Below are 56,724 nucleotides of genomic sequence, written 5' to 3' on the forward strand. Positions count from 1 at the left end.
GGCGTTCCGGTTGGGCTGGGCCCCTTTTGCCCACCTTGGCCTACCGGGCGGCGAACCCCGCAACTTTCAATGGGGGGCGTATGGTGGGGGGCCACCTCCACACGGGGCGCCGCCAACGACCAGTACAGCGTGTGGGTGAAGACACGGCCGAGGCAACCGCGTAGCTCGACCTGGATGTTCTCCACGCCCGGGCCGAAATTCTCCGCCATCGGCCCGGAGATCGGATCGCCCGTCAGCCAACCGTTGCCGCGGTCGAAGATATTGGTCCAGCGCGTCGCAGCAAACACCGCTCCATGATGCACCGCGCGCTGCGGCTTGCCCGAAGAACGGTTGCGCCCTTCCTGATAAAGCACAGTGCCACCGGCCGCCGCTCCCTCGGCAACCGGCGGACATGCCGAGAACAGGCGCTCGGCGATGCCGCGTCTGAATTCGGCGAGATTGTGCGTCACCAGAAATTCGCTGTGGGTCAGCGGGCTGCCAAGCGTGACGAAATCGCTGATCTTCCAAGGCCCATGGTTGTCCTCCTTGGTGCGCAGTTGGCGATAGAGTTCCCACTGATCGCGCCGGAACCCGGCAAGATCGTCAAGGCTGCCGGGCCATGCCGAGCCGTCGGCAACAAGCGTCGCCTTGTCGATGGCGTGGATCGCCTTCAGTTTCGCCTTGTCGCGGATGGCCTCCAGTCTTCGGGGCCTGAAATCGGCCCACAAGATCTGCAGCAGGTCATAGGCGATCATCGAGCCGAGGCTATGCGAGACCAGCACGATGCGATCGTAGGTATCGTCCATCATCAGACGCTTCAGCAGCTTCAGACCACGGCTGCGGATCAGAGCCCGCTTCTCGACGGTTGCAGCTTCAGCGCGCACATAGGCGGCGACATCGCCGAAATAGGGAAGGCCAAAACGATCCACCGACCAGATGACGAACGAGGCCAGGATGGTGACGAGCGCGCCGATGGTCCACGAAATTTGCTGCTGCCAGACCGACGTCGCGAGCGCGAGGCCCGCGGCCAGAACGATGATGACGGCAACCAGCGTGACCAGATAGAGCTTTCGGGCGTCGGGCGGTATGTCGGCGGGCTTGCGCCACAGCAGGTTTGTCACCCAGGCGGCAAGCCGGCCCCGCGTCGTGCCCTGCGTGATGTCGGCCCAGTAAAGCTCGTAGAAATCGGTGCGGCGGCCATCGACATCGTAGGGCGTGGTGATGCGGCGAAGTTCGTACGAATTGGTCCGGCTGTCGGGAGTGATCCAGCTCTGGTTGATCTTCGAACCGGCGGGGTCGGCCGGATCGGCGACACGGGCATAAAACGGCGCGCGGCTGGGGTCATGGCTCCAGACGGCCTGGACAAAGCGGCGCAACGTATCCATCGGCCGCTGTTCGCCCATGCCATGAACGATCACCACCGCCTGGCCAGGCTTGCGCGGCGGTTTTCCGGCGGGCGGCGATGCGATCGGGTCGGGCACCAACGTCTCCGTCGACGACAGTCCCGCCGTCGAGGCGGGAATTCGTCATCGTAGCGCCGAAATTGCCGTCAAGCCAAGAAAGCACGGCCAAGAAAAAGCCGGCGCGAAGCCAGGCGTTTCTTGGCTTGTCCCGGCGCTGATCGCCGATCAGTGATCCATGGCCTTGACGATTTCCTCGGTCATCTTCTTGGCATCGCCGAGCAGCATCATGGTGCCGTCCTTGTAGAACAGCGTGTTGTCGATGCCGGCATAGCCGGAGCCGAGCGAGCGCTTGACGAACAGGCAGGTGCGCGCCTTGTCGACATCGAGGATCGGCATGCCGTAGATGGGTGAGGACTTGTCGTCGCGCGCGGACGGGTTGGTGACGTCGTTGGCGCCGATGACATAGGCGACATCGGCCTGCGCGAACTCCGAGTTGATGTCCTCGAGTTCGAACACTTCGTCGTAGGGCACGTTGGCTTCGGCGAGCAGCACGTTCATGTGGCCAGGCATGCGGCCCGCCACGGGATGAATGGCGTACTTCACGTCGACGCCATTGGCCTTGAGCTTGTCGGCCATTTCGCGCAGCGCGTGCTGCGCCTGGGCAACCGCCATGCCGTAGCCCGGCACGATGATGACTTTCTGGGCGTTCATCATGAGGTAGGCGGCATCGTCGGCAGAACCCTGCTTGACCGTGCGTTCGATGCCGTCATCGGCGGCCGCTGCCGTCTCGCCACCGAAGCCGCCGAGGATGACGGAGATGAAGCTTCGGTTCATGCCCTTGCACATGATGTAGGACAGGATCGCGCCGGATGAGCCGACCAGCGCGCCAGTGATGATCAGCGCCAGATTGCCGAGCGTGAAGCCGAGGGCCGCAGCTGCCCAGCCCGAATAGGAGTTGAGCATCGAGACGACGACCGGCATGTCGGCGCCACCGATGGGGATGATCAGCAGGATACCGAGCACCAGCGAGGCGGCAACGATCAGCCAGAAGACCAGCTTCGATTCCGTGGTGACCAGCAGCACGATCAGCACGACGAGCGCGATGGCAAGTGCCGCGTTGATGAAGTGGCGTCCGCCGATCATGATCGGCTTGCCCGACATGCGGCCATCGAGCTTGAGGAAGGCGATGACCGAGCCGGTGAAGGTGATGGCGCCGATGGCGACGCCAAGGCTCATCTCGATCAGCGCCTGGGCGTGGATGTCACCATCCGTGCCGATGCCAAAACTTTCCGGCGCATAGATGGCGGCGGCCGCCACCATGACGGCGGCGAGGCCGACCAGCGAGTGGAAGGCGGCGACCAGCTGCGGCATCGAGGTCATGGCGATGCGCCGCGCGGTGACGGCGCCGACGCTGCCGCCAATGGCCAGGCCGAGCACGATCAGGCCGAAGCGGCCGGCCGAGGGAGTTGCCAGCGCCAGCGTGGTGGCGATGGCGATGCCCATGCCGATCATGCCGTAGAGATTGCCCTGCCGGCTGGTGGTCGGATGCGACAGACCGCGCAGCGCCATGATGAACAGGACGCCGGAGACAAGGTAGAGGAAGGACGCGAAGTTGGCGTTCATGGCGCTCTACTTGTCCTTCTTCTTGTACATGGCCAGCATGCGCTGGGTGACGAGGAAGCCGCCGAAGATGTTGACCGACACCAGCATCAGCGCGACGAAGCCGAAGCCCGCGGCAATGCCGGAGGCGGCGATGCCGACGGCAAGCAGCGCGCCGACGACGATGACCGAGGAGATGGCGTTGGTGACGGCCATCAGCGGCGTGTGCAGTGCGGGGGTCACCGACCAGACGACGTAGTAGCCGACGAAGATCGCCAGGACGAAGATGGCGAAGCGGAAGACGAAGGGATCGATGGCGCCCCCGGACAGCGCATGCGCAGCATCACCCGCCGCGTCGGCACCACCAGGCGCGGTCGCCATGTTTTGCACCGCCAGCCGGACGGCGGCGGAAGCCTGGTCGAGCTGGTCGAGGGCTTTCTGCAGGGTCTGGTCCATCACGCGATCCCTTTCGGCTTCGACGAGGGCGACTTGGAGGCGGCGGCCGCCTTCTTGGGCGCGGCTTTCTTGGGCGAAGCGTCGGCGACCATGGTTTTGGCCGGGATCGCCGCCGGCTCGACATGGGGCTGCTGGTCGGCCTTCACGAAGGCCGGATGAACCACCTTGCCGCCGTCGGTCAGCATCGTTGCCTTGACCAGATCGTCGTCGCGGTTGATGGCAAGCGTCTTGGTCGTCTTGTCGACCAGCGTTTCCAGGAAGGCAAACAGGTTTCTGGCATAAAGCAGCGAGGCCGACGCCGCGATGCGGCCAGGCACATTGAGATGGCCGACAATCTTGACGTTGTTGGCGGTGATGACGACCTTGCCGGCTTCGGCGCCCTCGACATTGCCGCCGCGCTCAACCGCCAGATCGACGAGAACCGAGCCCGGCTTCATCGAAGCGACCATGTCAGCCGATACCAGCTTGGGCGCCGGTCGGCCGGGAATAAGCGCGGTGGTGATGACGATATCCTGCTTGGCGATGTGCTCTGATGTGAGTGCCGCCTGCTTGGCCTGGTATTCCTTCGACATCTCCTTGGCGTAGCCGCCGGCCGTCTCGGCCGCCTTGAATTCCTCGTCCTCGACCGCAAGGAACTTGGCGCCGAGCGAGGCAACCTGTTCCTTGGCGGCGGGGCGAACGTCGGTGGCGGTGACGACCGCGCCCAGACGCCGCGCGGTGGCGATCGCCTGCAGGCCGGCAACGCCGACGCCCATGATGAAGACCTTTGCTGCCGGCACCGTGCCCGCCGCCGTCATCATCATCGGCAGCGCGCGATCATATTCCGAAGCCCCGTCGATCACCGCCTGATAGCCGGCCAAATTGGCCTGCGAGGACAAGACGTCCATCGACTGCGCCCGGGTGATGCGTGGCATGAATTCCATCGAGAAAGCGGTGACGCCAGCCTTGGCCAAGGCTGCCACAGCGGCATCATTGCCATAGGGATCCATGATGGCAATGACCGCAGTACCGGGTTTGTAGCTCTTCAGCTCGGCATCGCCGGGCCGACGCACCTTCAGCACGACATCGGCCTTGGCGACATCGGAAACGTTGCCGATGGCAGCGCCGGCCTTGGCGAATTCCTCGTCGGGGATGCGGGACCTCGTGCCGGCACCGGCCTCGACGACGACGTCGAAGCCCAACGCCGCCAGCCGTTTCACCGTATCGGGCGAGGCCGCGACGCGCGGCTCGTTGGCATCGAGCTCACGAGGGATGAAAACCGTCTGTCCCACCGCATGATCCTTTCGGCCGGAAGCTATTTCCCGCAAGACGCCGGCCGGCCTCGCGGCGGCGCCGTGGACAAGGTGTCGGAAAATCTATCGGAGGATAAAGGCGCCGACGGCCATAATCAGCACGAATAGAATGGTCGCCGAGAAGAAGCCGCCCGCGAAGAAGCCGAAGGCCATCGCCAGAAGCAGGGCTCCGCAGAAAAGCGATCCGTATTTGGCCAGCGCGAGGAAGCCCGCATAGGTGCGGTCATGCTCGGCATAGTCCATCTTCGCGCCCAGTTCGACAGGACCGGTCGGCGAGTGATCAGCCATAGGAATACCCCTTCGAAGACATCTTTCAGGCACATAGCGAAAAGCCGGGCCGAGAGCAATGGCGCTATTGCCGCACAACAGCCGACAACTGCCTCAACGGAAACTTGAAGCCAGCGGCCAACGCGCCGGAGCAGAACTCAATGCGTGACGCGGAAAGATGCCCCAGAAGCGGTTGAGGCGGACGGTTGCAATCCCTCAGCCGGCTAGATGCGGAAATAGCCCGAGCAACCCGACGACGATCAGATAGAGCGCGACGATGTAGTTCAACAGCCTTGGCATGACCAGGATCAGCACGCCGGCGATCAGCGAGATGAGCGGGGTGAGCGCAAGTGTGGAAATGGTCATGACGAGTTCCTTTGGCATATCCGTGGATTCGGCGACCAATAGCGAGGACGACAACGCGCCGAGCCATCAGAACGCGTATCCGGCCGGAAAGCTCCAGTGGTTCTGCGAAACGCCTAATCTCAGGCGGCTTCGCGAAAATATTTGGCAGTCGGCAGGATGGTCAGCGGCGCCAATTCTCCAGCACCAGGTGTCTCGAACAGCATACGCTGCTCCAGAGATGTGGATCGGAAGAATGGGAAGCGTGAGAACGACCGCTCGCGAATGGCAGCGACATTGGCGCGATAGAGCACGACCTTGTAGTTCAGGCCCGGATAGTCGCGCAGCTCACCGATCTGCTCAGAACTGTAGATACGACGGTAGAAACCCGCATGTTCGGGCCGGATAGTCGAGAGACAGTACGGTGCGTCGAAGTAAAAACAGGCCATTCCGGCAAGGCGCAGCGTCAGGTAGGGGATCTGCGGATAGACCTTCGACCAGTCTGGGTCGGCGGCAAAGCGGCTTGGATCCGCAAAGTGCGCCCCGGCAGCCAGCATCGGGCGCAGGATGTCGCCGTAGACAGTTGTAGACGGCGATTGCGGCGTGGCCCGGCAGGCATGATGAATGCGCACCGTGGAGACCAGGATTCCGTCAATATAGACGCCGAACTTGGAACAATTTTCAGCTTCGTCGAGCTCGTCATGCACTATATGTTCCGGGTTTTCTGGAACCATATCATTCAAGATATAGGATTTGTAGCGCAACCTATAGATGTCTTCGAGATCCTCGCCCTTGTCGCAGCGGCGATATTCCGTCCGCTCAAGCATCGCTGAAACATTGCGGGCGAAACTCGACATGCTGTCGGGCGAATTTTCTTCACCCCCGCCCGCCACATGGCCAAGCGCTTCCAACTGCACATCCATACTTCAAACCCTCGTAAGTTTCCGCCACAGTTCAACCTACGACGGGATCCTGAGATGTAAAAGATGAAAATGGAGCGCACCTCGTTTACCGATCATTAACGTTAACGGTCCGTAAATTTTTATGAAAAGGCGACGCTCTTCCGGCACCGGTCAGCGACGTGCGGCTCTCTTGGCTGTATTGATGTCCTTGGCGAAGGGCCATACCGTGTTCGACATGGTCTCGATGCCGGAAGCGCTGAGCGCCGAACCGAACAGGAACCCCTGGACGAGATCGGGCTTGACCTGCAGCGCCAGTATCTTGAGCTGCTCGAAGGTCTCTACACCCTCGACGGTGACCGAAAGCCCCAGCGGCCGCGACAGATTGACGATGCCCTTGAGCAACTCGAGCGAACGGGGGTTCTGGGTGACGTCCATCAGGAACGAGCGGTCGATCTTGATCTTGTCGAGCGGCAGTTTGTGCAGGTAGCTCAGGCTCGAATAGCCGGTGCCGAAATCGTCGAGCGCGATGCGTACGCCGATCTGCTTCAGCTCCTCGATATACTGGCGCGTCAGCGACTTGTCGTCGAGCAGCGCCGTTTCGGTGACCTCGATCTCGAGCCGGGAGGCGGCGAGGCCGGAGGCGGCCAACGCATCGCGAACCTTCTGGATGACGTCGCGGTTGCGGAAATCCTTGGCCGAGAGATTGACCGAGACGCTGGTCTGGTCCGGCCATTTGGCGCATTCGGCGCAGGCTGCCTGCAGCACGAAGGTGCTGATCTCGGAAATGATGCCCATTTCCTCGGCCAAAGGAATGAAGATGCTGGGCGAGATCGGCCCGAGATCGGGGTGATCCCACCGGCACAACGCCTCGCAGCTGGCGATACGCATGGTGCTCATCGCCACGATCGGCTGATAGACCACCCTCAAGCTCTTGCTTTCCACGGCTGTACGCAGGTCCGCCTTCATCAGCTGACGGTTGCGGAAGGCGGCATCCATCGAGGCTTCGAACAGCCGCCAGCTGTTCTTGCCGAGCTCCTTGGCCTTGTAGAGCGCCAGGTCCGCCTTGACGATCATGGCGTCGACATCGGTATCCTTGACCCGTGACAGCACCGCGCCGCCGCTGGCCTGAATGCGCAGCCCGTGACCGGCGACGTCGACTTCCCCTTGCAGGCCGGCGAAAATCTCGTCGAGCTGGCTGGTCAGATGGCTCTCATCCTCGACGCGGTCGAAGAAGATCATGAACTCGTCGCCACCGAAACGGCTGACGGTGATATCTTGCCTGGCAATGGCGGCAAGCCGCTCGGCAACGGCATAGATCAAGCCATCGCCGATCGGATGGCCAAGCGTGTCGTTGACGCTCTTGAAATCGTCGAGGTCGAGCACCGCAAGGCCGCAGAGACGATTGCGATCGCCTGATACCATGGCCTCGCCAATCAGTTCATGGAAGTAGGCGCGGTTGGGCAGGCCGGTGAGGTTGTCGTAACGTGCCATGAAGCGGATCTTGTCTTCCGCCTCGACACGGGCGGTGACATCCTCGAAGGTGATGACGCCCAGTTCCTGGCTGCCTTCGCGAGCCGAGAACTCGTAATGCTGGCCATTGGCGAGGGAAACCAGCACCTTGCGGTCGCGGCCCTCGCGCAGGGCACGCGTCAGCTGCGCCTCGATGTAGCGGCAATCCTTGGGCGCCAGCATGCCGCCGGCGACACCGCGCATCAACAGACCATGGATCGACCGGCCGAGCAGCGCGTCGGGCGACTTGAGCGACATCAGATGCGCGGCCTCGGCATTGGCCACCGCGACGCGGCCGTCCGGGCCGAGCATGACAAGGCCGTGCGACATGGTGTTGAGCGCCCGATTGAAGCGCTGGGCGATGCGGTTGGCCTTCTTTTCCTCGGACAGGGCGGCGAAAAGCACCTCGCGGACCAGATCGGCGAAGCGCTTGATGGCAAAAAGAAATGGCGCCGAAAGCAGGCCGAGAATGAAGTGATAGGGATCGCCCCGCAGGATGAAGCCCAACGAGATCGGCCAAGTCATGGTCATAATGAAGATCACGACCATCCTGGGCGAACCATAGTTGCGGCCAGCAATAGACGTGGCGGAGGCAAGCGTCACGCAGACGGCAGCTATTTCCGCGAACGGGTCATAGGCAAGATAGATGCCGACAAAGCAAAAGGCACCAAGCATGAAGCCATGCATCGAGCCGTACAGTATGTAGTCGTTCTCGCGGCGACGCGCCTCTTCCCAATTTTGAGGCGAAGGAGCGTGACGATATTTCCTGATGTTGCGAAGACGAAGGAAGGCGACGGCCAGCAGTCCGAGGGTGACCGCGAGATAGGCCGGATCCATGGTTTTCCAGTAAACCAGCACGACCAGCAGGGTTTGGGCAAAGAATCCTATCGAAAGCGTCAACCCGTCGCGAAACAAGGTTTCCACGAACGGAATGTAGACGTCGACCGGGATCTCGTTCTTCTTTATCAGATTCAACGCCTGAATCCCAACCCTGGGGAGCCAAGCAGTGCCACATCCGCCTTAAGAAAGATTTAGAGAGGCCCCGCCGCTCCTGTCGTCAAGCCGGGTGACGTAACGGAAAGCAAGGAAACTGTCGTTCAGGTAAACAAGGCGTATCGATCATTCGGCGGCCTGAAGTTCCGGCCGCGCCGGCGTACTCGACAGGCGTTCGAGCAGCCTTTGGCGTTCGCTCGAAGCCTTGTCGGCGCTAGCTCGACGGACGTGGCCATAGCCGCGAATGAGGGCCGGCACCGCGGCCAGCGCAACCGCCGCATCGACCTTGGCCGGGGCCAGCGATCTGGCGATGAGCTCCAGATCCGCCTCATACTGCGCCAGCAGCCGCCGCTCCATGCGCCGTTCGGCGGTGTAGCCGAACAGGTCGAAGGCGGTGCCGCGCAGGCCCTTCATCGCCGCCAGAACCCGAAAGCCCTTCATCATCCACGGGCCGAAGCTTGATTTCCTCGGGCTGCCGTCATTGCCGCGACGGCCCATGATCGGCGGCGCGAGGTGGAATTCGAGCTTTTCGTAGCTCTGGAACTGTTTTCCAAGTTCGGCGACGAAAGAGCCGTCCGTGTAAAGACGCGCCACCTCGTATTCGTCCTTGATCGCCATCAGCTTGAACAGGTTCCTGGCGGCGGCCTGCGACACCGCGGTCGAACCAGGCACGGCCTTCGCTTCGGCGGCGCGCAAAATGGCCAGTTTTCCGGCATAACGCCTGCCATAGGCGGCGTTCTGATAGGCGGTCAGGAAGGCGACGCGGCGGGCGATGATGTCGTCCAGTGTCTCGGCGATGTCCGTGGCCTGGTCGGCCTTTCCAGCCACGGCCGGACCCGGCTGGGCAACGAGCCCGCGCACGAAATCCGGCTGATGGGCAGCACGACGTCCCCAGCGGAAAGCGGCGATGTTCATCGCCACGGCTTCGCCATTGAGCTCGATCGCCTTCTCGACGGCCTCGGCCGACAATGGCAGGCCGCCGTGCTGGAAGGCAAAGCCGAGCATGAACATGTTGGCGCCGAGCGAATTGCCGAAAAGTGCCGTGGCGGTGCGGGTGGCGTCGAAGAAATGCGCCTTGTCGTCGCCGGCTGCCGCGCGGATCGCCTTTTTCAGCCGCTCTGTCGGCAACGAAAAATCAGCCGAGCGGGCGAATTCGCCGGGCATGATCTCGGCGGTGTTGGCGACGAAGATGGTGTGGCCCTCGCGCACCGCGGTCAGCACCTTCTTGGCGCCCGACACGACGAGATCGCAGCCAAGCACCAGATCGGCCTTGCCGGCCGAAACGCGGATGGCATGGATGTCGTCCGGGGTGCGGGCGATGCGGACATGGGTGAACACCGAGCCACCCTTCTGGGCGAGGCCGGCCATGTCGATCATGCCGCAGCCCTTGTCCTCGAGATGCGCCGCCATGCCGAGCACCGCACCGACGGTGACGACGCCGGTGCCGCCGACGCCGTCGATGATCGCCGCCCAGCCCTGCTCGCCAAGCGGGAATTGCGCCGGCACAGGCACGCCTTCCAGCGGATCGGCTTTGCCGGCCAGGCCTTCGGCCTTGCGAATCTTGGCGCCGTGCACGGTGACGAAGGACGGGCAGAAGCCGTTGACGCAGGAGAAATCCTTGTTGCAGCTCGACTGGTCGATCTTGCGCTTGCGGCCAAATTCGGTCTCGACCGGCTGGATCGAGACGCAGTTCGACTGCACGCCGCAATCGCCGCAGCCTTCGCAGACCAGTTCGTTGATGAAGACCCGCTTGTCGGGATCGGGGAAGGTGCCGCGCTTGCGGCGGCGGCGCTTTTCGGCGGCGCAGGTCTGGTCGTAGAGCAGCACCGAAACGCCCTTGACGTCGCGCAGCTCGCGCTGGACGAGATCGAGGTCGTCGCGGTGATGGATGGTGGCGCCGGCCGGGAATTCGGCCTTCCCGGCATATTTGCCGGGCTCATCGGTGACGATGGCGATGCGGTCGACGCCTTCGGCGCGCACCTGCCTGGCGATCATGTCGACGGTCAGGCCGCCTTCGTGCGGCTGGCCGCCGGTCATGGCGACGGCGTCGTTGTAGAGGATCTTGTAGGTGATGTTGGCGTCGCTCGACAGCGCGAAGCGGATCGCCAGCGTACCGGAATGGTTGTAGGTGCCGTCGCCAAGATTCTGGAAGATGTGCTCGCGCTTGGAGAACGGCGCCTGGCCGACCCATTGCGCGCCCTCGCCGCCCATGGCCGTGAAACCAACGGTGTTGCGGTCCATCCACAGCGCCATGAAGTGGCAGCCGATGCCGGCCGCGGCGATAGAGCCGTCCGGCACTTTGGTGGACGAATTGTGCGGACAACCGGAACAGAAGAATGGCGTGCGCGAGCCGATGTCGGTGGCGTCGGCGAGCATTGCCTGGAACTGGCGCAGCTTCGCCACCCGCGCCGAAATCTCTTCGGACGGGCCGATGGTCCTGACGATCCTCTCGCCAAGCGCGATGGCGATCTCGTTGGGATCGAGCGCGCCCTTGGCCGGAAACAGCCAGTCGCCGCGCTCGTCTTTCTTGCCGATAATGACCGGTTGGGTGGCAGTGCCATAAAGGCTTTCGCGCAGCTGCACCTCGATCAGCGAGCGCTTCTCCTCGACGACGATAATGGTGTCGAGGCCGCGGGCGAAATCGGCGATGTGATGCAGGTCGAGCGGCCAGGGGCAGCCGACCTTGAACAGCCGCACGCCGATGCGGTTGGCGGCCGCCTCGTCGATGCCGATGTCCTCCAGCGCCTGACGGACATCGAGATAGCTCTTGCCCAGCGTGATGATGCCGATCTTCGGGTTGCGGCCACCCGAATAGACGATGCGGTTCAGCCCGTTGGCATGGATGAAGACGGAAGCCGCGGCGCGCTTGTGCTCATGCAGCCGCTCCTCCTGACCGAGCATGTCGATCTCGTGGCGAATGTTGAGACCGCCCGATGGCATGTCGAAATCCGGCACGACGATGTTCAGCCGCTCGAGCGAGGCATCGACCGAGGCCGTCGATTCGATGTTGTCCTTGACGCATTTGATCGCCGCCCAGGTACCGGCAAAGCGCGACATGGCAAAGCCGTAGAGTCCGTAATCGATGATCTCCTGGACACCGGCGGGATTGAGGATCGGCACCATCGTGTCGACGAACAGGAATTCGGTGGCATGCGCATTGGTCGAGGATTCGGCCATATGGTCGTCACCCATCAAGGCGAGCACACCGCCATGCTTCGACGAGCCGGCGAGGTTGGCATGGCGGAACACGTCGCCGGAACGATCGACGCCCGGCCCTTTGCCATACCAGACCGAAAAGACGCCGTCATGAGTGCCCTCGCCCAGCAGTTCCGTCTGCTGCGACCCCCAGCAAGCGGTGGCGGCAAGCTCCTCGTTGAGGCCCGGCTGGAAGACGATGTCAGCCTGGGCGAGCTGTTTCTTCGCCTTCCAAAGCTGCATGTCGAGGCCGCCGAGCGGCGAACCGCGATAGCCGGAGACGAAGCCGGCCGTGTTCAGGCCGGCGCGACGGTCGCGCTCGCGCTGCATCAGCAGCATGCGGATGACCGCCTGCGCGCCGGACAGGAAGATGCGCTCCTTTGCGAGATCGAACTTGTCGTCGAGCGCGACGTCGTGCAGCGTCATCAGGCATTTCCTCTGCGGAGGCCACGCGGGGCAGGCAGCCAACGTCGGGGTCGGATGACGCATCCTTTCTCCCCTTGCAAGGCAGGTCAAACAAAATCGCAGATGCCAGGCAACGCGCAACGAACAGTCCGCGGCCATCCTGAATCGGGTATGAAACCGGTCCGCGGACATTGCCCGGCGCACGAAAATTTCAGCTGCGGCCCGGATGGCCGCGACGCGTCAGCCGCCCTTCGAGCAATCCGGCTTCGGTTCGCCCGGCAGCTTGCCGTCGGGATGGCCGACGAGATCGGGATTGGCGGTGTAGAGCTGATCGATGACCAGCGGCCGGTCGGGCAGGATCGACTGGTCTTCCGTCGACATCAGCGTGGTATCGATCTTCTGCAGGACCGCGCCGTCGGCGCCCTTGATGCTGATGGCAATCGCATAGGGCTTGTTCTTGACGACGCAGGTCAGTGCCGGGCTCTCCAGCGTCACCTTGTCGAGCTTCGGCCAGACCTTCTGCTCGACCACCAGAGGCACGCCGCCGGCGGGATCCTGGAAGCTGGCGACCGCGACCTGGCCCTCTCCCATCGGCTTCAGCGGCCGCAGGGTCACGACATAGGTCGCCCTGGCAAGGCGGTAGTTGAAGACGAATATCTTGCCGGAAATCTCGAACAGCTTGCCTTCGTCATTGCCGGTATCGCGGCAGGCGCCGAGCGCAACGGCCGCGATGAGTGCCGCGCCGACAAGGATCGAATGGGAAAGGCCGCTACGCATTCTTGACCTCATTTTCCGCCATGCGACGGCGACGATAGTGACGGCTTGCCTTCTGCCTGTTGCCGCACACCGCCATGTCGCACCAAAGGCGGCTGGAATTGCGGCTTCTGTCGACGAACAGCCAGGTGCAATTGGGACAGATCCTGAGCCTCGCGACGGTGTCGTCGCGCAGAAGCGACAGCGCCGAAACCGCCAGTGCCGCCTCGAAGGCGATCGGAGTCAGGGGATCACCGAAGGGCCTCCCCGGCGCACCGATCTCGGTCCGGCTGCCGGCAAGGCCATCGCCGCAGGCTCTCAGGAATCCGGGCAGATCAGTGGTGGCAACCGCGCCCTTCGACGCCGCATCACGAAACAGCCGGTCCGTCGCCTCGCGGATCGACAGCACGACGGGCGCGATCGCCACCGCCGAGGATACCGCCAGCGGCCTTTCGCCAAGTTCGGCGGCGCGAAAGCGGCTCGCCGCATCGGCGAAGCGGGCAATCTCGGCCGGATCGTCGAAGCGATCGAACGTCCGCTCCGGATCGCCGCGCAGCACGACGGTGTTCGCCGTGTCGAGCGCCAGCAGGCCGCCGGTAAAGCGGTGCGAGGTCCAGGATACCGTCATGACGAGAATCTAACCGATGAATTGTGTTTGACAAGTTAGATTCGGCGATGCAACCTCACTCCGGGATGCGGTGGTCTCCGCAGCCTTTTGAGCATGCCGCTGGCGAGGACCGCTTCGCACTTTTGGGCAGCATGCTTCGAGGTTTTGCATGCTCTATTTCTTCCAGCAGGCGCTGAACGGGCTGCATTCGGGCGCGCTTTATGCCCTGCTCGCCTTTGGCTATGTGCTGACCAACGGCATCCTGCATCGCACCAATCTCGCCTATGGCGCGTTGTTCGCCTTTTGCGGCCAGACGATGATCCTGACCGCGGCCTTCGGATACCAGGTGCTGTGGCTGACGCTGCTGGCGGCGGTGGCGCTCGGCGTCGTCGCTGCGTTCCTCTATGCCGCGCTGATCAGCCACGTGCTGTCGCGCAGTGTCTTCGAACCTTTGGCCGACCGCACGCCCAATGCAATCGTGGTGACGACGCTCGGCATCCTGTTGCTGCTGTCCGAAGCGAGCCGCATCGCCGCCGACACGCATGATCTGTGGCTCCCGCCGATGCTGGCGCAGCCTATCGTTTTCGCGCAGGGCGCGACCTTCAAGGCGACGCTGACGCTCATCCAGCTCATCGACTGCGCGGTGGTGCTGACGGCAATCGTGCTGGCCAGCTGGGCGTTTGCCCGGTCGAGCTTCGGCCGGCGCTGGCGTGCCGTCTCCGACGATCCCAAGACGGCGGCGATGTGCGGCGTCGACGTACGCGCGGTGTTCCGGCACGCGGTGCTGTTCGGCGGCTTCTGCGCCGCGCTGGCCGGTGTGATGGCCGGGCTCTATTACGGCAATGTCAGCTTCGGCTCGGGCCTCGTCTACGGGTTGAAGATCCTGTTCGTGACGGCGGTCGGCGGCTATCTCTCGCCGTCGCGCGCAGCACTCGGCGCGGCCGCCTTCGGTATGGCCGAATCGCTGTGGGCCGGCTATTTCCCGGTCGAGTGGCGCGACGCGTGGATGTATCTGTTCCTGGTCACGACGCTGATCCTGATCGGCGCCGGCCGCGACACCGGCAAAATCGCCTGAAAAGGTCAGACTTTGGTTGCATGACGCGAGGGCAGATCGCCGGTATCGGGCACTGTCTGCCATGCGATGATATTTGCTGCCTCTATGCTTGTTGACCCGTCAGTCCACGCGCGGCATACCGTTGGACCACGCGGCGTGACGGACAAAAAAGGGGGGAGCCGGCACGCCTCCGGTACAAGGGAGGAAATGCATGGCAGGGCTTCTTGCTCTATCCAGGACTATTGATCGCGCCAACGAATTCATCGGCAAATGGATATCGTGGCTGATCCTGCTGGCGATCCTGGTGAGCGCCGCCAACGCCATTATCCGCAAGGTGTTCGACATATCCTCGAACGCCTGGCTCGAGCTGCAATGGTATCTGTTCGGCGCCGCCTTCATGTTAGCCGCCGCCTATACGCTGAAGCAGAACGAACATATCCGCATCGACATCGTCTACGGCCTGTTTTCACGCCGCGTACAGCACTGGATCGACCTGCTCGGGCATCTCTTCTTCCTGATGCCGTTCGTGACGCTGATGGTGATCTATTTCGTGCCCTATGTGTCGCTGTCGTTTCGCAGCGGCGAGATGTCCAACAATTCCGGCGGGCTGATCATCTGGCCGGCCAAGGCCATCCTGCTCATCGGTTTTTTCCTGCTCGCGCTGCAGGGCATCTCCGAAATCATCAAGAAGATCGCCATCATGCGCGGAGACATGGACGACCCCAATCCCTTCATATCGGTGCATGAGCAGGCCGAACTCGAAGCCAAGGCGCTGGCCGACGAGGTGCGCTCGTGATGGAGTTCATCGCGCAGAACATGGCGCCGATCATGTTCGCCTCGCTGATCATCTTCCTGCTGATCGGCTACCCCGTCGCCTTTTCGCTGGCCGCCAACGGCTTGATGTTCTTCTTCATCGGCGTGCTGCTATCCCCCTATTCCGGAGGATCGATCAACCTCGCCTGGCCGCTCCTGCACGCATTGCCGGATAATTTCTACGGCAGCCGGGTGATGTCGAACGACACGCTGCTGGCCATCCCGTTCTTTACCTTCATGGGCATCGTGCTCGAGCGGTCGGGTATGGCCGAAGACCTGCTCGACACGATCGGCCAGCTGTTCGGGCCCATCCGAGGCGGCCTCGCCTATGCGGTGATCTTCGTCGGCGCGCTCTTGGCGGCGACCACCGGCGTGGTGGCGGCTTCCGTCATCGCCATGGGCCTGATCTCGCTGCCGATCATGCTGCGCTATGGCTATGACCGCCGGCTCGCATCCGGTGTCATCGCTGCCTCCGGCACGCTTGCCCAGATCATCCCGCCGTCGCTGGTGCTGATCGTGCTTGCCGACCAGCTCGGCCGCTCGGTCGGCGATATGTACGCGGGCGCGTTGATCCCGGGCCTCGTGCTCACCGGCCTCTATATGTCCTACATCCTGATCATGTCGATCATCCGGCCGAACTCGATGCCGGCGCTGCCGCTCGAGGCTCGTACACTCGGCCATGGCGTGATGTCGCTGCTGGTGGCTTTGCTGGTCACATCAGCGGTTTCCTACGCGGCGTATCGTTATCTGGCGCCGGCGCATGGCGACAATGCCGACATTCTCGGCGCGACGGCCGGAGTGCTGTTCATCTACATCGTCGCCATTGCCGACAAACGCCTGAACTTCAACATGATGTCCAGGCTCGCGCAGCAGGTGATCATCGTGCTGATCCCGCCACTGGCGCTGATCTTTCTGGTGCTGGGCACCATCTTCCTGGGCATCGCCACGCCGACGGAAGGCGGCGCCATGGGCTCGGTCGGCGCCTTGTTCATGGCGGCGGCCAAGGGGCGCTTGTCGCTTGACGTCGTCAAGCAGGCGCTGGCCTCGACGACAAGGCTGTCGTCCTTCGTGCTGTTCATCCTGATCGGCGCACGGGTGTTCTCACTGACCTTTTACGGCGTCAACGGCCATATCTGGGTCGAGCACCTTTTGACGTCGCTGCCGGGCGGCGAGGTCGGCTTCCTGATCGGCGTCAACATGCTCGTCTTCTTCCTCGCCTTCTTCCTCGACTTCTTCGAATTGGCGTTCATCATCGTACCACTGCTGGCGCCCGCCGCCGACAAGCTCGGCATCGACCTGATCTGGTTCGGCGTGCTCCTGGGCGTCAACATGCAGACCAGCTTCATGCACCCGCCCTTCGGCTTCGCGCTGTTCTACCTGCGTTCGGTGGCCGCGCGCGTGCCCTATCTCGATCGTCTCACCGGCAAACAAATCGCGCCGGTGACCACCGGACAGATCTATTGGGGCGCGGTGCCCTTTGTCTGCATCCAGGTGATCATGATCGGCTTGACCATCGCCTTCCCGCAAATGGTGATGCACTACAAGGGAACGACCGTCGATCCGGGCACCATCGACTACAAGGTACCGGAGGTGCCCGGCCTGTCGCCGCTCGGCACGCCGCCGGCGGATGGAGCGGCGCCCGCTGGTGGCGGCACGGCGCCGGCAGCTCCCGACCTTTCGCAACCGCCCAGTTTCGGCGATCCGACACCGGCAAAGCCGGCAGCGCCACAGCCTGACCTGTCGCAACCGCCAAGCTTCAACTGAACCGGCATGGTCAAAACCATGAAAGCGGTGCGGCTGGAAGCAGTGGGCGGCATCACGCTGCGCGACGTCGACATGCCTGACATCGGTGCGGATGAGCTACTGGTGCGCATCGAAGCCTGCGGCGTCTGCGGCACGGATCGGCATCTGTTTCACGGCGAGTTTCCGTGCACGCCGCCGGTGACGCCCGGCCATGAATTCTCCGGCATCGTCGAGGCGGTCGGAAAATCCGTCTCCGGCTTTGCCGTCGGCGACCGCGTCACCGGCGATCCCAACATCGCCTGCGGGCGTTGCGTGCATTGTCATGCCGGGCGGGTCAACCTCTGCAGCAATCTGCGCGCCATCGGCATTCATCGCGACGGCGGCTTTGCCGAATATCTTGCCTTGCCGCAGAAGCAGGCTTTCGTCCTGCCTGCGGGCCTCGATCCCATGCACGGTGCCTTCTGCGAGCCGCTCGGCTGTTGCCTGCATGGCGTCGACCTTGCCGGGATCAAACCGGGCAGCTCGGTGGTCGTGCTTGGCGGCGGCGTGATCGGCCTGCTCACCGTGCAGCTGGCAAGATTGGCGGGAGCCACGACCATCATTCTGTCGACCAGGCAAGCTTCGCGGCGCGCGCTCGCCAGGGATTTCGGCGCGACAGCGACGGTCGATCCGACTGCCGCCGATGTCGTCGACGCCATCGCCGGGCCAGCCGGCCTGGCGCCGGGCGGAGCCGACGTGGTGTTCGAATGCGCGGGCGTGCGAGAGACCGTCGAGCAGTCGATGCGGCTGGCCCGCGCCGGTGGCACGGTCGTCATCGTCGGCGTGACGCCGCAAGGCGTGAAAGCTGAATTCGAGCCGTTCGACCTGCTGTTCCGGGAACTGAAGGTGCTCGGTTCCTTCCTCAATCCCTACACCCATCGCCGCGCCGCCGAACTCATCGCTTCCGGTGCGATAGAGATCGACAGGCTGATCTCCAGGCAGGTGTCGCTTGAAGAAGCGCCAGCGGTGATCGCCAATCCGCCGGCCCCCGGCGAGGTCAAGGTTCTGGTGGTCCCGCGCCGAGGCTGAACCGCCGGCTTCGCCTCCCGGGATATACAGAAAAGCTCCCTGAGCAGGTTCCGCCCAGAGAGCTTTTGAGCAGAAGTCCGGCCGACTACAGCTTGCCGTTGCGCTGCTGGACCATCATGAAGGTGTCGTAATTGTATTCGGCCACCTGCGCCCAGAGATAGTGCTCCTTGCGGAAGCCCTTGATCGATTCCCAGATCTTCTTGAACGGGGCGTTGGAGGCTTCCATTTCGGTATAGACCTCGTTGGCCTTTTCGAAACAGGCAGCCATGATCTCCTGGCTGAACGGGCGCAGTTTCGCGCCGCCGGCCACCAGTCGCTTCACCGCCGCAGGGTTCAGATAATCGTATTTCTGCAGCATGTTGGCGTCGGCCGCCTGCGCGGCAGTGTGCAGCAGCGACTTGTACGTCGGCGAAAGTTCTTCGTACTTCGCCTTGTTGAACATCAGGTGGACGGTCGGGCCGCCCTCCCACCAGCCGGGATAATAATAATAGGGCGCGACCTTGTAGAAGCCGAGCTTCTCGTCATCATAGGGACCAACCCATTCGGCCGCGTCGATGGTGCCTTTCTCCAGCGCGGGATAGATATCACCGCCGGCGATCTGCTGCGGCACGACGCCGAGTTTCTGCACCACCTTGCCGGCAAAACCGCCGATTCGCATCTTGAGGCCGGAAAGGTCGGCCACCGTGTTGATTTCCTTGCGGAACCAGCCACCCATCTGGACGCCGGTGTTGCCGCCCGGCAGGCCGAAAAGGCCCTGCGTGGCGAGAAACTCGTTGAACAGGTCGATGCCGCCGCCGTGGTAATGCCAGGCATTCATGCCGCGTGCGTTGAGCGAAAAGGGAACCGCCGCACCGAGCGCCCATGTCGGGTCCTTGCCCCAGTAATAATATGCCACCGTATGGCAGGCCTCGACCGTGCCGGCCGTGGTGGCGTCGGCGGCCTGCAGGCCAGGCACCAGCTCGCCGGCAGCAAAAACCTGGATCTGGAAATTGCCGTCGGTGGCTTCCGACAGCATCTTCGAGAACACCTCGGCGCCGCCATAGATGGTATCGAGCGACTTCGGGAAGGACGATGCCAGCCGCCATGTCACCTTGGGATTGGACTGGGCGATGGCAGGCGCCGCCAGCGTGGCCGCCGCCGCCGCGGCACCGACGCCGGTGACACCGGCCTTGCGAATGAATGAACGACGATCCATGAAGTTCCTCCCTTTTGGATCAACAGGCCGACGCCAGGAAATCCTCGGTTTCCGTGTCGGTTCGTTCGAGACAATACACAGGCAAGAAGTCGAGTCCAGCAGGCCGGCCCGATTTGACGGCGAAGCCCGGCTGCCCTGCAACTATAGTCTAACAGGCCATTTCGTGGCCCATTCGACACGCCGAAACTTGGCATGGAAAAATAACCGGGGATCGCCTATTTTAGAGGCAGGACATCCCTTGCCCAGATGGAACACAGAGCCAAAATGCATCAGCCGCTCGTCGCCATATCGACCGACGTCCGTCAGTTCGACAACTACACCTGGCATGCCGCCCCGCAGCAATATCTGGAAGCGGCGATCACCGGCGCCGGCGTGTTCCCGCTGCTGGTGCCATCGTTCGGCGACCGGCTCGACTTCGACGAACTTCTGTCGTCGGTCGACGGCGTCATGGTCACCGGCTCGAAATCCAATGTGCATCCCTCGCTCTATGGCGGCGATGCCAGCGAAGCCAATGGCCCCTATGATCCGGCGCGCGACGCCACGACGCTGCCGCTGATCCGCCGGGCGATCGAACGCGGCGTGCCGCTGCTCGCCATCTGCCGTGGCATCCAGGAATTGAACGTGGCGTTGGGCGGCACGCTCGGCACCGAGATCCAGGAGCGCGAGGGCTCGCTCGACCACCGCGCGCCGGTGAGCGACAAGCAGGACGAACGCTTCGCCATCCACCAGACCATTTCGATCAAACCCGACAGTTGCCTGGCCGGTGTGTTCGGTGCCGGCGACATCAAGGTCAATTCGTTGCACCGCCAGGCGATCGACCGGCTCGGCTCGAAGCTGCAGGTCGAGGCCGTCGCCACCGACGGCACGGTCGAGGCGGTTTCGGTGCGCGACGCCCGCGCCTTCGCCGTCGGCGTGCAATGGCACCCGGAATACTGGGTCAAGTCGGACAGCAATTCGGTCAAGATATTCCGGGCCTTCGGCGATGCTGTTCGGCTGCACGCCGCAGCGAAGGCTGGCGCGCGGGCGGCGGCGGAATAATCAGTCGCCAGATTTCTTGTCACCGGTGGGCGCCAGCGACAGCAATGGTAGCGCCGGGGCATAGGATTCGTAGCCGTCGCCATCGGCAGCCGCGAAGGTGACGATTGGATCGGTGCCATTGGCGCTGAAGGCGACCGTGCCGTCGTTTTGCTCGCGCCAGAACTTCGCCTGCTCTATGCCCGGCAAGAGCCGGCGGCATTTGGGAGCAACGGTGAGCAGCGACAAACCGTCCGAAATTTCGGCCCCGCGGCTGACTGCACAGACCGCCTCATCGCCATTGGCGACCAGCCTGTAGCTGCTGGACGGGGCGGCCTCGTTGGCCACGCTTTCCCCGCTGCCGGCATGAAACAACTGAACGGCGCCAAACAGCGCTGCGGCAGCGATCAATACGGAAAGCGTTTTCATCGTTCTTCATCCACGCACTCGGACAGGATGGAGAATGTTTCCAAAGGGTTAAGCTGGCGTTAATAGGTGTGCCAACACGCCTTTGGCCCGCCGAACAAAGGCGAGCGTCCCGGGACAGTGGCGGCATTACTCCCGCCCCCGAACATCGACTAGTTTATATCAAAACTTGTAGCTGAAGCCGACGCGGACAGCCTGGGTCTTTACATCGGTCGGATAATTGAAGCCGCTGTCAGTCGCTGGATTGTCGGTGAACGTGCCGAAATCACTGTAACGATACTCAACCCGCGTCGTCCATTTTGGCGAGAAAGCATATTCAACGCCGGCGCCCACAGTCCAACCCGCCTTCGTGTTGGATGTACTGTCGGTCGTCGCGCCGTCGTCGTAATTGGTGTGGAAGTGAGCCACGGCCAGGCCACCCGTGGCGTAGAGGAGGGCCGGTCCCATTGCATAGCCAAGGCGCGCCCTCAGCGAACCCTGGACGTCGATTTTGGTCTTGATGGTGCCAGCAAACACCGAATCCACTGAACCGCTCGCTCCTGAGCCCTCGATATCGCCTTCGACACCGAGAACATATGAATCGAAGGCCTGATTGTAGCCGAGGTGAATGCCGCCGAGCACGCCGTTGGATTTCCACGAATCAGACCAATCGGAAAAGCCGCTGCCTATCTCGGAATCGTGGCTGTCGACATCTCCCCAGCCATACCCGATCTGAGCGCCGACATAGGCGCCGGTCCAATCGTAGGCAACGGGAGCTGAGTCGAGCGCATCGGCAGCGAAAGCGTTGCCTGAAACGACGACAAGCATTGTCGACGCAAGAAGAAGAATTTTCACGTAGCGCCCCGCTCTTTGATTGTCGGCAGAGTACCTTCCTTCAGCCGCGTATCAAGCGCGTATCAGGATGCCGAAGTGTCAGAAGCACCGATTTCCGACCTATGGTTGCAGATCAGCCACGTTTCGCCGCCTATTCGGCCTATCTCGCTAGGTCCTGACCCTTATATGCGCCGTCTCCGGCACCGGCGTCAGCGGCCGGCGCTCGGTGAACCAGGACACCAGATTGTCGACGCAGAGATCCGCCATGGCGCGGCGGGTGTGGTCCGAGGCCGAGCCGACATGCGGCAACAGCGAGGTGTTGGGCGCATCGAGCAGCGCCTTGGGCACGTTCGGTTCGTCGGCAAAGACATCAAGACCGGCAGCCGCGATGGTGCCGGTGGCAAGGGCTGCCGCAAGCGCTGCCTCGTCGACCGTGCTGCCGCGACCGATGTTGACGAAGACGCCGTTGGCGCCAAGCGCCGACAGGATCTCGGCATTGACCGCCTTCTCCGTCGAGGCGCCCCCCGGCACGACCGAAATCAGCGTATCGACGGCTTCGGCAAGCCCTTTCAGGGTCGCATGGTACTGGTAGGAAAGACCTTCGACACGGCGCCGGTTGTGGTAGGCGACCGGCAAGCCAAAAGCTTCCAGACGCCGGGCGATGGCCTGCCCGATGCGGCCCATGCCGAAAATACCCACACTGCGCCCGCGCAAGGTCAGCCGGCTCAGCGGATAGTTGCCCTTGCGCACCCAGCTGCCGTCACGCAACCAGGTTTCGGCGCGCGGCAGATCGCGGATGGTGTTGATCAACAGCCCGATCGTGGTGTCAGCGACCTCCTCGGTCAACACGTCGGGCGTGTTGGTGACCATGATGTTCTTCGCTCGGGCATGGCCGACATCGACCGAATCATAGCCGACGCCGAAGGAGGCGATGAGTTCGAGGTTGGGCAATGCATCCATCATCGCCGCGTCGATGCCGGCAAACGAAGCGATGCCGCGCACATCACCGCGCATCTCGTCAGTGACGAGCGCCGGATCGGCGCGTTCGATTGTGACACGCCTGAACGTGCGGTTGATGCGGTCGACCGCATGGGCGTTGAAATCGCCCGGCACCAGGATGGCGACGGATTGCAGCTGTTCGGCCTTGGTCATACACGCTCCACCGGCTTGCCGGTCGACTGACGCACATGCAGTTCCGGCTTGATCAATTCCTGCGAGGGCCGCACCGTCTGGCCGTTGAGCTTGTCGAGCAGCGCGCTGGCGGCGCGGCGGCCAACCTCGCGCTGGCCGTTCCAGACAGTGGTCAGCGCCGGCGTCGCGATCGCCGCTTCCTCAAGGTCATCATAGCCGGTAACGGAGATGTCGACGCCGGGCACAAGGCCGGCACGGGCAATGCCGTTCATCAGGCCGATGGCGACAAGGTCGTTCCAGCAGCAGGCAGCCGTCGGCCTGTCCTTCAGCGCCAGGAACTGTCCGGCGGCCTCGAAGCCGGCCTGCTTGGTGCGCGGCCCGGCGATGCGCCATGACGACCTGACTTCCAGCCCGGCCGCCTCCATCGCATTGACATAGCCCTGGTAGCGGTCACGGCCGGTCGAGGTCTGGTCGGTGCCGCCGATCATGGCGATGCGCTTGTGGCCGAGCGAGATCAGATGGTTGGTGGCAAGGCCTGTCCCATAAGAGTCGTCGCCGCGAAACACCGGCACGTCGGCACCCTCGACGGTGCGCGCGATCAGCACAGCGGGGAGGCCGTTCTCCTCGGCCATCAGGATGTCGGAAGCCGGCGTGCCTATCGCCGGCGACATGATGACGCCGTCGGCGCCGAGCTGCAAAAGCGTATCGATGAAGGTGCGCTGCTTTTCGAGCTGATCATAATGATTGGACAGGATGAAGGTCTGCCGGCTGCGGTCGAGCTCGCTTTCGATCGAGCGCAGGATCTCGGCGAAGAATGGGTTCATGATGTCGTGGACGACGACGCCGACAATGCCGGAACGCGAGGTGCGCAGGCTGGCGGCGCGTCGGTTGTAGATATAGCCGATGGCGCGGGCATGTTCCTTGATGCGGTCGCGGGTGGTGCCGGCAACCAGAGGGCTGTCGCGCAGCGCCAGCGAGACCGTGGCCGTGGACACGCCGAGCGCGTCCGCGATCGTCGAAAGCTTGATTTTTTGTGCCAGCGCCTTGCGCTCCCCGGACCTGAATTTCCAGACCTAAACTGTTTAAAGGCGGCGTTATGCCACCGATCGGGGGCAAATCAAAGTTTTTTTGCCAACGCTTCGGCCTCGACATCCGAGGCCGCGCGGCTCCGCAGCCGAAGCCTATGCTCGCGATGGACGATGTAGAGACCGCTGGCGACGATGATGGCGGCGCCGACCAATGTCCAGCGGTCGGGAAACTGCTTGAAGACGATCCAGCCGGAAATGATCATCCACACCATCTGCGAGTAGGGATAGGGCGCCAAAGCCGTGGTCGTCGCCAGCCGGTAGGCCTGGACCAGCAGCCAGTGACCGACGCCGCCGAACACGCCGAGCATGAGCAGCACGAACCAGTGCCAGCCATCATGCGGCAGGGAAAACGAAAACGGCAGCAGGGGCAACAGCAGCAGCGCCGGCGCCAGCGCCGAAAACAGGATGAGGCTCTCCGATGTCTCGGTCGCCGACATGCGGCGCGTCATGACGACGTAGAAGCAGTTCGACAGCATCGAGCCGAGCGCGAAGAGATGTCCGATGCCGAAAACGTCGACGCCTGGCCGGGTGATGATGAGGACACCGGCAAACGCCGCCAGGATGGCCAGCCAGCGCCGCCAGCCTGCCCACTCGCCAAGCAGCGGACCGGCCAGTGCCGTGATCACCATCGGCCCGAAGAAATAGATCGAAGTTGTCTCGGCCAGTTGCAGGGATTTGAGCGCCAGGACGTTAAAGATGGTCGAGCCGAACAGAAACGCGCCGCGCAGGACATGCGCCGGCAGGTTGACCGGGCGAAACCGCGCCGGTTGGCGCCAGCCGCGCAGCAGCGCGCCGACCAGCACCACATGCACGGCAAAGCGCACCCAGGCAACGACCAGCACGGAAACGCCGGCAAGGACGAGGTATTTGCTTGATGTGTCGAGGAAGGTGAAGCAGACATAAGTGGAAAGCATGCACAGGATCGCCACCGGGGGCGTCGCGCTTTCTACATGTCTTTGGGGAGCACTCACTTGAAGGCCGGGTGGGAAGCTGGGCTGGAGCCCACCTTTGCGGGAATTGCCGGCTCGCGGCAAGCCAATTGTCGGCCGTCGCCACGCCAAAGCCGGCTGGCACAACAAGAGCCGCCGGCAGGCGTAGTGTCCCAGGCTAGGCGTGCATGCGGGCGCCCTTGGTGATCTTGTCGACCAGCTTCTTGTCGGCGCGAAGCGCGATGCCGACCATCTTGGCGTCTTCAGGCGCGAATTCGGCGAAGACGGCACGATTGGCCGCGTCAAAGCCGGTCGCGAACATCTCCTCGACATAGAGCGAGGTCGTCACGCCGCGCTCCAGGGTGCGCCGGTGGATGGTGCCCAGCGTTGCCTGGTCGGCGGACAGCACGATGACCGGCTGGATCGACAGCGGATTGTAGAGATTGCCGGCGCGGTCACGATAGGGTTCGCCGATGATGTCCGGAAACTGCGCAACGATGCCGCTGGTGAGGAAGGCCGTGACGTTGAGTTTCTGCCAGACAGGCAGATCTTCCCTGAGCACGATTGCAAATTTCGTATCGAACATGAGACATTGACCATTCAAGCTTGTGCCCCAATGCGAGGCTGAAGGAGACGATGTCGCACGATCTAGACAGCCAGGCCTTCAAGGGTCTTGGACGTTTGTGCGCAGATGCGGCGGAAAACTGCATCATCTCCGCCCCCGATCCCGCCGGCATGGAGCGGATCGAGGCGCGCTTCCATGGCAGCGCGTTCGAGCTGCATCGCCACGACACCTACTCGATCGGGGTGACGCTGCACGGGGTGCAGACGTTTCGCTATCTCGGCGCTGCGCGCCACAGCCTGCCCGGCCAGATCATCGTGCTGCATCCCGACGAGTTGCACGACGGCGGTGCCGGCACCGAGGACGGCCTGCGCTACCGAATGCTCTATCTGGAGCCGTCGCTGATGCTCGATTGCCTCGGCGGCGCTTCGCTGCCTTTTGTCAGGGATGGCGTGGTGACGGACGCCGCCTTTTGCGCAACGTTGCTTTCGGCGCTGGGGCCGCTGGAGCAGGAACTCGACGAGCTGTTCGTCGACGACTTCCTGGCGCAACTGATGCAAAGCCTGACACGGCATGGCGGCTGGTCGGCGAAGCCGATGACCAGGACGGCGTGGCGGGCGGCTGCGCTGGCGCGCGACTATCTCACGGAAAACCTGAACCGGCCGGTGCGTTCCGGCGAACTGGAAGCGATAACCGGGCTTGATCGTTATGCCTTGTCACGGCATTTCCGCGCGGCGTTCTCGACCAGTCCGCATCGCTTCCTGGTGATGCGCCGGCTTCAGCGTGCGCGGCGGATGATCGCTGCCGGCGAACCGTTGGCGCAGATCGCGGTCGAAGCCGGCTTCAGCGACCAGAGCCATTTCATCAGGCAATTCAAGAAGGCGTTCGGCATGACGCCGGGACGCTGGTCGTCGCTGATCCAGGGCTCTGCCGCGGCGGCCTGATCGCCTGCCGCGACAATCTTCCGGTCAGTCGTCCGACTCGGCGTCGTCGTCGATGAGCACCAGTTCCTCGTTCGAGAGGTTGGCCTCGATGCGGGCAAGCAGTTTGAACAGCGACTTCTGGTCCTTCTTGTCGAGGCCCTTCAGCGCCTGCTTTTCGGTCTTCTTCACCGATTTCTCGATGGCGTGGATGATGTCGCGGCCTGTATCGGTGAGGAAGATATGGGCCTGGCGGGCATCGGCCTCCGAGGCGCGCTTCTCCAGGAAACCCTGGGCCTGCAGCCGGTTGATGGTCTTGGTGATCGTCGGCGGGCGCACGCCGAGACGTCCGGCAAGATTGCCCGGCGTCTGACCGTCCTCACGGTCGAGCGCCAACATGATCTGGTCCTGGCCGGCATAGAAGCCGTGCGCCAGAAGCCGGGCAGCCAGCGCCGTTCTTGCCAGCCTTGCCGCGGAATGCAGCCGGCTCATTGTCGCAGTCTTGTCCGCCTTGGCCATGGTCTTCCCTCTTCGGCCGTACCGGTGCGGGCAGCATAGAGGCAGCCGGCCGGTTGGCAATCGACGATCAAAAAGATTCCGGTGCTTCAAACAGCTTTGCCGGCAAGCATTGTGGTGTCCGCCGTGGCTAATGCCAGATGTTTATTTCAGTTAGATGACAAACGAATTCCCAGCCGGAGTTTTCGTCGCGAGCAGGGTGGTGGAGTGACCGCCGCTCAGCCGGGCTTCACCGCCACGATCATCAGCGCCTGATAGGCATCCTCCAGTTCGCGCAGCGCAGCCTGCGATTGCGGTCCGGCCCGCCTGGCGATGCCGTCCGCGGCGTTCGAGGTGTCGCGCTTGCCAGGCCGGTCATTATAGGGCGCGACTGTGGTGAATATCTGCTCGTTGAGGCTGTCGGGGAAGAACAACTGTCCGGTCATCACCGAACTGTCGTTAGGGAAGACCTTGAAATGGATATGGGTGGTGCGGCCGCGATACCAGCCGGGATAGATGGTGGCGAAGGAAACGATGCCGCTTGCATCGGTCTTCTGCCAACCACGCAGGAAGGTCTGGCCCGACGTGTCGACGTCGCGGCCGTCACCCTGTCTGGGATAGCCGGAATAGGCGCCTTGCGCGTCGCAATGCCAGATGTCGACGCGGGCGCCGACAAGCGGGCGGCAGGCCGCGTCGACGACCTGCAGCCGGACGTCAAGGGCAATACCTTTCTTGCCTTCGGTGACATCGGCACGTTCGAGTTTCGGGTCGAAATAGAACGGTCCCTCGGTCACTTCAGGCGTAATGGTGCAGACACCGGCGCCGTTTTCGAACAGAGCCAGTCCGGCATAAAACGAGGCCTGGGTAGCCGAAGGTTGGGCGGCTATCGCCGAGGCCGGCAGGAAGGCACCACCTCCGGCGGTGACCGCGATCAATCCGAGCGCCTGGCGCCGGCTCAATGAGAAAGAGGATGGCTTGCCGGACATATCTTGCCTCTCGAATTGGCCTTCCGCATCATGACTAGGCAATCACAGCGGCTCTCGCCAGTCAAAATCCGGCAATGCAGCAAGCCGGTTTGGCCCATCGGTTTGCCCCGTGCAAAAGCCCGGCGCACATCCTATATGGAACCGACAATCCCATTTCTTAGGCCGAATTTTCGCGGCCCAGATAATTCGAGGCAAGCCATGAGCGACGCACAGACGCAGATCCCCGTAACCGTTCTCACCGGCTATCTCGGCGCCGGCAAGACGACGCTGCTCAACCGCATCCTGTCGGAAAACCACGGCAAGCGCTACGCCGTTATCGTCAACGAATTCGGCGAAATCGGCATCGACAATGATCTGATCGTGGAATCCGACGAGGAAATCTACGAGATGAACAATGGCTGCATCTGCTGCACGGTGCGCGGCGACCTGATCCGTGTCGTCGAGGGCCTGATGCGCCGGCCAGGCCGCTTCGACGCCATCGTGGTCGAGACCACCGGGCTCGCCGATCCGGTGCCGGTGGCGCAGACCTTCTTCATGGACGACGACGTGCGCTCCAAGACCAGGCTTGACGCGGTGGTGGCACTGGTCGACGCCAAGCATCTGCCGTTGCGGCTCAAGGATTCCAGGGAAGCCGAGGACCAGATCGCCTTTGCCGACGTCGTCGTGCTCAACAAGACCGACCTCGTCACATCAGAAGAGCTCGCCAAGGTCGAAGCGACGATCCGCGCCATCAATCCGGCGGCGAAGATCCATCGCACCACCCGCGCCGGCGTCGACCTGTCCGAAGTGCTCGACCGCGGTGCCTTCGACCTGTCCCGGGCACTGGAAAACGATCCGCATTTCCTCGAGGCGCATGACGATGACAATCATCATGACCACGATCACGGCCATGACGGCCATGATCACCATGATCATGACGGACACGACCACCACCATCACGCTCATGCTTCCGACATCCATGACGTGACGGTGCAGTCGGTGTCGCTGCGCGGCGGCGAGATGGACCCGAAGAAATTCTTCCCCTGGATCGAGAAGATCACCCAGATGGAAGGCCCCAACATCCTGCGGCTGAAGGGCATCATCGCGCTCAAGGGCGACGACGAGCGCTATGTCATCCAGGGCGTGCACATGATCATCGAGGGCGACCACCAGCGCGCCTGGAAGGACGGCGAGAAGCATGAGAGCCGGCTGGTGTTCATCGGCCGCGAACTCGACGCCGAACGGCTGAGGAAGAGCTTTGACGCCTGCCAGGCGTAATTTTGCTCGGGTAGGAACAAGTGATGCCTAGATCGACCGATAGCATGACTGAGCATGAAGCCCAGCCCGCGATCGATGCCGCCGAGGTAGTGAGGGTGTCCGCCACCGATTTCGTGCGTATCCTCGATCTGCTGGAACGCCCGCCGAAGCCCAACGCCAAGCTACGCAAAGTGATAGCGGCGTTGCCAAACACACTGTAACGGCACCCGCTTAACGCGAGGAGTCGATCGCGAAACAGCGCGATCGAACATCCTTCGATGGCAACCCTTATGGTTGCCGGAACCGCAAACGTCGAGTAAGCCGCCGGGTTGTCTCTGCAATCTCGTCCAGGTGAATAAAGATAACCATGCCAACCGTCGCCCCGCTTGATCTCCAGGGACATTGCATCGCCGCCGTCTTTCTCGGTGACGTGCCGCATTTCGCGATGGCCGACGGCGTCGTCCATCGGCTCGACCATGGCCACAAGACAGTTCAGGCCAATGACGGGCTGCTGGCCGCCTTCCATGATGCGGCCAACGACCGGCTGATCACCGGCGGCGAGGACGGCAAGGTGTTTGCCGTGAAAGCGGGCGGCGAGGCCACGGAATTGGCAAGCGCCGCCAGGAAGTGGATCACCAGCGTTGCCGCCGGGCCGCAAGGCGCCATCGCCTATGCCTCAGGCAAGACCGCCTTCGTGCGCTTCGCCGACGGCAAGACCAGGGAATTCACCCATCCGCGTTCGGTCGAGGGCCTGGCCTTCTCGCCCAAGGGCATGCGCTTCGGCGTTGCTCGCTACAATGGCGCGACGCTGCATTTCCCCGCCGCCGAGGGCAAGCCGGTGGAACTCGAATGGGCCGGTGCCCACACCGGCGTCACCTTCTCGCCGGATGGCGCCTTCCTCGTCACCACCATGCAGGAAAACGCGCTGCACGGCTGGAAGCTCGCCGACGGCAAGCACATGCGCATGACCGGCTATCCCGGCAAGGTGAAAAGCCTGTCGTGGAGCGTGAAGGGCAAGTGGCTGGCGAGTTCCGGCGCGCCGGCGGCGATCGTCTGGCCGTTTTCGGGCAAGGATGGGCCGATGGGCAAGGCGCCGCTGGAACTCGGCACGCGAGGCAACGCCATGGTGACGGCTGTCGCCTGCCATCCGAGCCAGGATGTCGTCGCCATAGGCTATGATGACGGCATGGTGATGGCGGTGCGTTTTGCCGACGCCAAGGAAGTGCTGTTGCGACGGCCGGGCAAGGGCTCCATCACCTCGATGATGTGGGACAAGGAAGAACGCCGTGTCGCCTTCGGCAGTGCCGCCGGCGATTGCGGCGTCATCGACATCACGGCCTGACCCCGCTCACTCCGCTCCACACGACACTTTGCCGCTGATTTCAACCGGTTTGCCGTCCTGGTCCGTATCCGCCGCGGCGTCGTAGATGGAGAGCGTATAGCTCCCGTCATAGACGCCTTCGTCGCTGGTCTTGGTCAGGATCGTCAGTTCGATCGAGTTGATCTTTTGCGCGGCCTCGTGCTCACGATAGATGTTCAGCCGCAATTCCTTGCCGTCGAGCCAGTACTGCGTCAGGTTGGAATCCTCGAACACGGTCTTGCGCAGGCTGTCGCCGGCAGGCCGGCTCAGAATTTCGAGGTTGCCGCGAAAGTTGAAGGTCGGCCCGCCCATGCCTCTGGTGACGCCTGCCTCGACCTCGAATGTCGCCGCCGTGTCCTCGGTGGAGCACCAGATGCCGCCCGACGCAAAGGCAGCGCCAGCCGACGACAGAAGCATTGCCACACACATGATCGTTCTCATTTTGCCCCTCCACCTCAAATCCCGCTCATATTGGCGCTGACTTCGGCAGCACGGTCAAGCGCCGCTGCCAAAGGCTGAGCCAACGCAGGACAGATGCGCGGCCAATTGCGGATGCGGACACGGATTGGCTAAGAGGGATCGACCAGAGGGGTTTTCATGCACAGCGATATGTCCAAGACGTCCATCGGCGGCATCGGCCGCGACCGCATTGCCGATTTGCGCGAAACCGAGGGGGCAGCCTTCCGCAAGGCGCGGCCAAAATCGCAAGCCAAGATCGGCAACGGCCTGCCCGGCTTCTTCGGCGGCGTGCCTATGCACTGGATGAACGATTGGCCGACGCCGTTCCCGATCCTGGTCGACAGCGCCAGGGGTGCCACGATCACCGATATCGACGGAAACAAGCTCGACGATTTCTGCCTTGGAGACACCGGCTCGATGTTCGGCCATTCGCCGCCACCGGTGGCACGCGCCATCCGCCGCCAGGCTGGACGCGGCCTGACCTATATGCTGCCTTCGGAAGATGCGCTGGCCATAGGGTCGCTGCTGCAGCAGCGCTTCGGCATGCCGTTCTGGCAGATCGCGACGACGGCGACCGACGCCAACCGCTTTGCATTGCGCGTCGCCCGCGCAATCACCGGCCGCGAAAAAATCCTGGTCTTCAACGGTTGCTATCATGGCTCGGTCGACGAGACGATGGTGCGGCTGATCGACGGCAAGCCCGTCAACCGGCCAGGATTGGCGGGCGAGTTCCGCGACTTGACCCGCACGGCCAAGGTCATCGAGTTCAACGATATCTCAGCACTCGAAGCCGCGCTCAGGGATAAGGACGTCGCCTGCGTCATCGCCGAGCCGGTGCTGACCAATTCCTGCATGGTGCTGGCCGATCCGGGCTACCATGACGCCCTGCGCAAACTGACGCGCCAAACCGGCACGCTGCTTCTGATCGACGAGACGCACACGATCTCGACCGGCCCCGGCGGCTACACGATGGAATATGGCCTCGACCCGGACTTCTTCGTCCTGGGCAAGCCTATTGCCGGCGGTGTGCCGGCAAGTGTGTGGGGCATGAGCGACGACGTTGCCTCACGCTACGCCGACTACAACAGGACCAAGGAGCCGGGCTATTCCGGCATGGGCACGACGCTCTCGGCCAACCCGCTGCAGTTCGCGGCGATGCGCGCCACGCTCGAAGAGGTGATGACGCAGGAAAATTACGACCGGATGGATCATCTGGCGCGGCGGCTCGATGCCGGGCTGACCGGCGTGATCGACCGCTATCGTCTGCCCTGGCATGTTTCCCGTGTCGGCGCTCGTGTCGAGTTCATCTGTGCGCCCGGTCCGCTGCGCAATGGCGCCGAGGCGGAAATGGCGCATGCACCGGAACTGGAGGCCGCCATCCATGTCGCGCTGGTCAATCGCGGCGTGCTGATCGCACCCTTCCACAACATGATGCTGATCTCGCCGGCGACCACCGGGACCCAGGTCAACCGGCTGATCACCGCCTTCGGCGCGGTTGCGGCAAAGCTTGCGGCATGAGACAAGCGGCGATGGACCACCCCAACGCCATGATGACCTCACCTTCGGGCTCGACACCTGCCGAGGCGCACGCCTTTCTCGACGCCCATCCCGAGATCGAGGCCTTCGATATCGTGCTGACCGATGCCAATGGCGTCGGCCGTGGCAAGATCGTGCGCCGGCATGAGCTGAAGAGCATCTTCGAGGGCGGCCGCCATATGCCGATCTCGATCCTCGGCCTCGACATCACCGGCGAGGATGTGCACGAGACCGGGCTGATCTGGACTACCGGCGACGGCGACCTACGCGCCTGGCCGATCCCCGGCACGCTGGTGCCGCTCTACGGCACGAGCCCGCCGCGCGGCCAGTTGCTGATGGCGATGTACATGCTCGACGGCCGGCCGATGTCGTCGGACCCCCGGCTGGCGCTGGCGCGGCAAGTCGACATCCTGGCGGCCAAGGGTCTCTATCCGGCCGGCGCCTTCGAGCTCGAATTCTTCCTGCTGGCCAATGAGCGCGACGCCGACGGCAAGGTGCAGCCGGCGCGCGCGGTTCTCGATGGCCGCGTCTCGGGCAAGACCGAAGTCTATTCCGTCGATCATCTGCACGGCATGGAGCCGCTGTTTTCCGACATCTATGCGGCGGCCAAGGCGCAAGGCATTCCGGCCGAGACGGTGATTTCCGAATATGCGCCCGGCCAGTACGAATTGACGCTGAACTACCGCAAGGACGTGATGCGGGCGGCCGACGACCTGGTCATGCTGAAGCGGCTGGTGCGGGCGCAGGCGCGCCGCCATGGCGTTACCGCCTGTTTCATGGCCAAGCCGATTGAGAAATATGCCGGCTCGGGCATGCATTTCCACGTCTCGCTGCAGGACAAGGCCGGAAGAAACGTCTTTGCCGAAGCCGGTGGCGAGAGCTGGTCGCTGCCGCTGCTGCAGGGGCTTGGTGGCCTCATCCAGACGATGGCGGAATCGATGCTGGTGTTTGCGCCGCACGCCAATTCCTGGCGGCGTTTCGTCTCGCAATCCTATGCGCCGGTGGCGCCGACCTGGGGCGTCAACAACCGCTCGGTGGCGCTACGCGTGCCGGCAGGCGACGCGAAGAACCGGCGCATCGAGCACCGCCCGTCCGGCGTCGACGCCAACCCTTATCTGATCGCCGCGACCGTGCTCGCCGGCATCATCAAGGGCATGGATGAAGGCCTCGATCCGGGCCCCGAAACGACCGGCAACGGCTATGAGGCAGCGGTCACGCGCACGACCATGCCTGTCGACTGGCGCGCCGCGATCGAAGCGGCGCGGACGTCCAGCTTCCTGAAGAACGCGCTCGGCGAGGACCTGCACCGGACCTTCGTGGCGATCAAACAGTCCGAGTATCTGCGGGTGGCACGCACGGTCAGCGAACTGGATTACCACCTCTATCTGCACGAGGTTTGATGGATTCATGATGGGCGGCGATCACTTTTTCGCCGCCTCCATCAAATGAGGTAGCGGATCTCCTGTTCAGAACATATCATGAACATATGAGCGCACTTACCGTCCGTGAAAAGCTGGCGATCCTCTCCGACGCCGCCAAATACGATGCCTCCTGCGCCTCTTCCGGTGCTGCAAAAAAGGATTCCTTGAAATCCGGCGGCATCGGCTCCACCGAAGGCATGGGCATCTGTCATTCCTACGCGCCGGATGGCCGCTGCATTTCCCTTCTCAAGATCCTGCTGACCAATTTCTGCATCTACGATTGCAGCTATTGCATCAACCGCTCGTCGTCCAATGTGCGGCGCGCCCGTTTCACCATCGAAGAGGTGGTGAAACTGACCATGGATTTCTACAGGCGCAACTATATCGAAGGCCTGTTCCTGTCCTCCGGCGTCGTCCGCTCACCGGACGAGACCATGGGCGAGATGGTCGAGGTGGCACGCCGGCTGCGCTTGGAGGAGAAGTTCTCCGGCTACATCCATCTGAAGACGATCCCGGAAAGTTCGGCGTCACTGGTCGAGAAGGCAGGGCTTTATGCCGACCGGCTGTCGATCAACGTTGAACTGCCGACCGATGAGGGCGTGAAGCGGCTGGCGCCCGAGAAGAAGCCGGAGACAATCCGGCTTTCCATGGCCAGGCTGCGCCAGAAGATGGAGGAGAAGGCTGAGCCGACTTTGAAGACCAAGAAGCGCGAACGCTTTGCGCCGGGCGGTCAGTCGACGCAGATGATCATCGGCGCCGACAAGACATCCGACGACGGCATCCTTCACACCAGCGCGCGGCTCTATGGCAGCTATCATCTGCGGCGCGTCTATTACTCGGCTTTCAGCCCCATTCCGGATTCGTCATCGTCGCTGCCCTTGCTGAAACCACCGCTGATGCGCGAGCACCGGCTCTATCAGGCCGACTGGCTGATGCGGTTCTATGGGTTTTCACAGCCGGAAATCCTTGCCGGGAGCAGCGACGGCATGCTCGATCTCGCCATAGACCCGAAGCTCGCCTGGGCGCTGCGCAACCGGGGACAGTTTCCGGTCGACATCAACCGCGCCGACCGCGAAGCGCTGCTGCGGGTGCCGGGTCTCGGCACCAAGGTGGTGGCGAAGATTTTGGAGACGCGCCGGCACCGGCGCATGCGGCTCGAGGACGTCGGACGGATCTGCCAGTCGGTCGCCAAGCTCAGGCCCTTCATCATCGCCGAAGGCTGGTCACCTGGTGCGCTGACCGACAAGGCCGGCCTGCGCGACAGGATCGCCTACTCCTGCGAACAATTATCGTTGTTTTGATCATGCGGCCGGCGCAACTCGATCTCGCCAGATACAGAGTTCGGCTCGACAGCGAGACGGATTTTGCCGGCTGGCGTGACGCGGCACGGCGGCTCGCCCTGAATGAGGTCAGGCCCGAGGACGTCGGCTGGCATGTCGCGCCGGGCTCTGATCAGGCAGAATTGCCTGAAGTGCCTGCGGGCGCGCAGCTCGTCGTGCCGCGCGACTTCATCGGGCATGCCGAAACGGCGTTCTGCCATTCCGATTCCGGCCGGTTTGCCTTTCTCTACAGAGTGCTTTGGCGATTGCGCGACGAGCCTAAACTGCTGGAAATCGCGTCGGATCCCGACACCAGGCGGCTTGAGACCATGGAAAAGGCGGTGCGGCGCGACAGCCACAAGATGCACGCCTTCGTGCGCTTCCGAAAAATCGGCGACGGTGCCGATGAGCGCTATGTCGCCTGGTTCGAGCCGGATCATTTCATCGTCGAGCGCAACGCCGATTTCTTCGTCAGGCGTTTCACCGGCATGCGCTGGACGATCCTGACGCCCTATGCCTCCGCCGATTGGGATGGCGAAAGGCTGGCGATGGGGCCGGGTGCTGCCAAGGGCGATGCGCCTGATCAAGACGACACCGAGGCGCTCTGGCGGACTTATTTCGAGAACATCTTCAACCCGGCGCGGCTGAAGGTGAAGGCGATGCAAAGGGAGATGCCAAAGAAATATTGGCGGAACCTTCCCGAGGCCTCGCTCATTCCAGACATGATCGCAGGAGCGGACAAGGCCGCCAAGGACATGATTGCGAAGATGCCGACAACACCCGCGCCGCACCACGCAAAGGTGCAGGCACGGCATTGGCCGAAGCAACAGCCTGCCGAGACGGCGGAGGACGATGCCGCAAGCACGATTTCCGAGTTGCGTGAGGTAGCGAAAGGCTGCCGTCGCTGCCCGCTTTGGCGCGACGCGACGCAGACCGTCTTCGGTGAGGGCCCCGACAATGCCAAAGTGATCTTCGTCGGCGAACAGCCGGGGGATCAGGAGGATCTCGCCGGCAAACCTTTCGTTGGTCCGGCCGGCAAGGTGTTCGATGCGATCCTGGACGATGCCGGTGTCGATCGGCAAAAGGTCTATGTCACCAACGCAGTCAAGCACTTCAAGTTCGAGCCGCGCGGCAAGCGCCGCATCCACTCCAAGCCGAATTCCGGTGAGATTCAGGCCTGCCGCTGGTGGATCGACCAAGAATTCGAGCTGATCAAGCCTAACCTCGCCGTGGCACTCGGCGCGACAGCGGCGATGTCGCTGCTCGGCAAGGCGATCCCGGTGACAAAGATGCGCGGACAAGTGATCGAGCGCGAGGACGGATTGCGCGTGTTCATCACCATCCATCCCTCCTTCATCCTGCGCATCCACGATCGGGCGGACAAGGAAGCCGAACGCGAACGGTTCCTGCAGGATATGAAGCTGGTGAAGCGGCTGATGGCCGCCTGATCAGTTTTGTTTTTGCGCGATTCCAGACGGAAAACCGCTTCACACTTCCTGGAATTGCTTCAGCTACCTGATCAGAATTGCCCTGAGATCGTTGACATTCGTACCGGTCGGGCCGGGTACGAAAAGATCGCCAACCGCGTTGAAGGCCGTCCAGGCATTGTTGCCGGCAAGCATAGCCTTGGCGTCCACCCCGGCTGCGCGCATGCGCGATACGGTCGAGCCATCGGCGAAGGCGCCGGCATTGTCTTCCGAACCGTCGATGCCGTCGGTGTCGGCGGCCAGCGCGTGAATGCCGTCGACGCCATTGATGCCGATGGCGAAGGCCAGCAGGAATTCCGAATTGCGGCCGCCCTTGCCTTTTGCGCGCAGCGTCACGGTTGTCTCGCCGCCCGACAGGATCAGCACCGGCTTTTGAAATGGCCGGTTGCGCGTCGCCACTTCGCGCGCGATCGCGGCATGGACGCCGCCGACTTCGCGCGCTTCGCCCTCGATCGCATCGGAGAGGATGATGGCTTCAACGCCTTGCCGTTTCGCTTCCGCAACAGCCGCTTCGAGCGACACCCCGGCCGAAGCGATCAAATGCACCTCGTTGCGCGAAAAGCGCTCGTCATCCGGGCTTGGCGCATCGGCGGCCGGCGAATTGATATGCGCCATCACCGAGGCCGGCAGTTTCATGCCATAGGCCGATATCGAGGCCAGCGCGTCTGCGCGGCTGCCTGTATCCGGTACGGTTGGGCCGGAGGCGACCATTGCCGGATTGTCGCCGGGAATATCGGAGACGATCAGCGACACCACCCTGGCCGGCCATGCGGCCGCTGCCAGCCTGCCGCCCTTGATGGTGGAAAGGTGCTTGCGGATGGTGTTCATCGCCGCGATCGGCGCACCCGAGGCGAGCAGCGCCTCATTGACGGCGATCTCGTCGGCCAGCGTCAAGCCGCCGGCGGGCGACGGCAACAGCGCCGATCCGCCGCCGGAAATCAGCGCCACCACTAGGTCATCCTCAGTCAGCCCCTGGACCTTGGCGAGCAGGCGCCGCGAGGCTTCCAGACCGGCAGCGTCCGGCACCGGATGAGCCGCCTCGATGATCTCGATGCGCTCGCAGGTCGCGCCATAGCCATAGCGGGTGACGACCAGCCCTTCGATCGGGCCGGCCCACACTTTCTCGAACGCTGCCGCCATCTGCGCCGAGCCTTTGCCCGCGCCGATGACGATGGTACGGCCCTTTGGCTTGGCCGGCAGATGATCCCGGATGGTTCGTTCCGGATCGGCGGCGGCAACGGCGGCGTTGAAGATGGAGGTCAGGAAGGCCTTGGGATCGAGCACGGTCATTCGGCGTCCCGAGGCAATGCCAGCCCGCGCTTGTCGACGCCCAAATGATCGCACAGCGCATCGACGACGACGCCATGATCCTCCCGCTCCGGCAGTCCGGAGACGGCGATCACACCAATGACGCCGGCGCCCTTGACGGTCACCGGAAAGCCACCGCCGGCCAGCACGTAGTCGGCAATATCCAGCCCTTCGCCGATCTTGAAGCTGCGGTCCGGGCGCTGCTGTTCCAGCACCATGCGGTAGGTGCTTCTCAGGAACCGCTTGACCACATTGGTCTTGCGCCGCGCCCAGTCGGGGTTCGAGGCGTTCGAACCCGGCATCGCGGCGTAGAACAGCGGCCGGTCCCACAGCCTGATGTCGACTATAATGGGCAGGTTCTCGGCAATTGCACGATCGCGAATGGCGGAGCCGATTTTGAAAGCGACGGCCTCGTCGAAGGTGGCGAAGACAAGGGTCTCTTCCTGTCTCTTGATCAGAGCGATGTCGTCAGCAACGGCCATTTTCTTTCTCCGAAATCGTCACACGTCGTGTGTACGACAAGCTCCGCTCGGTCAAGCTTCCGTGGAGCGGCCCCTCATCCGGCCGCTTCGCGGCCACCTTCTCCCCGGTGGGGAGAAGAGGAAAGCGTCGGCACTGGCGATCTCCTCTCCCCTCGGGGAGAGGTCGGATTGCCCCGAATTGCCCTTGCAATTTGGTTGGCAATCCGGGTGAGGGTTCTTACCCCGCGATCATATCCGCCTTGGCTGGCCGCCCCGCCACATAAACCTCGCGGACAGTGCGGTCGTCACCCAGCGTTTGCAGGAGAAACAGTTCCTGCGCCAGCGTCTCGACCGTTTCCATCCTGAGCCGCATCGCCGGCGTTGCCCTGGCGTCCAGCACGACGATGTCGGCATCGCTGCCTTCATCCAGCGTGCCGATCTTGTCAGCCACCGACAGCGCCTCGGCATTGCCGCGCGTCATCTGCCAGAAGGACTGGAGCGGGTTGAGCTTCTCTCCGTTCAGCGCGATCACCTTGTAGCCCTCGTCCATGGTGCGCAGCATGGAGTAGTTGGTGCCGCCGCCGACATCGGTGGCAGCGGCGATCCGGACCGGCTTGTCGCGGCGCCGGAAGCGCTGGTAGTCGAACAGGCCGGAACCGAGGAACAGGTTGGAGGTCGGGCAGAACACCGCTACCGAGCCCGAGTCCGAAAGCGCATCCGCTTCGCGCTCCGACAGATGGATGCAATGTCCAAACAGGCTCTTTTTGCCCAACAGCCCGTAGTGCTCGTAAACGTCGGTATAGTCGCGCGACCACGGGTAGAGTTCCTGCGTGAAAGCGATTTCGGCGTGGTTTTCCGACAGATGCGTCTGCATGTGCAGGTCGGGATATTCCCGACACAGCGCGCCCGCCATCTCCATCTGCTCCGGCGACGAGGTGATGGCGAAGCGCGGCGTGATGGCGTAGTGCTGCCGTCCCTTGCCATGCCATTCCTTGATCAGCGCCTTCGTGTCGTCGTAACCGGATTGCGGTGTGTCGAGCACGCCGTCGGGAGCATTGCGATCCATCATCACCTTGCCGGCAATGTTGAGCATGTTGCGGTCATGCGACTCGGCGAAAAAGGCTTCGGCTGAAGCCTTGTGCACCGAGCAGTAGGCGGCGACCGTTGTTGTACCGTGGCGCACCATTTCGTCGAGGAACAGCCGCGCGATGCGGCGGCCGTGCTGGGCGTTGGCGAACTTCGTTTCCTCCGGAAAGGTGTAGGTTTTCAACCAGTCGAGCAGTTCTGCGCCATAGGAGGCGATGACCTGCATCTGCGGAAAATGCACATGGGCATCTATAAAGCCGGGCAGCAGCAGATGCGGCCGGTGGTCGATTTTCTTCGCCGTCTCGCCGGCCTGCTTTTCAACATCGGCATAGGTGCCCGCAGCGACGATCCGGCGGTCGCGGATCAGCAGGCCGCCATCCTCCTCGTAGCGCCAGGCGGAATGATCGTCGATGGTCTGCGGCCAGCGCACGAAGGACAGCGTGCGGCCGCGCAGAAGCGTGGAGGTCATGCTATTTCCCTGCGCCTTCGAACCAGGCCACCAGCAGCGCCCGTTCCTTGTCGGTGATCTGTGAGACGTTGGCGGGCGGCATGGCGTGGCTGCGACCGGCCTGCAGATAGATCTCGCGGGCGTGGTTGGCGATATCCGCATCGGTGTCGAGCATCACGCCCTTCGGTGCATGATAGATGCCCTCATAGACCGGCTCCGCCGCATGGCACATCGAGCAGCGGCCGAGCACGGTGTCGCGCACGGCCGGGAAATGCGCTGAAGCGACATAGATTTGCGCCGACGCGGATTCCTTGGGTTCGCCGGTCAGCACTTTCGGCGCAGTCGACAGCCAGATGATGACGATGAACAGGACGAGTGCCGCCATCCAGGTCCAGGTCGGATTGCCTTTGCGGGCATGGATCGAGTTGAAATAGTGCCGGATCAGCACGCCGATGATGAACACCAGCGAGGTGATGACCCAGTTGAACTCAGTGCCGAACGCCAGGGGATAATGGTTCGACAGCATCAGAAACAGCACCGGCAGCGTCAAATAGTTGTTGTGCAGCGAGCGCTGCTTGGCGATCTTGCCGTATTTCGGATCGGGCTTGCGGCCAGCGATGAGGTCGGCGACAACGATCTTCTGGTTGGGGATGATAACCATGAAGACGTTGGCCGACATGATCGTGGCGGTGATGGCGCCCAGATGCAGGAAGGCGGCGCGGCCGGTGAAGAGATGCGTCAGCCCCCAGGCGATGAACACCAGCACACAGTAGAGCACCAGCATCAGGCCGGTGTCGCTTTTGCCGAGCGGCGAGCGGCACAGCAGATCATAGACCACCCAGCCGACGCCGATCGTTGCCAACGACAGCAGGATGCCGACCGGGACGGACATTGGGAGCACGTTGGGATCGATCAGGAACAGATCGGCCCCGGCATAATAGACGACGCACAGCATGGCGAAGCCGGACAGCCAGGTGGCGTAGGATTCCCATTTGAACCAGGTCAGATGCTCGGGCATTTCGGCCGGCGCCACCAGATATTTCTGGATGTGGTAAAAGCCGCCGCCATGCACCTGCCATTCCTCGCCGAAGGCGCCGACGGGCATGCCGGGACGCTGGCGCAGGCCGAGGTCGAGCGCGACGAAGTAGAAGGACGAGCCGATCCAGGCGATGCCGGTGATGACGTGCAGCCAGCGCACGGCAAAACTTAGCCAGTCCCAGAAAATCGCGAAATCCATCATTGAAATCGTCCCTGCCGATTGGGCGACTTTACGGGTTGGAGCGCAAACGGAAAGAGGCGAGGCGCACGATGACTTTCAAAAAAAAATGGAAAATACTAGGGTAGTCACACGCAGCAGGATGGGAGCCGCCCGAAGGCGGCCTCAGGAAAGCCACGAAACCGCATGGCCTATCTGGACAACATTGCCGTCTTCGTTCGCGTGGTCGAACTCGGCAATCTGTCGGCGGCCGGTCGCGACATGCGGATTTCGCCGGCGGTCGCCTCCAACCGCATCAAGGAGTTGGAGAAGCACCTGGGCGTGCGTCTGTTCAACCGCACGACGCGGCAATTGATGCCGACCGAGCATGGCACGGTTTTTTACGGGGGCGCCAAGCAGGTCTTGGAGGCGATCACCGAGGCGGAAGCCGCGGTCTCGGCGCTTTCCGGCCAGCCGCGCGGCACCATCCGCGTTACGGCACCCTTGGGCCTCGGCCGCCGGCTGGTCGCCTCGGGCATTCCCGATTTTCACGACAAATACCCAGACATCGAGGTGAGGCTGAGGCTTTCGGACCACAATGTCGACATCATGAAGGAAGGCATCGATGTCGCCTTCCGGCTCGGCATCATCGAAGATTCCAGCCTCAGGATGCGCGGCATCATGGAATGCGAGCGCGTGCTGGTGGCGGCGCCGAAATATCTCGAGGCCCGCGGCGAACCGTTGGAGCCGCAGGAGCTGATCGGCAAGAAGCACGACTGCCTGATGCTGCGTTATTCCGGCGCGCGCGAATATGTGTGGACGCTGCAGACCCCCACAGGCCCGCAGAAATTCGAGGTGCACGGGCCCTACGACACCGACGATGGCGACGTGCTGACCGGCTGGGCGCTTTCGGGGCGCGGCATCATCAACAAGCCGCGCTTCGAGGTCGAGCCATTCATCCGCGACCGGCGGCTGAAGGTGATCCTGAGCAGCACGCCACCGACACCGGTGCAGTTCGCCGCCGTCTATCCGCACAAGAAGCTGCAGGATCCAAAAGTACGGCTGCTGCTCGACTTCATGGCCGAGCGGTGCCAGCGACTGATCAACGATCTGCTAGCTGGGAAATAATGCTGGCCGGCACGTGACCGGCGCTTGGCCCAGCGCCAGCGGTTGCCATCCCTGGATGTGGCGAACATAGTTCGGGTGGTATTTCGTCTCGCAGGGACCATCGATGGACAACGGCGCCACAATGCATCTTGCCGTTTCGCTGTTTCCGGGAACCATCGATCCATCACCGGGGCGGGAATTCAGCCGCCTGGCCGGTTTAGTGCAAAAGGCCGAAGCGGCGGGCCTGGACATGGTGCTGCTTGCCGATTCAGCGCCGGCTTCCGGCGGCGGTGCCGCGAACAGTCCGATGCCCTTCGAAGCGACCACTTTGCTGGCCGCATTGGCAACTGTCACAAGCAGGATCGGCCTGGTTGCCGCTGCCTCGACAATTGCCCACCAACCCTACAATCTGGCGCGCCGTTTCGCTTCGCTCGACATCATCAGCCATGGCCGCAGTGGCTGGAACGCGACCATGGCGCAGGCGCCACGGGAAACAGCCAATTTCAGCCGGCCCGAAGGATTTTCGCCTGACGATTTCCGCCGTCGCAGTGAGGAATATATCGGCATCGTGCAAGGTCTGTGGCAGGGCTGGGATGCGGACGCGCTGCTGTTCGACCAGAGCGGCGGCCGCTTCCACGACCCCGAAAAAATGCACCTGCTCGAGCACAAGGGCGCGTTCTTTTCCGTGCGCGGACCGCTGAACGTCGCCCGGTCGCCGCAGGATACGCCAGTGCTCGTCTTGTCGGGCCTGCAGGAATCCGACTTCGATATTGCCGCTCGCACCGCCGATATCATCCTGCTGGACGGCGGACCGGTGGAGGGCACGACAGAACGCTATGACGATATCCGGCGCCGTGTCACGGCGTGCGGACGCGATCCGGACGCTGTGAAAGTGCTGACGAACGTCGCGCCTACCGCCGATAGTAAGCCGGCTGCCCTCGCCGAGAGGCTGGAAAAGGAATTCCGGGCGAGAGGCTGCGACGGGTTCAACATCCTGATGCCGGCACAGCTTTCAGCGCTCGACGATTTCGTCGATCTGGTTTTGCCGGAACTGAGGCAGCGCGGCCTGTTTCGAGAGAACTATCGCGGCACGACGTTGCGCTCGCATCTCGGGCTTGCCGGCGGAGGTGACCGATGACCGCTCGCCAGATGAAACTCGGCGCCTTCCTGTGGGCGACAGGCCACCACATCGCCGCCTGGCGCCATGCCAAGGCGCACGTCACCGCCGGCACTGACATCGACCACTACATCGCGCTGGCGCGCACGGCAGAGGCGGCGAAGTTCGACATGATCTTCTGCGAGGACGCCGCCGGCCTGCGCGAGGCCAATATCGGCATCGCCAGCCAGACGTCGCGCTCGATCGGCTTCGAGCCGATCAGTCTGCTTTCGGCGCTTGCCGTCCAGACCAGCCGCATCGGCCTCGTCTCGACAGCCTCGACGAGCTACAACGAGCCCTATGGGCTCGCACGAACCTTCCTGTCGCTCGATCATCTGAGTGGCGGCAGGGCCGGCTGGAACCTGGTCACCTCGGCCAGCCCCATCGAGGCCGCCAATTTCGGCTCGACCGGCCTCAAGCCCCATGCCGATCGCTATGAGCGCGCGCGTGAATTCGCCGAAGTCGTCACCGGGCTCTGGAACGGCAAGCTCGGCGCCTCCGGTCACGACGGCCAGAGCTTTTCGGTTCGCGACCCGCTCGATCTGCCACGCTCGCCGCAGGGCGCCCCGGTCATGGTTCAGGCCGGCGCCTCGGATGTCGGCCGCGACCTTGCCGCCCGCACCGCCGATGTGGTGTTCACCGCGGCGCAGACCTTCGAGGAAGCGAAGGCCTTTTACGACGATCTCAAGGGACGTCTGGCGGCCTATGGGCGCGAGCCTGACGACATCAAGATCATGCCCGGCGTCGCGCCGGTGGTGGCGGAGACCGAAGCGGAGGCCCTTGAAAAATATGAGGAATTGCAGGCGCTGATCCCCGACGATGTCGGCGTTGCGCTGCTGTCCAGCTATCTCAGCATCTCCGATCTGTGGCGCTACCCGATCGACGGGCCGCTGCCGGATCTGCCGGAGAGCGAGGGGATGAAAAGCCGGCAGGCGCTGGTCATCGAGCAATCGCGCCGCGACGGCCTCTCCATCCGCCAGCTTGCCCGGCATTTCGCCGGCGCGCGTGGCCATTGGCGCATCGTCGGCACTGCGGCCCAAGTCGCCGACGAACTGCAGGCTCGGTTCGAGGGTGGCGCGGCCGACGGTTTTAACGTCATGCCGTCATATTTCCCAGGCGAACTGGATGCCTTTGCCACGCTCGTCGTGCCGGAACTGCAGCGACGCGGCCTGTTCCGCAAGGAGTACGAGGGCCGCACATTGCGCGACCAACTGGGTTTGAAACAGCCGGTTAACTGCGGCGCAGCTTAGCCCGCCATCACCCTGCCATGCGGAATTTGGTGGTCGGCACTTAAGGCTGCGCTGTGACTGACCAGCGCCGTCATGATCTCGGCCGCGGCCAGCGCCGCAATAACCTGTGGGCGCTTGTCCTTGACGGTGTCGCCGCCGATTGGCGAGACGAGGCGGGCAAACTCGGCTGGCCTGCCGTCCGCCGATTTCAGGAACCAGGTCCTGAACGTCGCTTTCTTGGTCTTCGAGCCGATCATGCCGACATAGGCGGCATCGCCGCGTTTCAGCGCCTCGGCGACGATCAGGAAATCCAGCGCATGATCGTGGGTCAGGATGGCGAAGGCGGCGCCAGCGGGAGCGTTTCGCACCATCGCTTCCGGCATAGCTGTCAGCCTGGTCTCGACGGATTCCGGCATGCCTTCCAGTGCTTCGGCCCGCGTCTCGATGACGATGCCGTGCACGGGAAGAAGTGCGATCGTCGACGCCAGCGCCTGGCCGACATGGCCGCCGCCGAAGATGTAGACACGCGGCAGGTGCGCCTCCTCGGCTTCCGCAGCCGCAACCAGATCGGCGGCAAGGGCTGCATCGACGAGCCGGATCAGCACTTCGACGCGCCCGCCGCAGCATTGGCCGATTTCCGGGCCTAGCGGCACATCGAGGGTCGCGCGGCTTTCCCTGCCCCTTGAGGGGAGGGTGGCGGCGAAGCCGCCGGGTAAGATCGGATCGGCGCGGGTTCTCTCCCCCCTTGAGGGGGAGAAAAGCATCTGCCGGGCTTTGTCGATCGCCATGTATTCGAGTTGACCGCCGCCGATGGTGCCAAAGATCGCCGCCTGCGAGACGAGCATGAAGGCGCCCTTCTCGCGTGGCGTCGAGCCTTTTGTTCCGGTCACTTCGACCAGGGCAACCTGGCCGGCGCTGGTGAGAAAGGCTTTCAGGCTTTGCACTTTCGAGTTCATGGTTCACATTCCCGAATGGGAAATATAGGTTTTTCGGCCCAGATTGCACATTCTGCCAGATTCAGGCGCCGGCCTTCGTCTCTTTCTTCAGCCTCTCGATCGCCATCAGCACCCGCTCCGGCGTTGCAGGAGCATCGAGGCGCGGACAGATCTTGTGGTCGGCGACGCTGGCCACTGCATCCGACAGGGCGTGCAGCACCGACATGCCGAGCGGGAACGGCGGCTCGCCGACTGCCTTGGAGCGGTGGATGGTCGGCTCGCTCGCTTCCGGCCAGTCGGCCAAGGTGACGTTGAATATCTTCGGCCGGTCGGAGGCGAGCGGGATCTTGTAGGTCGATGGCGCGTGCGTGCGCAGCCGGCCCTTGGCGTCCCACCACAGTTCTTCCGTCGTCAGCCAGCCCATGCCTTGGATGAAGCCGCCCTCGATCTGGCCGATGTCGATGGCGCTATTCAGAGATCGGCCGCAGTCATGCAGAATATCGGTGCGCTCGACCATGTATTCGCCGGTCAGCGTGTCGACCGAGACCTCCGAGCACGACGCGCCATAGGCGAAATAATAGAAGGGGCGGCCCTCGCCCTTGTCGCGGTTCCAGTGGATTTTCGGCGTCTTGTAGAAACCCGCCGCCGACAGCTGGATGCGAGCCATATAGGCCTGCTTGATGAGGTCGGCGAAGGCGATTTCCTGGTTGCCGATGCGCACCCGGTTGGGCAGGAACAGCACCTGATCGCGCGGCACCTGATATTTTTCAGCGGCGAAATCGATCAGCCGGTCCTTGATCTGGCGAGCGCCATTTTGCGCCGCCATGCCGTTGAGATCGGAGCCGGACGACGCTGCCGTGGCCGAAGTGTTCGGCACCTTGCCGGTCGTGGTCGCGGTGATCTTGACCTGGTCGAGGTCGATCTGGAACTCTTCCGCCACCACTTGCGCAACCTTGACGTAGAGGCCCTGCCCCATCTCGGTGCCGCCATGGTTCAGATGCACCGAACCGTCGGTATAGACATGCACCAGCGCGCCGGCCTGGTTATAATGCGTGGCGGTGAACGAGATGCCGAACTTGACCGGCGTCAGCGCCAGGCCGCGCTTGATGAAACGGCTGTTGGCGTTGAAGGCCGATATCTCACGCCGGCGCCGCGCATAGCTGGCGCTTTGCTCGAGCTCGGCGACGATGCGCTGGATGATGCTATCCTCGACCGTCTGGTGGTAGGGCGTGATGTTGCGGTCTGACGTACCATAAAAATTCTTCTTGCGGATTTCGAGTGGATCCTTGCCGACGGCGAAGGCCACCTCGTCGATGACGCGCTCGGCGCCGACCATGCCTTGCGGGCCGCCGAAACCACGAAAGGCGGTGTTCGACACGGTGTTGGTGTAGAGCGGCGCCGATTGCGCATGCACCGCCGGCCAGAAATAGGTGTTGTCGCAGTGGAACAGTGCGCGATCGGTCACCGGGCCGGAAAGGTCCGACGAAAAACCGCAGCGCGCCGCGAACATGAAATCGACGCCGAGGATGTTGCCCTCGTCATCGAAGCCGACTTCGTAGTCGACGAGGAAATCGTGACGCTTGCCGGTGGCGATCATGTCGTCGTCGCGGTCGGGCCGGATCTTCACGGCGCGATGGTGTTTCTTCGCGGCGATCGCCGCCAATGCGGCAAACTGGTTGCCTTGCGTCTCCTTGCCGCCGAAGCCGCCGCCCATCCGGCGGATCTCCACCGTGATGGCATTGCTCGGCACGCCGAGTGCATGGCTCACCATGTGCTGGACTTCGCTCGGATGCTGGGTCGAGGAATAGATGGTGACGTCCTGATCCTCGCCCGGAATGGCCATGGCGATATGGCCTTCGAGATAGAAGTGTTCCTGGCCGCCGATGCGCATTTTTCCCTTTAGCCGGCGCGGCGCCTGACGGATCGCTGTAGCGGCATCGCCGCGCTTCAGCGTCAGTGGCGGCGTGACGACCTTGTCCTTCTTCGGATCGAGCGCGCCAATGTCGGTGACGAAGGGCAATTCCTTGTATTCGACCTTGGCCAATCTGGTGGCGCGACGCGCCTGCTCGCGCGTCTGCGCAATGACGCAAAAGATTGGCTGGCCATAGAATTGCACCTTGCCGTCGGCCAGCACCGGCTCGTCGTGGCGGCCTGTCGGCGAAATGTCGTTCTCGCCCGGCACATCCTTGGCCGTCAGCACGTCGACAACACCGGGCGCTGTACGCACCGCCGAGAGATCCATGCTGGTAATCGTGGCATGCGTGGCGGCAGAAAGCCCGAGGCAGCCATGCAGCGTGCCGGCCGGTTCCGGCATGTCGTCGATATAGACGGCCGTGCCGCTGACATGCTTGTGGGCGGAGTCATGGCGTTGATCGGTGGCAACGCCGCCGGCGATCTTTTCAGCCTTCAGATTGGGGGGAGCGTGCTTGTTCATCATGCCGCCTCGTGCCTCGAAACCTGGATCGGCTCCCTGGTACCGCTGGTCTCGGCGAAGAAGCGCAGCAAGAGATTGCGCGCCGCGAGCGCACGATACTCGGCCGAGGCCCGCATGTCGGTGAGCGGGGTGAAATCCCTGGCATATTCGACCATCGCCGCGTCAACCGTGGTCTCCGTCCATGGCTTGCCGAGCAGCGCTTTTTCGACAGAAGACGCCCGCTTCGGCGTCGCCGCCATGCCGCCATAGGCAATGCGCACCTCCGCGACCGTGCCATCGCTGGCCAGCGTCAGGAAGAAGGCGCCGAGGGCCGCGGTAATGTCCTCATCGCGGCGCTTGGTGATTTTGTGGACGGCGAATTTCGTGCCCTTGACCGGAACCGGAACGTGCACGGCCTCGACGAATTCGCCCGGCTGCCGGTCCTGTTTGCCATAGGCAATGAAGAAGGTTTCCAGTGGAATCGAGCGCCGCTTCTTGCCCTTGCGCAGGGTGAGACTTGCGCCAAGAGCGATCAAGGGCGGCGGCGTGTCGCCGATCGGCGAGCCGTTGGCGATATTGCCGCCGATGGTCCCCATGTTGCGCACCTGTTCGCCGCCGATGCGATCGAACAACGGCCCCAGCGCCGGGATACGCTTCGCCAATATCGCGAAGGCATCAGTGTAGGTGACGCCCGCGCCGATCGAAATGATGCCGTTGTCTTCCGAGATGGTGCAAAGTCCGTCGAGATTGCCGATGAAAATGGCCGGCGAAATATCGCGCATGTGCTTGGTCACCCAGAGGCCGACATCGGTCGAGCCGGCAACGATGGTGGCGCCGGGTTCCTTGTCCAGCACGGCGGCGAAATCATCGACATCGGCCGGCACGACCAGCCGCGTCTTGGCCGAACCGATCTCAATCCGGGCGCCGTCATGCATGGCCTCGAGCCTCGCGGTGATCGCCTTGCGCTCCGTGGCCAGCGGATCCTTTACCGCCTTGCCGTAGCTGGAGATGGCATGCGCAGCGCGCATGATCGCCTCGTAGCCGGTGCAGCGGCAGAGATTGCCTTGCAAGGCCTTTTCGATATCCGCGTTCGAGGGATTCGACGACTTCATCCACAGGCCATAGAGCGACATGACGAAGCCCGGTGTGCAGAAGCCGCATTGCGAGCCGTGGAAATCGACCATCGCCTGCTGCACCGGATGCAGTTGGCCTGATACGCCGCGCAGATGCTCGACGGTCACGACATGGGTGGCGTCCAACGAGCCGAGGAAACGGATGCAGGCATTGACGCTTTCATAGACCAGCCCGCCGGCCGAGAGCTTGCCGACCAACACGGTGCAGGCGCCGCAATCGCCCTCGGCGCAGCCTTCCTTGGTGCCGCGCAGCGACCGGTCGAGCCGCAGCCAGTCGAGCAGGGTCGCGTCGGGTGCCACCGACGAAAGCGCGACGTCCCTGCCGTTGAGGATGAAGCGGATTTCATTGCGGATGCTAATTTTGGCCATGCCTCAGCTCCCCCTGTAGGTCGAATAGCCATAGGGCGAGACGAGCAGCGGCACATGGTAGTGCAGCGGTTCGGCCATGCCGAAGCGGATCGGTATCACATCGAGAAAGGCGGGGTTCGGCAGGCTCGACCCCTGCTGGCGCAAATAGTCGCCTGCGGCGAAGACCAGTTCGTATTCTCCGGGGCGGAACTCCGCGCCGGCGAGCAGCGGCTTGTCACAACGGCCGTCGGCATTGGTGACAACGGTCTTCAAATGTGTCCGCGCCTTGCCCTCGAGGTGATAAAGCGCGATCGACAATCCCGCCGCCGGCTTGCCTGTCGCCGTGTCGAGGACATGGGTCGTCAGACGCCCGCCATCGGCATTCGACGTTTCTGCCATTGGCCGCCTCCCATTTCCGGTACGAGCGAATTGGCCCGGTACGATCAAGTATCAACAGTGAATTGTGCGCCAATTAAAGGCGATGCATAAGTCCCGGTCGAGCGGAGTGCGACAAAAACACTTTCAAAAATTTTCGGGGGAATGCGAGAAGCACCCTTTCGATATTCTGATCATACTTCGGGCCATGCCCGGCGGGAGGGACGATGCGTTACAGCAGAGACATGCGCGGCTACGGAGTCAATCCGCCGGACCCGAAATGGCCTGGCGGCGCGCATGTCGCCGTGCAGTTCGTCGTCAACTACGAGGAAGGCGGCGAGAACTGCGTGCTGCATGGCGACAAGGCGTCCGAAGCCTTCCTGTCGGAAATCGTCGGCGCGGCACCCTGGGTGGGCCAGCGCCACTGGAACATGGAATCCATCTACGAATACGGTGCCCGCGCCGGTTTCTGGCGGTTGCTGCGGCTGTTCAGCGAGGCCGAGGTGCCGATCACCTGCTATGGCGTCGCCACCGCGCTCGCCCGTTCGCCGGATCAAGTCACGGCCATGCAGGAAGCCGGCTGGGAGATCGCCTCGCACGGGTTGAGATGGATCGACTACCGCGACCACAGCGCCGAGGATGAGCGCCGCGACCTCGAGGCGGCGATCAAGCTGCACTACGAAGTGACCGGCGCGCGCCCGACCGGCTGGTATACGGGTCGCACATCGATCAACACAGTGCGGATTGTGGCGGAAGAAGGCGGTTTCGACTATGTGTCGGACACCTATGACGACGAGCTGCCCTACTGGTTCGAGCATGATGGCGGCGCGCAGCTCATCATTCCCTATACGCTCGACGCCAACGACATGCGGTTCGCAACGCCGCAGGGCTTCAACTCCGGCGACCAGTTCTTTGCCTATTTGAAGGACAGCTTCGACACGCTCTATGCCGAGGGCAAGGCAGGCCGGCCACGCATGATGAACATCGGCCTGCACTGCCGCCTCGTCGGGCGGCCGGGCCGGGTGGCGGCGCTGAAGCGCTTCGTCGACTATGTGAAGTCGCACGACAGGGTCTGGCTGGCGCGGCGCATCGACATCGCCCGCCACTGGCAAGAGGTCAATCCTTATCAACCGGCGGCACTCCGCCCCTCGAAGATGGAATTCGAGACCTTCGTCCACACTTTCGGCGGCGTGTTCGAGCATTCGCCCTGGATCGCCGAACGCGCCTACGAACTGGAACTGGGCCCGGCGCATGACACTTCAGGCGGCCTGCACAATGCGCTTTGCCGTGTCTTCCGGTCCGCCAGCGAAACCGAGCGGCTTTCCGTGCTCAACGCTCATCCCGACCTTGCCGGCAAACTTGCCAAGGCCAAACGGCTGACGGCGGAATCGACCAGGGAACAGGCTTCGGCCGGCCTCGACGCGCTGACCGACAAGGAGCGCGAACTGTTTTCCAAGCTCAACGCCGCCTACGTCACCACTTTCGGTTTCCCCTTCATCATCGCGGTGAAGGGCAAGACGAGGCAAGAGATTCTGGCGGAATTCGAGGCGCGCATCGGCAACAGCCGCGGCGTCGAATTCGAAACCGCCTGCAAACAGGTCGAGCGCATCGCGCTGCTCCGCCTCAAAGACATGCTTCCGCAATAGGTTTGAACCCATGGATACGATCAGGATGCCCGAGCGAACCTATTACGCACCACATGGCGGCCACCCCGGCCAGAGCGAGCTTCTGACCGGCCGCGCCGTCTTCACCGAGGCCTATGCCGTCATTCCCCGGGGTGTGATGCAGGACATCGTGACCAGTGCGTTGCCGTTCTGGGACAAGACCCGCGCCTGGATCTTGTCGCGACCGCTATCCGGTTTTGCCGAGACGTTCTCGCAATACATTGTCGAGGTCGCGCCGAGCGGCGGCAGCGAGCGGCCGGAACCCGATGCCGGCGCCGAGGGCGCCCTGTTCGTGGTCGAGGGCGAGTTGACGGTTCTGCTTGCCGGCAAGAAGCATGTCTTGCGGCCCGGCGGCTTTGCCTTCCTGCCGCCGGCCAGCGGCTGGACGGTTCGCAACGAAAGCAAGGCCGACGTGCGCTTCCACTGGATTCGCAAGGCTTACGAGGTGGTTGACGGTCTCGATGTGCCGGAAGCCTTCTTCACCAACGAGCAGGAGATCGCGCCAACCCCTATGCCCGGCACCGAAGGCCGCTGGGCGACGACGCGGTTCGTCGATCCGGCCGATTTGCGCCACGACATGCACATGACCATTGTCACGCTGGAACCCGGCGCGGTCATTCCCTTCGCCGAGACCCATGTCATGGAGCATGGGCTCTATGTGCTGGAGGGCAAAGCGGTCTATCGCCTCAACCAGGACTGGGTCGAGGTCGAAGCCGGCGACTATATGTGGCTGCGCGCCTTCTGTCCGCAGGCCTGCTACGCGGGCGGCCCGGGAAAATTCCGCTATCTGCTCTACAAGGACGTGAACCGGCACGCCAAGCTCGGCGGCGCCGGTGTCCCCGGGCGGACGCCGTGACGCGGATCATTGCGCGGCCACTGACCCGCGAGAGCTTTGCTCCGTTCGGCGACGTCATCGATATGGGCGGCGACAACCACTACCCGATCAATGGCGGCCGCGCGGAACGCTATCACGATCTGGCGACCGCCGAGGCGATCGGACCGAATGCCCGCGTGCTGATCTCGATGGTGCGCGGCACGCCTTACGAACTGCCGCTGAAGCTGAGCATGGTCGAGCGCCACCCCTTCGGCAGCCAGGCCTTCATCCCGCTGTCGCCGCGCCCATTCCTGGTCGTCGTCTGCCATGATGGCGATGAGGGGCCGGGCGAGCCGCATGCCTTCACCACCGCACCCGGACAAGGTATCAACTATTCCCGCAATCTCTGGCATGGCGTGCTGACGCCGCTCGGCGAGCCTCAGGACTTCCTGATCGTCGACCGGGGCGGCGACGGCTCCAATCTCGAAGAATTCCATTTCTCGCATGCTTACGAGATCCATCTCCCTTAATTTTTTGTGCATGTCGTTACCCCAAAACCGGGGCACTTTTGGGCGACATGCAGCAGGAGAGCCTGAAATGACCGACATTTCTTTGATCGACCGCCTGCTCGACGTGATCGAACACGACATCGTGCCGAAGACGGCCGACGGTGTTGTCCATGGCAACAAGCTGTTCGGCGCGGCGATCCTGCGCAAGGACGACCGTTCGCTGGTGCTGGCCGAGACCAACAACGAGAGGGAAAACCCGCTCTGGCATGGCGAGGTGCACTGCCTGAAACGTTTCTACGAAATGCCGAAGGCGGAGCGCGTCGATACAAGAGACGCCATTTTCCTCGCCACGCATGAGCCCTGCTCGCTCTGCCTGTCGGCGATCACCTGGACTGGCTTCGACAATTTCTACTATCTGTTCAGCCACGAGGATTCGCGCGACAGTTTTGCCATCCCGCACGATCTGAAGATCCTGAAAGAGGTCTTCACCCTCGACCCCGGCGGCTACAATGCCGAGAATGCCTACTGGAAGAGCTTTTCTATCCGCAGGCTGGTGCGAGCGTTGCCCGAGGTAGAGCGGCAACGGCTGGAAATACGCATCGGCGCGATTTCGGCGCGCTACGATGATCTGTCCGGCGTCTATCAGGCGAACAAGGACGATAACGACATCCCGCTGAATTAGGGCTCTCGGCCTACCGGGGGGCACTCTTGAATTGCCACCTTTATGGTGGCATATTGCGTCATGGAGAAACGAAGGCCCACCTACGATCTTGATGCCATCAAGACGACGTTCGGGTCTGTCGATACGCTGGCGATCACGACGTCCGCTCTGCGGGATGCCACAGGCCTTGGCTTCAACCGTGCCGGCGTCGTCGAGGTAATCGGCGGCATGACGAGGAAAATGTTCGTGAAATCCATGACGACCTTTGCGGATCACCGGGTCTGGCAGGATGCCTATCACGTGCCCGTGCGCGACCTGATCCTCTACGTGAAATTCCAAGCGGATGTCGTGACCGAGTTCACGGTCATGTCGTTCAAGGAGAAATGACCATGGCGACAAGAGAAGAAAATCGGACCATGATTTCCCCCGAAACCGGGGAAACGCTCACGCGTGACGTGCGTCCATTCACAGTGGCGTACAAGGGCGAGAGCATAATTGTCGACCTTCCGGGTTACTATCCAGCATCCGGTGACGAGGGTGTGCATATCGGAGGCGACATGGCTGCCGTCGATGCCGCACTACGCGCCCTCAAGGAGAGGATCGATGGCGTGCCGGCCCCGGCAACCATCCGCCGCATGCGCACAAAGCTCAATCTGTCGCAGCGCGAGGCAGGATCCCTGTTCAAGGTCGGCGAGAATGCTTTCGACAAGTATGAAAGGGGCCTGATCGAGCCGAGTGGCCCGACCATTCAATTGATGACGCTGCTGGAAAAACATCCCGAACTGCTGGATGAATTGCGGTAGCGGCACAGGTCGCATTTTTCGCTGCTCCAGTCGCGAATGGTGATTGAAAGTCGTCGCGCCGCGGGGCGTTATGCGGGCCATGAAAACAGTCACCGAATTTCCCCGCAAGGTCGTCGAGTTCCCGGATATGGGCATCGTCATGCCGGATGGCTGCCGGCTGTCGGCGCGGGTCTGGATGCCGGAGGATGCCGGCGACGATCCAGTGCCGGCGATCCTGGAGCATCTGCCCTACCGCAAGCGCGACGGCACCATCTTTCGCGATCAGCTGACGCATCCCTATTTCGCCGGCCACGGCTACGCCTCGATCCGGGTCGATATGCGCGGCAATGGCGATTCCGAAGGGCTGATGGACGACGAATATTCCGAGCAGGAATTGCAGGACGCCTGCGACATCATCGCCTGGGCGGCAAGCCAGCCCTGGTGCAACGGCAATGTCGGCATGATGGGCATTTCCTGGGGCGGCTTCAACTGCCTGCAGGTGGCGGCCAAGCAGCCGCCGGCGCTCAAAGCGGTGATCAGCTTGTGCTCGACCGTCGACCGCTACGCCGACGACATTCACTACAAGGGCGGCTGCCTGCTGATCGAGAACTTCGGCTGGGCCTCGACCATGCTGTCCTACTCATCGCGGCCGCCGGACCCGCTGCTGGCCGGCGACAACAGATGGCGCGATCTGTGGCTGACCCGGCTGGAGAACCAATCCTTCCTGGCGCCGCTGTGGCTGAAGCACCAGCACCGCGATGCCTACTGGAAGCGCGGCTCGATCTGTGAGGATTTTTCCGCCGTCAAAGCCGCCGTGCTGTCGATCGGCGGCTGGCATGACGGCTACCGCAACACGGTCTCGCATCTGGCCAGCAACATCGAAGCCCCGGTCAAGGGCATTATCGGGCCATGGATTCACAAATACCCGCATTACGCAGGACCAAAACCCGCCATCGGCTTCCTGCAGGAGGCCTTGCGCTGGTGGGACCGCTGGCTCAAGAGTGTCGAAACCGGTGTCGAGTCCGACCCGGCCTACCGCGCCTATGTCATGGACAGCGTGCGTCCGGCGCGCTGGCACCCCGAGCGTCCCGGCCGCTGGATTGCCGAGCAGCAATGGCCCTCGCCAACCATCAAGACGCAGACGGTCGATCTGATCCCCGCAACGGAAAAACCGGCCATCGTTGCCTCGCCGCAAAGCTGCGGCCTGGCCGGCGGCGAGTATTTTCCCTTCACCTTCGGCCCCGAACTGCCAGGCGATCAGCGCCCCGACGATGCGCTGTCGGTGTGTTTCGACCAGCCGGAACTCAGTCAGGCCATCGACATCGTCGGCGCCCCGGAAGTCGAATTGCGGCTGTCCTCCGACCGTCCGCAGGCCAACATTGCGATCCGACTCTGTGACGTGCATCCCGACGGCGCCTCGGAACTGATTTCCTATGGCGTGCTCAATCTGACGCACCGCAATTCGCACGAATTTCCCGAGGCGCTGGTGCCGAGTGAAACCGTCTCAGTGCGCGTCGTGCTCGATCAATGCGGCTATCGCGTTCCGCCCGGCCACCACCTGCGTGTTGCCGTTTCGAACGCCTATTGGCCTGCCATCTGGCCGTCGCCGGAGCCGGTCCGGCTGACCTTGTCGGCGGCGACGCTCCGCTTGCCGCTGCGGCCGCTGGGGACAGACGACGAAGCGGCGTTCGCCGAGCCGGAAGGTGCCACCTCATGGGCAACGGAGACGATCCGCGCCAGCAATTCCGAGCGCCATATCGATCGTGACGAAAAGACGGGAATCGTGACGCTTTTCATCGTTGATGATTTCGGTGAGGTCCGCGATCTCGATCACGGTCTTGCCAATGGCAGCATTGCCCGCGAGACCTGGACGATCCATCCCGACGATCCGCTGTCGGCCTCAGGGAAGACGCACTGGACGCAGACCCTGTCGCGAAACGGATGGTCGGTACGCACCGAAACGACAGCCGAAATGCGATCGGACGCGCAAAACTTCATCGTCAGCGCCAGAATCGAGGCCTATGAGGACGAAACGCTCGTCTTCGAGCGCAATTTCGAGGAGAAGGTGCCGCGCGCGCTTCTTTGAGCACTGAGCTCATTGGTCCAATTGCGACGTACGATTTACGCCACGGCATGTCGCATTCGGTCTTGCTTACCGCTTTCCCTTGCGGTCATTATTCTCCTCACAAGAAACAAGAAAAACGACCGCAGAGTCGAACCAACAGAGTGAGGAACTCAAAATGTCGAACGAACTGGAATTTCTTAGCCGGCGTGTCGCGTCGGGCAAACTGAGCCGTCGTGATTTTCTCGGCCGGGCGGCGGCGCTCGGTATCTCCGCACCCT

General features: G+C 63.0%; 53 protein-coding genes (1 of these 53 only partly in view). 24 read left to right on the plus strand and 29 right to left on the minus strand.

Features of this window, described 5'->3' with window-relative positions; all coding sequences use genetic code 11:
• The 11 genes from NKJ04_RS00005 to NKJ04_RS00055 all read right to left on the minus strand — a co-directional run.
• On the minus strand, nucleotides 1-1,460 hold a 1,460-nt coding region (locus NKJ04_RS00005), incomplete at its 3' end, for a hypothetical protein (RefSeq protein ID WP_352672695.1).
• A gap of 147 nt (nucleotides 1,461-1,607) precedes the next feature.
• On the minus strand, nucleotides 1,608-3,005 hold the full coding sequence (locus NKJ04_RS00010; protein WP_127267393.1) for an NAD(P)(+) transhydrogenase (Re/Si-specific) subunit beta: 1,398 nt from the start codon (nucleotides 3,003-3,005) through the stop codon (nucleotides 1,608-1,610).
• 6 nt (nucleotides 3,006-3,011) lie between these two features.
• Complete coding sequence (locus tag NKJ04_RS00015; protein ID WP_006339983.1) at nucleotides 3,012-3,437, minus strand: proton-translocating transhydrogenase family protein; 426 nt, start codon at nucleotides 3,435-3,437, stop codon at nucleotides 3,012-3,014.
• Nucleotides 3,437-4,708: a Re/Si-specific NAD(P)(+) transhydrogenase subunit alpha gene (locus tag NKJ04_RS00020; protein WP_352672697.1), complete on the minus strand. Its 1,272-nt coding sequence runs from the start codon at nucleotides 4,706-4,708 to the stop codon at nucleotides 3,437-3,439. The genes NKJ04_RS00015 and NKJ04_RS00020 overlap by 1 nt, the downstream gene beginning before the upstream one ends.
• An 84-nt stretch (nucleotides 4,709-4,792) precedes the next feature.
• Nucleotides 4,793-5,017: an aa3-type cytochrome c oxidase subunit IV gene (locus NKJ04_RS00025; protein ID WP_127267396.1), complete on the minus strand. Its 225-nt coding sequence runs from the start codon at nucleotides 5,015-5,017 to the stop codon at nucleotides 4,793-4,795.
• Nucleotides 5,018-5,212: 195 nt separating this feature from the next.
• The gene (locus NKJ04_RS00030; protein WP_013528205.1) at nucleotides 5,213-5,362 is read right to left on the minus strand and encodes a DUF3096 domain-containing protein; all 150 of its coding nucleotides are present in this window, start codon (nucleotides 5,360-5,362) and stop codon (nucleotides 5,213-5,215) included.
• 119 nt (nucleotides 5,363-5,481) lie between these two features.
• Entirely contained in the window at nucleotides 5,482-6,261 is a 780-nt protein-coding gene (locus NKJ04_RS00035) for an N-acyl amino acid synthase FeeM domain-containing protein (RefSeq protein WP_352551263.1), read from the minus strand.
• Nucleotides 6,262-6,411: 150 nt separating this feature from the next.
• The gene (locus tag NKJ04_RS00040; protein WP_352672699.1) at nucleotides 6,412-8,724 is read right to left on the minus strand and encodes a putative bifunctional diguanylate cyclase/phosphodiesterase; all 2,313 of its coding nucleotides are present in this window, start codon (nucleotides 8,722-8,724) and stop codon (nucleotides 6,412-6,414) included.
• A 144-nt stretch (nucleotides 8,725-8,868) separates the two neighbouring features.
• Entirely contained in the window at nucleotides 8,869-12,363 is a 3,495-nt protein-coding gene (locus tag NKJ04_RS00045; RefSeq protein ID WP_352672700.1) for an indolepyruvate ferredoxin oxidoreductase family protein, read from the minus strand.
• 219 nt (nucleotides 12,364-12,582) lie between these two features.
• A complete protein-coding gene (locus tag NKJ04_RS00050) occupies nucleotides 12,583-13,119 on the minus strand; it encodes a hypothetical protein (protein ID WP_206638000.1) in 537 nt (178 codons plus the stop codon).
• Nucleotides 13,112-13,723 (minus strand): CGNR zinc finger domain-containing protein, encoded by a 612-nt coding sequence (locus NKJ04_RS00055; protein ID WP_352672702.1) that lies wholly within the window; start codon nucleotides 13,721-13,723, stop codon nucleotides 13,112-13,114. Before NKJ04_RS00055 ends, NKJ04_RS00050 begins: the two co-directional genes overlap by 8 nt.
• A 148-nt stretch (nucleotides 13,724-13,871) precedes the next feature.
• On the opposite strand from NKJ04_RS00055, the gene NKJ04_RS00060 reads away from it, so the two are divergent.
• The 4 genes from NKJ04_RS00060 to NKJ04_RS00075 all read left to right on the plus strand — a co-directional run bounded on the left by NKJ04_RS00060 (nucleotide 13,872) and on the right by NKJ04_RS00075 (nucleotide 18,380).
• A complete protein-coding gene (locus NKJ04_RS00060) occupies nucleotides 13,872-14,777 on the plus strand; it encodes a branched-chain amino acid ABC transporter permease (protein WP_352672703.1) in 906 nt (301 codons plus the stop codon).
• A 190-nt stretch (nucleotides 14,778-14,967) separates the two neighbouring features.
• Nucleotides 14,968-15,552, plus strand: coding sequence for a TRAP transporter small permease subunit (locus NKJ04_RS00065; protein ID WP_127412900.1), 585 nt, complete (start codon nucleotides 14,968-14,970; stop codon nucleotides 15,550-15,552).
• Complete coding sequence (locus tag NKJ04_RS00070; protein ID WP_128302891.1) at nucleotides 15,552-17,333, plus strand: TRAP transporter large permease; 1,782 nt, start codon at nucleotides 15,552-15,554, stop codon at nucleotides 17,331-17,333. The genes NKJ04_RS00065 and NKJ04_RS00070 overlap by 1 nt, the downstream gene beginning before the upstream one ends.
• A gap of 18 nt (nucleotides 17,334-17,351) precedes the next feature.
• Entirely contained in the window at nucleotides 17,352-18,380 is a 1,029-nt protein-coding gene (locus NKJ04_RS00075; protein WP_352673199.1) for a zinc-dependent alcohol dehydrogenase family protein, read from the plus strand.
• A gap of 85 nt (nucleotides 18,381-18,465) precedes the next feature.
• On the opposite strand, the gene NKJ04_RS00080 is transcribed toward NKJ04_RS00075, so the two are convergent.
• A complete protein-coding gene (locus tag NKJ04_RS00080) occupies nucleotides 18,466-19,575 on the minus strand; it encodes a TRAP transporter substrate-binding protein (RefSeq protein ID WP_013528215.1) in 1,110 nt (369 codons plus the stop codon).
• Nucleotides 19,576-19,839: 264 nt separating this feature from the next.
• Here NKJ04_RS00080 and NKJ04_RS00085 point away from each other — a divergent pair, with 264 nt between their 5' ends.
• Nucleotides 19,840-20,613: a gamma-glutamyl-gamma-aminobutyrate hydrolase family protein gene (locus NKJ04_RS00085; protein WP_127266508.1), complete on the plus strand. Its 774-nt coding sequence runs from the start codon at nucleotides 19,840-19,842 to the stop codon at nucleotides 20,611-20,613.
• Here NKJ04_RS00085 and NKJ04_RS00090 read toward each other — a convergent pair whose 3' ends face one another.
• From NKJ04_RS00090 to NKJ04_RS00115, 6 genes are all read right to left on the minus strand, one after another.
• A complete protein-coding gene (locus tag NKJ04_RS00090; RefSeq protein ID WP_352672706.1) occupies nucleotides 20,614-21,018 on the minus strand; it encodes a hypothetical protein in 405 nt (134 codons plus the stop codon).
• 159 nt (nucleotides 21,019-21,177) lie between these two features.
• Nucleotides 21,178-21,849: an outer membrane protein gene (locus tag NKJ04_RS00095; RefSeq protein WP_352672708.1), complete on the minus strand. Its 672-nt coding sequence runs from the start codon at nucleotides 21,847-21,849 to the stop codon at nucleotides 21,178-21,180.
• A gap of 147 nt (nucleotides 21,850-21,996) precedes the next feature.
• The gene (locus NKJ04_RS00100; protein WP_352672710.1) at nucleotides 21,997-22,980 is read right to left on the minus strand and encodes a 2-hydroxyacid dehydrogenase; all 984 of its coding nucleotides are present in this window, start codon (nucleotides 22,978-22,980) and stop codon (nucleotides 21,997-21,999) included.
• Complete coding sequence (locus tag NKJ04_RS00105) at nucleotides 22,977-23,999, minus strand: LacI family DNA-binding transcriptional regulator (RefSeq protein WP_352673202.1); 1,023 nt, start codon at nucleotides 23,997-23,999, stop codon at nucleotides 22,977-22,979. The genes NKJ04_RS00100 and NKJ04_RS00105 overlap by 4 nt, the downstream gene beginning before the upstream one ends.
• Before the next feature lie 77 nt (nucleotides 24,000-24,076).
• Entirely contained in the window at nucleotides 24,077-24,961 is an 885-nt protein-coding gene (locus NKJ04_RS00110) for a DMT family transporter (RefSeq protein WP_352672712.1), read from the minus strand.
• 193 nt (nucleotides 24,962-25,154) lie between these two features.
• A complete protein-coding gene (locus NKJ04_RS00115) occupies nucleotides 25,155-25,562 on the minus strand; it encodes a DUF2000 family protein (protein ID WP_027039860.1) in 408 nt (135 codons plus the stop codon).
• 50 nt (nucleotides 25,563-25,612) lie between these two features.
• Here NKJ04_RS00115 and NKJ04_RS00120 point away from each other — a divergent pair, with 50 nt between their 5' ends.
• Complete coding sequence (locus tag NKJ04_RS00120) at nucleotides 25,613-26,482, plus strand: AraC family transcriptional regulator (RefSeq protein WP_352672714.1); 870 nt, start codon at nucleotides 25,613-25,615, stop codon at nucleotides 26,480-26,482.
• A gap of 24 nt (nucleotides 26,483-26,506) precedes the next feature.
• On the opposite strand, the gene NKJ04_RS00125 is transcribed toward NKJ04_RS00120, so the two are convergent.
• Nucleotides 26,507-26,977 (minus strand): MarR family winged helix-turn-helix transcriptional regulator, encoded by a 471-nt coding sequence (locus tag NKJ04_RS00125; protein WP_013528223.1) that lies wholly within the window; start codon nucleotides 26,975-26,977, stop codon nucleotides 26,507-26,509.
• Between the two features lie 215 nt (nucleotides 26,978-27,192).
• Nucleotides 27,193-27,939, minus strand: a complete 747-nt coding sequence (locus tag NKJ04_RS00130) for an intradiol ring-cleavage dioxygenase (protein ID WP_352672716.1) — start codon at nucleotides 27,937-27,939, stop codon at nucleotides 27,193-27,195.
• Nucleotides 27,940-28,137: 198 nt separating this feature from the next.
• Here NKJ04_RS00130 and NKJ04_RS00135 point away from each other — a divergent pair, with 198 nt between their 5' ends.
• The 3 genes from NKJ04_RS00135 to NKJ04_RS00145 all read left to right on the plus strand — a co-directional run bounded on the left by NKJ04_RS00135 (nucleotide 28,138) and on the right by NKJ04_RS00145 (nucleotide 30,517).
• Nucleotides 28,138-29,196, plus strand: coding sequence for a CobW family GTP-binding protein (locus NKJ04_RS00135; protein ID WP_352672718.1), 1,059 nt, complete (start codon nucleotides 28,138-28,140; stop codon nucleotides 29,194-29,196).
• Between the two features lie 44 nt (nucleotides 29,197-29,240).
• The gene (locus NKJ04_RS00140) at nucleotides 29,241-29,396 is read left to right on the plus strand and encodes a type II toxin -antitoxin system TacA 1-like antitoxin (protein WP_502895800.1); all 156 of its coding nucleotides are present in this window, start codon (nucleotides 29,241-29,243) and stop codon (nucleotides 29,394-29,396) included.
• A gap of 146 nt (nucleotides 29,397-29,542) precedes the next feature.
• Nucleotides 29,543-30,517, plus strand: a complete 975-nt coding sequence (locus NKJ04_RS00145; RefSeq protein WP_352672720.1) for a WD40 repeat domain-containing protein — start codon at nucleotides 29,543-29,545, stop codon at nucleotides 30,515-30,517.
• Between the two features lie 6 nt (nucleotides 30,518-30,523).
• Here the strand turns inward: NKJ04_RS00145 and NKJ04_RS00150 are convergent, their stop codons facing one another.
• Nucleotides 30,524-30,976, minus strand: a complete 453-nt coding sequence (locus NKJ04_RS00150; protein ID WP_023813615.1) for a hypothetical protein — start codon at nucleotides 30,974-30,976, stop codon at nucleotides 30,524-30,526.
• Nucleotides 30,977-31,132: 156 nt separating this feature from the next.
• Here NKJ04_RS00150 and NKJ04_RS00155 point away from each other — a divergent pair, with 156 nt between their 5' ends.
• From NKJ04_RS00155 to NKJ04_RS00170, 4 genes are all read left to right on the plus strand, one after another.
• Entirely contained in the window at nucleotides 31,133-32,512 is a 1,380-nt protein-coding gene (locus tag NKJ04_RS00155; protein WP_352672722.1) for an aspartate aminotransferase family protein, read from the plus strand.
• Between the two features lie 32 nt (nucleotides 32,513-32,544).
• Nucleotides 32,545-33,930 (plus strand): glutamine synthetase family protein, encoded by a 1,386-nt coding sequence (locus NKJ04_RS00160; protein WP_164892837.1) that lies wholly within the window; start codon nucleotides 32,545-32,547, stop codon nucleotides 33,928-33,930.
• A gap of 86 nt (nucleotides 33,931-34,016) precedes the next feature.
• A complete protein-coding gene (locus NKJ04_RS00165; RefSeq protein WP_352672724.1) occupies nucleotides 34,017-35,252 on the plus strand; it encodes a putative DNA modification/repair radical SAM protein in 1,236 nt (411 codons plus the stop codon).
• 2 nt (nucleotides 35,253-35,254) lie between these two features.
• The gene (locus NKJ04_RS00170; protein ID WP_128302780.1) at nucleotides 35,255-36,718 is read left to right on the plus strand and encodes a UdgX family uracil-DNA binding protein; all 1,464 of its coding nucleotides are present in this window, start codon (nucleotides 35,255-35,257) and stop codon (nucleotides 36,716-36,718) included.
• 63 nt (nucleotides 36,719-36,781) lie between these two features.
• On the opposite strand, the gene NKJ04_RS00175 is transcribed toward NKJ04_RS00170, so the two are convergent.
• The 4 genes from NKJ04_RS00175 to NKJ04_RS00190 all read right to left on the minus strand — a co-directional run bounded on the left by NKJ04_RS00175 (nucleotide 36,782) and on the right by NKJ04_RS00190 (nucleotide 41,300).
• A complete protein-coding gene (locus NKJ04_RS00175; RefSeq protein WP_352442654.1) occupies nucleotides 36,782-38,047 on the minus strand; it encodes a glycerate kinase type-2 family protein in 1,266 nt (421 codons plus the stop codon).
• Nucleotides 38,044-38,547, minus strand: coding sequence for a heme-degrading domain-containing protein (locus NKJ04_RS00180; RefSeq protein ID WP_352551286.1), 504 nt, complete (start codon nucleotides 38,545-38,547; stop codon nucleotides 38,044-38,046). Before NKJ04_RS00180 ends, NKJ04_RS00175 begins: the two co-directional genes overlap by 4 nt.
• 217 nt (nucleotides 38,548-38,764) lie before the next feature.
• On the minus strand, nucleotides 38,765-40,081 hold the full coding sequence (gene guaD / locus NKJ04_RS00185) for a guanine deaminase (RefSeq protein WP_352672727.1): 1,317 nt from the start codon (nucleotides 40,079-40,081) through the stop codon (nucleotides 38,765-38,767).
• 1 nt (nucleotide 40,082) lies between these two features.
• Nucleotides 40,083-41,300, minus strand: a complete 1,218-nt coding sequence (locus tag NKJ04_RS00190; protein ID WP_352672729.1) for a urate hydroxylase PuuD — start codon at nucleotides 41,298-41,300, stop codon at nucleotides 40,083-40,085.
• A 162-nt stretch (nucleotides 41,301-41,462) separates the two neighbouring features.
• Here NKJ04_RS00190 and NKJ04_RS00195 point away from each other — a divergent pair, with 162 nt between their 5' ends.
• The 3 genes from NKJ04_RS00195 (at nucleotide 41,463) to NKJ04_RS00205 (ending at nucleotide 44,768) form a co-directional block, all read left to right on the plus strand.
• Nucleotides 41,463-42,383, plus strand: coding sequence for a LysR family transcriptional regulator (locus tag NKJ04_RS00195; protein WP_128302775.1), 921 nt, complete (start codon nucleotides 41,463-41,465; stop codon nucleotides 42,381-42,383).
• A 103-nt stretch (nucleotides 42,384-42,486) separates the two neighbouring features.
• Nucleotides 42,487-43,500, plus strand: a complete 1,014-nt coding sequence (locus NKJ04_RS00200) for an LLM class flavin-dependent oxidoreductase (RefSeq protein WP_352672731.1) — start codon at nucleotides 42,487-42,489, stop codon at nucleotides 43,498-43,500.
• Nucleotides 43,497-44,768: an LLM class flavin-dependent oxidoreductase gene (locus NKJ04_RS00205; RefSeq protein ID WP_352672732.1), complete on the plus strand. Its 1,272-nt coding sequence runs from the start codon at nucleotides 43,497-43,499 to the stop codon at nucleotides 44,766-44,768. The genes NKJ04_RS00200 and NKJ04_RS00205 overlap by 4 nt, the downstream gene beginning before the upstream one ends.
• Here the strand turns inward: NKJ04_RS00205 and xdhC are convergent.
• The 4 genes from xdhC to uraH all read right to left on the minus strand — a co-directional run bounded on the left by xdhC (nucleotide 44,765) and on the right by uraH (nucleotide 49,975).
• Nucleotides 44,765-45,703: a xanthine dehydrogenase accessory protein XdhC gene (xdhC, locus tag NKJ04_RS00210; RefSeq protein WP_352672734.1), complete on the minus strand. Its 939-nt coding sequence runs from the start codon at nucleotides 45,701-45,703 to the stop codon at nucleotides 44,765-44,767. The genes NKJ04_RS00205 and xdhC overlap by 4 nt on opposite strands.
• Before the next feature lie 61 nt (nucleotides 45,704-45,764).
• Nucleotides 45,765-48,116: a xanthine dehydrogenase molybdopterin binding subunit gene (xdhB, locus tag NKJ04_RS00215; protein ID WP_352673204.1), complete on the minus strand. Its 2,352-nt coding sequence runs from the start codon at nucleotides 48,114-48,116 to the stop codon at nucleotides 45,765-45,767.
• Nucleotides 48,116-49,597, minus strand: coding sequence for a xanthine dehydrogenase small subunit (gene xdhA, locus NKJ04_RS00220; protein ID WP_023813629.1), 1,482 nt, complete (start codon nucleotides 49,595-49,597; stop codon nucleotides 48,116-48,118). The genes xdhB and xdhA overlap by 1 nt, the downstream gene beginning before the upstream one ends.
• Nucleotides 49,598-49,600: 3 nt before the next feature.
• Nucleotides 49,601-49,975 (minus strand): hydroxyisourate hydrolase, encoded by a 375-nt coding sequence (gene uraH / locus NKJ04_RS00225; RefSeq protein ID WP_023813630.1) that lies wholly within the window; start codon nucleotides 49,973-49,975, stop codon nucleotides 49,601-49,603.
• A 203-nt stretch (nucleotides 49,976-50,178) separates the two neighbouring features.
• On the opposite strand from uraH, the gene puuE reads away from it, so the two are divergent.
• The 8 genes from puuE to NKJ04_RS00265 form a co-directional block, all read left to right on the plus strand.
• A complete protein-coding gene (gene puuE / locus NKJ04_RS00230) occupies nucleotides 50,179-51,597 on the plus strand; it encodes an allantoinase PuuE (protein WP_023813631.1) in 1,419 nt (472 codons plus the stop codon).
• Between the two features lie 10 nt (nucleotides 51,598-51,607).
• A complete protein-coding gene (locus NKJ04_RS00235; protein ID WP_128302771.1) occupies nucleotides 51,608-52,471 on the plus strand; it encodes a bifunctional allantoicase/(S)-ureidoglycine aminohydrolase in 864 nt (287 codons plus the stop codon).
• Nucleotides 52,468-52,959, plus strand: a complete 492-nt coding sequence (locus tag NKJ04_RS00240; protein WP_128302770.1) for an ureidoglycolate lyase — start codon at nucleotides 52,468-52,470, stop codon at nucleotides 52,957-52,959. The genes NKJ04_RS00235 and NKJ04_RS00240 overlap by 4 nt, the downstream gene beginning before the upstream one ends.
• Nucleotides 52,960-53,026: 67 nt before the next feature.
• Nucleotides 53,027-53,620, plus strand: a complete 594-nt coding sequence (locus tag NKJ04_RS00245) for a nucleoside deaminase (protein WP_128302769.1) — start codon at nucleotides 53,027-53,029, stop codon at nucleotides 53,618-53,620.
• A 60-nt stretch (nucleotides 53,621-53,680) separates the two neighbouring features.
• Nucleotides 53,681-53,986 carry a type II toxin-antitoxin system MqsR family toxin gene (locus NKJ04_RS00250; RefSeq protein ID WP_352672738.1) on the plus strand — a complete coding sequence of 102 codons (306 nt, stop codon included), beginning with the start codon at nucleotides 53,681-53,683 and terminating at the stop codon, nucleotides 53,984-53,986.
• Nucleotides 53,983-54,402, plus strand: a complete 420-nt coding sequence (locus NKJ04_RS00255; protein WP_050592750.1) for a type II toxin-antitoxin system MqsA family antitoxin — start codon at nucleotides 53,983-53,985, stop codon at nucleotides 54,400-54,402. Before NKJ04_RS00250 ends, NKJ04_RS00255 begins: the two co-directional genes overlap by 4 nt.
• 79 nt (nucleotides 54,403-54,481) lie before the next feature.
• Entirely contained in the window at nucleotides 54,482-56,467 is a 1,986-nt protein-coding gene (locus NKJ04_RS00260; protein ID WP_352672740.1) for a CocE/NonD family hydrolase, read from the plus strand.
• Nucleotides 56,468-56,621: 154 nt separating this feature from the next.
• Nucleotides 56,622-56,724, plus strand: partial view of an ABC transporter substrate-binding protein gene (locus NKJ04_RS00265; RefSeq protein ID WP_023813638.1) — the 5' portion only. It continues 1,484 nt past the right edge of the window; 103 of the gene's 1,587 nt are visible here — the first part of the coding sequence; the start codon lies at nucleotides 56,622-56,624; the stop codon falls past the right edge of the window.

Origin of the sequence: Mesorhizobium sp. M0618, assembly GCF_040320765.1 — a bacterium.
In the GTDB taxonomy this organism is placed as follows: Bacteria; Pseudomonadota; Alphaproteobacteria; order Rhizobiales; family Rhizobiaceae; genus Mesorhizobium.

Coding starts and splice junctions, on each gene's coding strand:
- NKJ04_RS00250 (WP_352672738.1), top strand. CDS start 53,681: ATGGAGAAACGAAGGCCCACCTACGATCTTGATGCCATCAAGACGACG.
- NKJ04_RS00120 (WP_352672714.1), top strand. CDS start 25,613: ATGTCGCACGATCTAGACAGCCAGGCCTTCAAGGGTCTTGGACGTTTG.
- NKJ04_RS00025 (WP_127267396.1), bottom strand. CDS start 5,017: ATGGCTGATCACTCGCCGACCGGTCCTGTCGAACTGGGCGCGAAGATG.
- NKJ04_RS00145 (WP_352672720.1), top strand. CDS start 29,543: ATGCCAACCGTCGCCCCGCTTGATCTCCAGGGACATTGCATCGCCGCC.
- NKJ04_RS00175 (WP_352442654.1), bottom strand. CDS start 38,047: ATGACCGTGCTCGATCCCAAGGCCTTCCTGACCTCCATCTTCAACGCC.
- NKJ04_RS00055 (WP_352672702.1), bottom strand. CDS start 13,723: ATGACGGTATCCTGGACCTCGCACCGCTTTACCGGCGGCCTGCTGGCG.
- NKJ04_RS00170 (WP_128302780.1), top strand. CDS start 35,255: ATGCGGCCGGCGCAACTCGATCTCGCCAGATACAGAGTTCGGCTCGAC.
- NKJ04_RS00205 (WP_352672732.1), top strand. CDS start 43,497: ATGACCGCTCGCCAGATGAAACTCGGCGCCTTCCTGTGGGCGACAGGC.
- NKJ04_RS00125 (WP_013528223.1), bottom strand. CDS start 26,977: ATGGCCAAGGCGGACAAGACTGCGACAATGAGCCGGCTGCATTCCGCG.
- NKJ04_RS00100 (WP_352672710.1), bottom strand. CDS start 22,980: ATGACCAAGGCCGAACAGCTGCAATCCGTCGCCATCCTGGTGCCGGGC.
- NKJ04_RS00065 (WP_127412900.1), top strand. CDS start 14,968: ATGGCAGGGCTTCTTGCTCTATCCAGGACTATTGATCGCGCCAACGAA.
- guaD (WP_352672727.1), bottom strand. CDS start 40,081: ATGACCTCCACGCTTCTGCGCGGCCGCACGCTGTCCTTCGTGCGCTGG.
- NKJ04_RS00235 (WP_128302771.1), top strand. CDS start 51,608: ATGGATACGATCAGGATGCCCGAGCGAACCTATTACGCACCACATGGC.
- xdhB (WP_352673204.1), bottom strand. CDS start 48,116: ATGAACAAGCACGCTCCCCCCAATCTGAAGGCTGAAAAGATCGCCGGC.
- NKJ04_RS00130 (WP_352672716.1), bottom strand. CDS start 27,939: ATGTCCGGCAAGCCATCCTCTTTCTCATTGAGCCGGCGCCAGGCGCTC.
- NKJ04_RS00045 (WP_352672700.1), bottom strand. CDS start 12,363: ATGACGCTGCACGACGTCGCGCTCGACGACAAGTTCGATCTCGCAAAG.
- NKJ04_RS00155 (WP_352672722.1), top strand. CDS start 31,133: ATGCACAGCGATATGTCCAAGACGTCCATCGGCGGCATCGGCCGCGAC.
- NKJ04_RS00080 (WP_013528215.1), bottom strand. CDS start 19,575: ATGGATCGTCGTTCATTCATTCGCAAGGCCGGTGTCACCGGCGTCGGT.
- NKJ04_RS00110 (WP_352672712.1), bottom strand. CDS start 24,961: ATGCTTTCCACTTATGTCTGCTTCACCTTCCTCGACACATCAAGCAAA.
- NKJ04_RS00010 (WP_127267393.1), bottom strand. CDS start 3,005: ATGAACGCCAACTTCGCGTCCTTCCTCTACCTTGTCTCCGGCGTCCTG.
- NKJ04_RS00180 (WP_352551286.1), bottom strand. CDS start 38,547: ATGGCCGTTGCTGACGACATCGCTCTGATCAAGAGACAGGAAGAGACC.
- NKJ04_RS00135 (WP_352672718.1), top strand. CDS start 28,138: ATGAGCGACGCACAGACGCAGATCCCCGTAACCGTTCTCACCGGCTAT.
- NKJ04_RS00160 (WP_164892837.1), top strand. CDS start 32,545: ATGACCTCACCTTCGGGCTCGACACCTGCCGAGGCGCACGCCTTTCTC.
- NKJ04_RS00195 (WP_128302775.1), top strand. CDS start 41,463: ATGGCCTATCTGGACAACATTGCCGTCTTCGTTCGCGTGGTCGAACTC.
- uraH (WP_023813630.1), bottom strand. CDS start 49,975: ATGGCAGAAACGTCGAATGCCGATGGCGGGCGTCTGACGACCCATGTC.
- NKJ04_RS00070 (WP_128302891.1), top strand. CDS start 15,552: ATGGAGTTCATCGCGCAGAACATGGCGCCGATCATGTTCGCCTCGCTG.
- NKJ04_RS00060 (WP_352672703.1), top strand. CDS start 13,872: ATGCTCTATTTCTTCCAGCAGGCGCTGAACGGGCTGCATTCGGGCGCG.
- NKJ04_RS00085 (WP_127266508.1), top strand. CDS start 19,840: ATGCATCAGCCGCTCGTCGCCATATCGACCGACGTCCGTCAGTTCGAC.
- NKJ04_RS00035 (WP_352551263.1), bottom strand. CDS start 6,261: ATGGATGTGCAGTTGGAAGCGCTTGGCCATGTGGCGGGCGGGGGTGAA.
- xdhC (WP_352672734.1), bottom strand. CDS start 45,703: ATGAACTCGAAAGTGCAAAGCCTGAAAGCCTTTCTCACCAGCGCCGGC.
- NKJ04_RS00115 (WP_027039860.1), bottom strand. CDS start 25,562: ATGTTCGATACGAAATTTGCAATCGTGCTCAGGGAAGATCTGCCTGTC.
- NKJ04_RS00255 (WP_050592750.1), top strand. CDS start 53,983: ATGACCATGGCGACAAGAGAAGAAAATCGGACCATGATTTCCCCCGAA.
- xdhA (WP_023813629.1), bottom strand. CDS start 49,597: ATGGCCAAAATTAGCATCCGCAATGAAATCCGCTTCATCCTCAACGGC.
- NKJ04_RS00015 (WP_006339983.1), bottom strand. CDS start 3,437: ATGGACCAGACCCTGCAGAAAGCCCTCGACCAGCTCGACCAGGCTTCC.
- NKJ04_RS00140 (WP_502895800.1), top strand. CDS start 29,241: ATGACTGAGCATGAAGCCCAGCCCGCGATCGATGCCGCCGAGGTAGTG.
- NKJ04_RS00165 (WP_352672724.1), top strand. CDS start 34,017: ATGAGCGCACTTACCGTCCGTGAAAAGCTGGCGATCCTCTCCGACGCC.
- NKJ04_RS00075 (WP_352673199.1), top strand. CDS start 17,352: ATGAAAGCGGTGCGGCTGGAAGCAGTGGGCGGCATCACGCTGCGCGAC.
- NKJ04_RS00190 (WP_352672729.1), bottom strand. CDS start 41,300: ATGATGGATTTCGCGATTTTCTGGGACTGGCTAAGTTTTGCCGTGCGC.
- NKJ04_RS00030 (WP_013528205.1), bottom strand. CDS start 5,362: ATGACCATTTCCACACTTGCGCTCACCCCGCTCATCTCGCTGATCGCC.
- NKJ04_RS00200 (WP_352672731.1), top strand. CDS start 42,487: ATGGACAACGGCGCCACAATGCATCTTGCCGTTTCGCTGTTTCCGGGA.
- NKJ04_RS00090 (WP_352672706.1), bottom strand. CDS start 21,018: ATGAAAACGCTTTCCGTATTGATCGCTGCCGCAGCGCTGTTTGGCGCC.
- NKJ04_RS00245 (WP_128302769.1), top strand. CDS start 53,027: ATGACCGACATTTCTTTGATCGACCGCCTGCTCGACGTGATCGAACAC.
- NKJ04_RS00260 (WP_352672740.1), top strand. CDS start 54,482: ATGAAAACAGTCACCGAATTTCCCCGCAAGGTCGTCGAGTTCCCGGAT.
- puuE (WP_023813631.1), top strand. CDS start 50,179: ATGCGTTACAGCAGAGACATGCGCGGCTACGGAGTCAATCCGCCGGAC.
- NKJ04_RS00050 (WP_206638000.1), bottom strand. CDS start 13,119: ATGCGTAGCGGCCTTTCCCATTCGATCCTTGTCGGCGCGGCACTCATC.
- NKJ04_RS00150 (WP_023813615.1), bottom strand. CDS start 30,976: ATGAGAACGATCATGTGTGTGGCAATGCTTCTGTCGTCGGCTGGCGCT.